This is a genomic window from Streptomyces longhuiensis (assembly GCF_020616555.1).
GTDB classification, from domain to species: Bacteria; Actinomycetota; Actinomycetes; order Streptomycetales; family Streptomycetaceae; genus Streptomyces; species Streptomyces longhuiensis.
This window is the reverse complement of record NZ_CP085173.1, coordinates 5,934,857-5,992,265: the sequence shown is the minus strand read 5'-3', so window position 1 is coordinate 5,992,265 and position 57,409 is coordinate 5,934,857. Positions and strand designations below refer to the sequence as shown.

Here is a 57,409-nt window from a genome sequence, read left to right as displayed (position 1 = left end):
AACAACGTGTCTTTCGGGTACGGAATCTGCACTGCTTGCCGCGCGAACATGTACGCAAGTGGCCAGCGCTCGCCGTTCATGCGGCAATAGCGTGCGAGTCCACCGAGGGCTTCGCCGCCGCGCGAGGGACGGCTTTCGTACGCGCGGAGGTAGCGGTCGATCACCTGAGCCGGCGGCCGGCCGATCTCCGCCGCGAGCCGTGCGGCGTAGAGGTGAGCGCAGAAGACTTCCTCGGCGTAGCCGCCCATGCGTGCCCGGCGGTCGTAGGCGGCGAGTGACTTTTTCGGCTCTCCGGCATCGCGCCAGCTCTGGGCGAGGTAGAAGACGTAGCGGGAGTTGTCGGGTTCCTTGATCAGGCCTTTCTGAAGGATCTTGGCGTCCCGCAGGTACTTCTTCCGCTGGCCCTCTTCCTTCAGCCGTGCGCCGCCCCCCACCGAGAGGATGTTGGCGCCCTTGAACGTCCCGAGGCTGAACGACGTTCCGCAGTCGATGTACTCGTGCAGGACGCCGACGTAGCGCCAGGGCAGCCGGGTCGAGACCAGGGCCTGGCGCCAGTGGATGAGCGTCCCGCTGTGCAGCGCGACATGGTAGGCGTCGTGTGTCAGCTCCGGCATGCGAAAGCCGGGCTCCATCTCCATCAGGTCGTCGGCGTCGATGAACAGCAGATAGTCGGCTTCGGAACGCGCCAGGTCGATCGCCTCGCTGCGGCTCCCGTCGTATCCCTTCCAGGGCCTTTCGTGCAGGGCGCCGGGCAGATCGCTGAAGACGTCACGGATGACGTCCTGGGTGCCGTCGGTCGAGCCCGTGTCCAGGATGACCCAGGTGTCGATCAAAGGGCGCACGGATTCGAGGCAGCGGCGGATGACATGGGCCTCGTTCTTGACGATCATGTTCAAGCAGATCGTTTGTTTCACAGGTTTCATCCTGCTCTTTGAGGTAAATCACCGAAACGGACAGGCGTCTGACTGCACGACACCGGCCAGGCAGACGCGGCGAGTTGATGCGGCGAGGGAACGCGCGACTGTTCCCGCGGCGACGCAGCGCCGGATCGGGCTCTATCGCTTACGCTCCAGCAGCGCGACGGTCAGGCCACTGAGGGGGACCGTCCCGCCGGTGGTGTACTGCGCACGCAGCGCCTCGGCCTGACCTGCGGGGACCGCATTCAAGGGATCCGGATCATTGCCCGGTACCACCACCCAGATGCGACTCTCGCCTCTCAAGCACGTGACCGGCGCCGGACAATAAACCGGAAACAGTTCATTGTTCTCGGCCGCCGATTTGGCGACGAATACTTCCCGCAGCTTCAGACCGGGCCGAAGATAATAGCGAACTCCCTGGTCCAGCATCCATGGAGCTCCCTTGACATAGACCGCCGCATCTCCGGAGCGGTAATACTTTTCAATGGTCCGCGCGGCCGCCTTGTAGTCCGCATTGTGCGGGACATCGTGTTCGAATTCCCCTCTCATCCTGCGCTGGTCGGGCAGCACGAGCAGACCGACCACGGCCAGAACCACGCCGACCGTCAGCCAGGACCGCGCCGCCCGGGCAAGGCCGGCCCCCGCCAGCACCGCCCAGACCGGCACCGTGAACATGGCGTACTGAAAACGGAAGTAGGAGACATCCCCGTGGGACGCCGCCCACAACACGAAGGGAGGCAGCAGGGCCACGGTGAAGCACAACAGAAGGGCATCACGGCGCTCGGTCCGCCGCGCCATGGCGGCCAGCGTGATCACCACCCCGGCACACAGGCCGGAGGCGAACACCTGGGGCCAGATACCGACCAGGCCCCACAGGTCAGGCTCAGGAACCCAGAAGAGCTGGCGGGACGCCTGCGACGTGCCCAGCACGACCACCGGGATCACACCGGCCGCACCCGCCAGAGCAGCGACGCAGAAGCGCCAGAAGACGCCGCCCTCCGCGCGGGATCGGTGGACGACCACGGCGAGGTGCCCCACTAGTACGGTCAGCGCGATCAGGTGCAGCAGCCCGACGACCGCCACACACAGGGCGTACGCCGCCCAGCGCCACCAGCGCCTCGGCGCGTCGAGGGCTCGGAGCAGCAGGAACGTCGCCAAGGTCGCGACCAGGACCACCAGGGCGTAACTGCGAGCCTCCTGAGCGAACCGGCTCACGACGGGGATCAGGGCGAAGAGCAGCCCGCCGCACATCCCGGCACGTGAGTCGAAGAGCCTGCGCCCGATCAAGGCCACCAGGGCGGCTGTTCCGCTCATGGCCAGCACCGAGGGCATGCGCATGGCTGTCTCGGAGTCGCCGAAGACGGCCATCCACCCGTGCATCAGAACGTAGTACGTGGCATGCACCGCGTCGACGTTCTGCAGCATCGCCAGAATCTGGCCCATGCTGCGCCGGCCCACATCCGAGGTGACGAGCTCATCGGTCCCCAGCTGAGGGCCGTCGATCCGGACGTACGCGATCACCAGCGTGGTCAGCGCCGGCCACATCCATAGACCGACAGATGCCCCAAGGGGTCTTTTCAGTCTCGTGCTCTCCGGCTGAGTCTCTGCGCTCTGAACAGGACGCGTAAGGGTTGTCACGGAAACAGTCTTAGAGCCGCCGCGGTGCCGCGGGGGACAGCCACGGACAAAGAAGGCCGCCATTCGCCTGATCGGCCCTCCGATGCGGCCCCCTCAAACCGATAATCCAACTCTTTCACCGACCAGAGTAGGCACAGCACACCAATGGATCTCTTATGGTCCATTTATGCTGGGCCATTGTATTGATCGCTTTGCGAGCCACTCAACCGCATTGCGCCCACTGTCGAAAGATCCCGAGGGAGGCTCAAAAGGGCTTCCGGAAGAAACCACACAGGTTCCCCAAGGAGTAAATTAGATGAGTCCTGAAAACGGGACCCGATCCAAGCTCGGCCCGCTTCCCCGGCGCGGCAGATGGATCGCAGGCAGTGCGGTGGCATCGCTGGCTGTCGTGATGCTCGGCTTCACCAGCCCCGCGCTGGGGCTTGCCGCGACGTCGCACACGGCCGGAGTAACCCCGGCAGGGGCGAAGGGCGACGACAAGTGCAAGGACAAGGAGCATCGCTACGGCGCTCCCGGTGTCCTTGGCTACAGCGACAAGGACAAGGGTAAGGACAAGAACAAGAACAAGTGCAAGGGAGACACCGGGCCCACGGGTAATACCGGCAACACGGGCAACACGGGTGACACCGGGAACACTGGGAACACCGGGGACACGGGGAACACGGGCGACACCGGGAACACCGGGAACACCGGCAACACCGGGAACACCGGCAACACGGGGAACACCGGGAACACGGGCAACACCGGGAACACGGGCAACACCGGCAACACCGGGAACACCGGCAACACCGGCAACACCGGCAACACCGGCAACACCGGGAACACGGGCAACACCGGGAACACGGGCAACACCGGCAACACCGGGAACACCGGCAACACCGGCAACACCGGGAACACGGGCAACACCGGCAACACGGGCAACACCGGCAACACCGGGCCGTGCACCGACATCGACTCCTACGCCCCCTCGAACACCGAGGGCTTCTCCGCGGTCCTTCTCCCCAACGGCGATGCTTACGCCTTGAAGCAGGACCCGCGGGGTGCCACGGAGGACGACACCGACGACGAGGTCAACTGGGAGCTCATCTCCGACAACGCCAACTTCCCCGACGGTGCCTGCGCCATCGCCATCGAGGATCAAGGCAACGACGCCTACATCAAGGTGATCACCCAGAGCGGCGAGGTGTGGCAGACCCACGGGGACACCAACGGTCAGAACTGGATCTGGAACGAAGGCTGGGTCCAGATCGAGCCGCCGGCGACGCTAGCAGCGACCCGATCCTCCAAGTTCATGCGCGCGCTGCCCGAGGGCACCCCGCTGAACCGATCTGTCCCGAAGAGCCAGATGCGACCCTGACCTCGGCAGGATCCCTCTGAAGTGTGCCGTGCCCGGACCACTCGGGTACGACGCACCTGAGTGAGACGGCCGCGCCCGGTACGGAAAAGCGTTCGGCCCCCGAAGCCGGTGGTGTGGCTTCGGGGGCCGAGGTGCGACGGGCCTGTGATGACGACGCCACAGGTCAGGGCGGAAGTCGTTCGAGCCCGCCGCGTTGTCCTGCGGAAGCGGGTCAGCCGAGCCGGGCGACCAGCGCGCGGTACTCGTCCCACAGCTCCTTCGGCGTGTGGTCACCGAAGGTGTTGAGGTGCTCGGGGACCAGGGAGGCCTCGTCGCGCCACACCTCCTTGTCGACCGTCAGCAGGAAGTCGAGGTCGGAGTCGGCCAGTTCGAGGCCGTCCGTGTCGAGGGAGTCACGCGTCGGCAGGATGCCGATCGGCGACTCGACGCCCTCGGCCTTGCCCTCCAGGCGCTCGACGATCCACTTCAGGACACGGCTGTTCTCGCCGAAGCCGGGCCACACGAACTTGCCCGCGTCGTTCTTGCGGAACCAGTTCACGTAGTAGATCTTCGGCAGCTTGGACTGGTCCTTGTCCTTGGCCACGTCGACCCAGTGGGCCATGTAGTCGCCCATGTTGTAGCCGCAGAACGGGAGCATCGCGAAGGGGTCGCGGCGCAGCTCGCCGACCTTGCCCTCGGCGGCGGCGGTCTTCTCGGAGGCGACGTTCGCGCCGAGGAACACGCCGTGGTTCCAGTCGAAGGACTCGGTCACCAGCGGTACGGCGGAGGCGCGGCGGCCGCCGAAGAGGATCGCCGAGATCGGCACGCCCTTCGGGTCCTCCCACTCGGGCGCGATGATCGGGCACTGCGAGGCGGGGGTGGTGAAGCGCGCGTTCGGGTGCGCGGCCGGGACGCCGGACTCGGGGGTCCAGTCGTTGCCCTTCCAGTCGGTGAGGTGGGCGGGAGTCTCCTCCGTCATGCCCTCCCACCAGATGTCGTTGTCGTCGGTGAGCGCGACGTTCGTGAAGACGGAGTTGCCCCACAGCGTCTTCATGGCGTTGGCGTTGGTGTGCTCGCCGGTGCCGGGCGCGACGCCGAAGAAGCCGGCCTCGGGGTTGATCGCGTAGAGGCGGCCGTCCTCGCCGAACCGCATCCAGGCGATGTCGTCGCCGATGGTCTCGACGGTCCAGCCGGAGATCGTGGGCTCCAGCATGGCGAGGTTGGTCTTGCCGCAGGCGCTCGGGAAGGCGGCGGCGACGTACTTGGACTCACCGTGCGGCGGGGTCAGCTTGAGGATGAGCATGTGCTCGGCGAGCCAGCCCTCGTCGCGCGCCATGACGGACGCGATGCGCAGGGCGTAGCACTTCTTGCCGAGCAGGGCGTTGCCGCCGTAGCCGGAGCCGTAGGACCAGATCTCGCGGGCCTCCGGGAAGTGCGAGATGTACTTCGTGGAGTTGCAGGGCCACGGCACGTCCTGCTGGCCCTCGTCCAGCGGCGCGCCCAGGGTGTGGACGGCCTTCACGAAGAAGCCGTCGGTGCCGAGCTCGTCCAGGACGGGCTGCCCCATGCGCGTCATGGTGCGCATCGAGACGGCGACGTAGGCGGAGTCGGTGATCTCGACGCCGATGGCGGAGAGGTCCGAGCCGAGCGGGCCCATGCAGAACGGGACGACGTACATCGTCCGGCCCTTCATCGAGCCGCGGAAGATGCCGCCGTCGCCCTCCTTGCCCTGGAAGATCTCGCGCATCTCCCCGGGGGCTTTCCAGTGGTTCGTGGGGCCGGCGTCCTGCTCCTTCTCGGAGCAGATGAACGTCCGGTCCTCGACGCGTGCGACGTCGGTCGGGTCGGAGGCGGCGTAGTACGAGTTCGGGCGCTTGATCGGGTCGAGCTTCTTGAACGTGCCCTTGTCGACCAGTTCCTCGGCGAGGCGCTCGTACTCGGCCTCGGACCCGTCGCACCAGACCACACGGGCCGGCTGCGTCAGTTCGGCGATCTCGTTGACCCACGAGATCAGTTCCTGGTGCTTGGTGGGGACAGTGCCCAAGGAAACGGGAGCCGCGATGTCGCGCGCCACGATTGCTCCTAAATGAGGGGTTTTTGTTTGTTGCCCCTTGGGGGCTGCGACCCGGATGCTTCACGTGTTGATCCCTCTGGCGCTCATCCGGTGCCGACCGCACTCATATGATCATCCGACGCGGGCGCGCATATGTCCAGAGGGCCCCACACCTGAGCGACGTGAGGATCGCCACTCGTTTGCGTCACCGGCCGTCGCTGTTGTTCGTTACTTACGGCCCCGTAGGTACGATGCGGCTCATGACTGCCGCCACGCCATCCGAAGTGACCGCGACAGAGTCCGTTCCGGTGAAACCACGGCTGCGCGGCTGGCTGCACGCGGGAATGTTCCCCGCGGTCGTCATCTCCGGCCTGGTGCTGACCGCCCTCGCGGACTCGACCCGCGGCCGGATCGCCTGCGGGATCTACGTCCTGACAGCCTGCCTGCTCTTCGGCGTGAGCGCGCTCTACCACCGGGGCAACTGGGGCCCGCGCGCCGACGGCGTTCTGCGCCGCCTCGACCACGCGAACATCTTCCTGATCATCGCGGGCACCTACACCCCGCTCACGATGCTGCTGCTCCCGGAGGCCAAGGGCCAGTGGCTGCTGTGGGGCATCTGGGCGGCCGCCGCGGCGGGCATCATCTTCCGCGTCTTCTGGGTCGGCGCCCCGCGTTGGCTCTACACGCCCTGCTACATCGCGATGGGCTGGGCGGCCGTCTTCTTCCTGCCCGACTTCCTGCACGCGGGCGGCACGGCCGTGCTCGTCTGCGTGGTCGTCGGCGGGCTGCTGTACAGCGCGGGCGGCGTGATCTACGGGATCAAGCGCCCGAACCCGTCGCCGCGCTGGTTCGGCTTCCACGAGGTCTTCCACTCGCTCACGCTCGCGGCGTTCGTCGTGCACTACGTGGGCATCTCGCTGGTGGCGTACCAGCACGCCTGACCTCGCCCTTCACCCTTCTGGCCGCGACTTTCGAGTCGCGGCCATTTTTTTGTGCCCCGCCCCATGCGTCCTTCGTGACGCGCCCCTTGCGCCCGGGCCCGGGCCCCTTGTGGCCGGATCCAGAGATTGACAGCGTCCACCTTTTGAGAGTTACTGTCATTTCATGGTTACTGTCACCAAGCAGAACTCACCGCGGGACGGCGTGCGGCGCGACCCGCGCCGCTGGTGGGCGCTCGGCGCCCTGGTCGCGAGCATGCTCGTGCTCGGCTTCGACATGACGATCCTCAACGTGGCGCTGCCGACCATGGCCGCCGACCTCGGCGCGGACACCGGTCAGCAGCAGTGGACGGCGGACTCGTACGTCATCGTCTTCGCCGCCCTGATGCTTCCGGCCGGGCTGCTCGGCGACCGGTTCGGGCGGCGCCGGATGCTCATCGCCGGACTCGGCGTCTTCCTCGCGGGCTCGCTCGTGGGGGCTCTCGCGAGCGACGTCGGCCGGGTGATCGGCGCCCGCGCGCTGATGGGCGTCGGCGCAGCGCTCGTCATGCCGCTCGCCCTGTCCGTGCTGCCCTCGCTCTTCGCCCCCGACGAGCGCACCAAGGCCGTAGGCATCATCTCCGCGGCCTCGGCGGTCGGCATGCCGCTCGGCCCGATCCTCGGCGGCTGGCTCCTCGACCACTTCTGGTGGGGCTCGGTCTTCCTGGTCAACGTCCCGATGGTCGCCATCGGCATCACGGCCTGCCTGTTCCTGCTGCCGGAGACCCGCGACCCCGCCTCACCGCGGGTCGACGTCGTCTCCACCGCCCTCACCGCGGCCGGCCTCGGCGCCCTGATCTACGCGATCATCGAGGCGCCGCACCGCGGCTGGACCGACCCGGTGGTGCTGGTCCTGTTCGCGGCCTCTGTCGCCCTGGTCACCGCCCTCGTCCTGCGCGAGCGGCGCAGCGAACGGCCGCTTCTCGACCTCACCCTGCTGGCCCGCCGCGGCTTCCTGCTCAACACGCTCGCGGCCACCCTCGGCATGTTCGTCCTGTCGGGCCTGATGTTCGTGCTGCCGCAGTACCTCCAGGCCGTCCTCGGCAACGACGCGCTCGGCACCGGCGTACGGCTGCTGCCGATGATGGCCGGGATGCTGGTGGCCGCGAAGTGCGCGCAGCCCCTGGTCACCAGGTTCGGACCGCCCGCGGTGATCAGCGCCGCGCTCACGGTCCTGGCCTTCGCCGCGTTCCTCGGCAGCCGCACCACGGCCGGCTCCGGGTACGGGTTCACCGCGCTGTGGCTGGGCATCGCCGGGGTCGGCTTCTCCTTCGCGCTCGTCCCCGCGATGGGCGCCGCGCTGTCGGCGCTGCCCGCGGACCGGGCGGGCAGCGGCTCCGGCCTCCTGATGACGGTGCGGCAGGTGGGCGGCGCGCTCGGAATCGCCCTGCTCGGCGCGCTCCTCGCCGGGGCCTACGGCAGCCGCCTCGACACCGCCGGCCTGCCCGGTCCCGCGGCGGACACCGCCCAGGACTCCGTGCTGGCCGCCCACGCGGTGGCCGCGAAGCTCGGGGACCACGCCCTCGCCTCGTCGGCGAACACCGCGTACCTGCACGGCATGAACGTGGTGCTGGTCGTCGTGGGCGTCGCGTCGCTGGTCACCGCCCTGCTCGCGGCCGCCCTGCTCCCCCGTACCGCGCCGTCCGCCGGCGTGGCCCCGGCCCCCGGCGATGCCCGAGAATGAGCCCCATGGCCGCCTCCGCACGCTCCACCCCCGCCGCCGACCGCCCCGGGATGGGCCTACGCGAACGCAAGAAGCTCAAGACCCGGGTCGCGATCAGGGACGCGACGTACCGCCTGATCACCGAGCAGGGGTACGACGCGACGACGGTCGAGCAGATCGCCGAGGCCGCCGAGGTGTCGCCGTCCACGGTGTTCCGGTACTTCCCGACCAAGGAGGACATCGTCCTCACGGACGAGTACGACGCGGTCCTGGAGTCCGAGCTGCGGGCGCGGCCCTCGGACGAGTCGATCGTCGACTCGCTGAAGCACGTGATCGCGCAGGCCGTGCACCTCGGGTTCGACGACGATCCCGAGGTGTCACGGCTGCGGACCAGACTCCAGGTCGAGGTGCCCGCGGTGCGCTCCCGGATGATGGAGTCCATGTCCGTGACCGGGCAACTGCTGTGCCGGGTGATCGGCGAGCGCACCGGCCGCGACGCCGACGGACTCGAGGTCCGCGTCTACGCGATGGCGCTGGTCGGCGCGCTCATGGAGACCACCCTGTACTGGGCCGAGCACGGCCACCGGGACGAGCTGCGCGACCTCATGGACCGCACGCTGGAGACGTTCAGGAACGGTCTCTAGGGCCTCTCTCGGATCAGGCAGGGCTCGACGGCGTCCGGCTCGCTTCAGTCCTGCAGCTTCACCGCGAGCTGCTGGGCGTCGGTGACGGGGGCGTCGCAGGTGAAGTTGCGGCACACGTACGCGGCCGGGCGGCCGTCGACGAGCGGCCGGTCCGCCAGCAACGGCAGTTCGCCGGAGCCGGGTCGGCCCGCCGCGACGACCGCTCCGGGCGCCGTGCCGAGCAGCGCCGTGCGGTGGAGTTCACCGCCGATCTCGCCGACGACGGCGACCTCCTTCGGCCCGTCGAGCAGCGCCTCCGCGACGGCGAGCCCGTGCCCGATGAAGCGCGGCGCGCGCGGGCCGAGCGCCCGCACGACGCCCAACGCCCGCTCGGCGGCGGTGCGGTGAGGCTCCGACCCGGTCTGCGCCGCGTACGACAGCAGCGCGCCCGCCGCCGCGCTCCAGCCCGAGGGCGCCGCGTTGTCGGTCGGGTCCTGCGGCCTGCGGATCAGCTGCTCCGCGTCGGCCGCCGTGTCGTACAGCGCGCCGGACTCCGCGTCGGTGAACTGGTCGAGGACATGGTCGAGGAGGAACCCGGCGAACTCCAGCCAGACCCCCTCGCCGGTCACGGACGCCAGCGTGAGGAAGCCCTCGGCGACATCCGCGTAGTCCTCCAGGACCCCGGCGTTCGCGCCGGCGCGGCCGTCCTTGCTGGTACGGGCGATGCGCGCCCGCGCGTCCATGTGGAGCCGTACGAGGAGATCGGCGGCGGCGAGCGCGGCCTGCACCAGGTCCGGGCGGTCGAAGTACGCCCCGGTCTCCGCGAGCGCGGCGATCGCCAGGCCGTTCCACGCGGCGACGATCTTGTCGTCCCGGCCGGGTGCCGGCCGCTCGGCGCGCGCCGCGAACAGCCTGCGCCGCACGTCCTCGATCCGAGCAGCGTCGAACTCGACATCCTGCTTGGGGAGTTGGAGAACCGATGCGCCCTCCTCGAAGGTGCCCTGCTGCGTCACGCCGAAGTACTGGGCGGCCAGCGCGGCGTCCGCGTCCCCGAGCACCTCGCGCAGCTGCTCGGGCGTCCACACGTAGAACGCGCCCTCGACGTGGCGGCCCTCGGCGTCCTCGCTGTCCGCGTCCAGCGCGGACGCGAACCCGCCCTCGTTCGTCCGCAGTTCCCGCACCATGAAGTCCGCGGTCTCCAGCGCGACCCGCCTGGCCGTCTCCGAACCGGTGGCCCGCCACAGATGCGCGTACGCGCGGCACAGCAGCGCGTTGTCGTAGAGCATCTTCTCGAAGTGGGGCACGACCCACTCGCGGTCGACGGAGTAGCGCGCGAAGCCGCCGCCGAGCTGGTCGTAGATCCCGCCGCGCGCCATCCGCTCGCAGGTGTCGTCGGCCATCTGGAGCGCGCCCTCGGCGCCGGTGCGGGCGTAGTGGCGCAGCAGGAACTCGATCACCATCGACGGCGGGAACTTGGGCGCGCCGCCGAACCCGCCGTTCGTCGCGTCGTACTCGCGGGTCAGGCCGAGCAGCGCCTGCGCGAGCTCGCCCTCGCCGGGGACCTGTGTGTCCCCGTACGGCAGCTCACGCCCGGACAGATCGCCCACGATCTTCGCGGCGACCTCGGCGACCTCGTCCTTGCGCTCCGCCCACGCCTGCGCCACGCCCTCCAGGATCTGCGGGAAGGACGCCATTCCGTGTCGGGGCTCGGGCGGGAAGTAGGTGCCGAAGTAGAACGGCTCGGCCTCGGGCGTGAGGAACACGGTCATGGGCCAGCCGCCCTGGCCGGTGGCGGCCTGCACGGCCTCCATGTAGACGGCGTCGACGTCGGGGCGTTCCTCGCGGTCGACCTTGATGTTGACGAAGCGTTCGTTCATGAGGGCGGCGGTCGTCTCGTCCTCGAAGGACTCGTGCGCCATGACGTGGCACCAGTGGCAGCTGGAGTATCCGACGCTGAGCAGCACCGGGACCCCGCGCCGCCGCGCCTCCTCGAAGGCGTCGGCCGACCACGGCCACCAGTCGACGGGGTTGTCGGCGTGCTGGAGGAGGTAGGGGGACGTCTCATGGGCCAGTCGGTTCGGCATGCGTCCCATCCTCGCGCACGCCGGTCGCCGATCGGCCCTTTGATCCCCGGCCTCTCGCGCCGTGACCCCATACGCAGCACACTTGACGCGGAACCGTTGCCGCCGGAGGGGGACCTGAGATGCGAGACAGCCATCGGGCGGAAGCCGAGGGGCTGTTGGCCCGGGCCGTGGAAGAGGAAGTACGGCGTTCGGGTGGGCGCACGGACGGCGGGGTACTGCTGTCCCGTGCGCGCGGTGCGCTCGACGCCATGGCGGAGACCGCCGCCGAGGAGTACACGCAGTTCACCCATGCCCTGGACGAGGCCGAGGCCGGGCAGATGTCGTTCGGGCAGCGCTTCACCCAGGAGCGCGGGTCGACTCCGTTACTGGTCACGGCCGTTGCCTCGGTCGGCGCCTGTGTGGCCGACCTGCTGCTCGGTACGGGCGCGGGGACCGCGGTCGGCGCGGGCGCGACCGTCGCCGTGGTGGGCGCCGCCACGACCGTCGCGAAAGTGACGGCCTCCCATGTGCCCGCCGCGAGCCGCCGCGCCGGAGCGAGGAGCCAGCCCGGCGGACCCGAACAGCTGAGACTGCAGTGGCTGACGGCGCTCGACGTCCGGGGGATCCGGCCGTTCCTCGACCAGCAACGCGTCCTAGCCGCCACCGCGGGGACCGGCGCGAAGAAGCCGACGCCGCAACTGCGCCGCACCGACAAGAGCGCGGCGGCCAGGCGGCGCAATGTCCTGGAGCAGTCCTTCGGCCAACTACCGGAGCCGGAGGGCCCGTTCGCGGGCCGCAGGGCGCAGATGCAGCGGATCGCGCAGTGGGTGCACGCGGCGCGCGCGAGCACCGAGACCCGGCCCACCGTCGTCGTGCTGCACGGCGCGCCCGGCTCGGGCCGTACGACGCTCGCGGTGCGGGCGGCGCACGAGCTGCGTGACCAGTTCCGCGGCGCGTGCGTGGTGGACCTGCGGGGAGACGCGCCCGAGGCCCCGCTGTCGACCCGGGACGCGCTGCTCCATCTGCTGAACCGGCTCGGCGCGCCGCGCGAGCAGCTGCTCTTCCGGGAGCGTTCCTCGCAGGAGCAGCAGGTACGCCGCCTGAGCGAGCTGTACCACCAGCATCTGACGGGGCTTCCGGTCACGATCGTGCTGGACGACGCGGTCGACGCGGAGCAGGTGCGCACGCTGGTCCCCGAGCGGTCCGACAGCCTCGTGCTGGTGACGGCGCGCAAGCCGCTCGACCTGCCCGCGGACGTCCCGGCGTGGGTGCACCAGGTGCCGGTGGACGCGCTGGACGCGGCGGGCTCGGAGGAACTGCTTCGTGAGTCCGCGGAGGACGCGTCGGGCCCCTACGACTCCGAATCGTCCGACACCGTGAGGGAGTTGTGCGGCGGTCTGCCGCTGGCGCTGCGCATCGCGGGTTCCGCGATCGGGCCGCGCACGACCCGCGCACTGGCGTCCGACCTGGGTGCGTACGGGCCCGTGGAGCCGGTCGAGCGGGTGCTGTGGCTGCGCTACACGGACCAGTCCGACGCGGCCCGGCGGCTGCTGCGCCGGCTCGCGCTCGCCGGGCGGGCCTCGCTCGGGGCGGCCGCGGCGGCCGCGCTCCTCGCGACGGACGAGTCGGAGGCCACCCGCCATCTGACGGCGCTGTCACGCGCGGGGCTGATAGACCACGTGCGGGGCAGCCGGTACCGGCTGCACGACCTCGTCCGCTCCTTCGCGCAGGCCCGCCTCCTCGACGAGGAGGAACCGGCCGAGCGGACGGCCGCGCAGGAACGCCTCATCCAGAACTACGCGGAGCTCGCGGACTCGGTGATCCGGCTGGTCGACGGCAAGATGTCGACGCGCGCCGGCCAGATCGGCCCGCACGGCTTCACCTCGCTGGACGCCGCGCTGCGCTGGCTCGACGACGAGTCCAGCTTCATCACGGCGACGCTGCGGGGCGCGGAGGGCGTCGACCAGGCCGCTGTGCTCAATCTGCTCGGCGCGCTGTGCGACTACTGCCTGCTGCGCGGCGACCTCTACCGCCTGGGCGAGATCAGCGAGCTCACCCAGGCCGTCGACCAGGGGCTGCTCGTGCGCTCGGTCCAGTGGCGCACGGGTATCGCGGCGCGCCAGCTCGGCGAGCTCGACAAGGCGCGCACGACGCTGGCGTCCGTGGTGGACCTGTACTTCGAGGCGCACCACAACGCGGGCGCGGCGCGCGCCCTGTGCTCGCTGGGCATCACGCTGCACCACCAGGGCCAGCTCAAGGAGGCGTCGGCGAAGCTCCGCGAGGCCCTCGACCTGCAGATCACGGACGAGACGTCGGGCGACCGGGGCTGGACGCTGCACGCGCTCGCCGCGGTGGAGCGGGACCGGGCCCATGTGAAGGAGGCGCTCGACCTGCTGACCGCGGCACTGGACCTGCACCGCGAGAACGAGTCCGTGCACGGCGAGGCGTGGGCGCACTTCCAGCTGGGGCAGCTGCGCCTGCGGATGGGCGACGTGCCGGATGCGGAGCGCGAGCTGCGCACCGCCCTCGACCTGTACAGCCGTACGCGCGACAGCCGGGGCGAGGCCTGGGCGCTCACCCAGCTGGCGCGGGCGCGCCTGGTGGACGGCGACGCGTCGGCGGCCGTCGACGGACTGCGCCAGGCCACCTCGCGCCACCGCGACAACGAGGACGCGCGCGGCGAGGCCTGGACGCTCTACTACCTGGGCCAGGCCCTGGAGGAGAGCGGCAACCTCGACCAGGCGGTACGCGAGCTGGAGCGCTCCCGCACGATGTTCTCGCGGATGCGCGACGTGTACGGGCTCGCCTGCGCCCGCCATCACTCGGCCCGCGTCACGCGTGACCAGCGCGCCGCGCAGACGGGCTCGCTGCGCAACTCCGGCTTCGCGCGTCAGCTCCTGGTCGACGCCCGCGCCGACTTCCAGCGCATCGGCGTCGCGCACGGCGAGGGGTGGACCTGCCTGGAGCTGGCGGTGGTGGACGCGGGCAACGGGCGCGCGGCCCAGGCCCTGACCCTGTGCGAGGAGGCGGCGGCGCTGTTCGCGTCGTACGGCGACCGCCGCGGCGGGGACTGGGCGAACTTCCTGCGCTGCACGCTGCTGCCGTACGCGTCACCGGGCGGCTCGGAGATCGGCACGGCGGTGGCACAGGAGGAGCTGTCCCAGCTCGCCCGCACCACCCACGCCGGCCGGGACGGCAAGCTCGACGACTACGTGGAGGCCTACCAGCTCCTCCTGGAGCGCGGCGCGGACCTCGAGGCGGGCTGGCAGGCCTGGCGCCTCGGCATGGTCCCGAATCGGCACGCCCGTGACGTGATGGGCGTGGAGGTGAGGGCGGGGCGCTGAGGGCACACGGGCGCCGGGAGTGCGCGGGCGCCTGAGCGCCGGGGCGCAGCACGAAGGCGCTCGGCGCGGCTCATCGCCGTGCCGAGCGCGTTCCGTCCTGCGGGGCGTCAGCCCTTGGCGGGCGAGGCCGGGGAGGCGCCGGAGCCGGTCGCGGAGTCCGCGGCTGCGTCCGGCTTCTCCTTGAAGTCGACCTTGCCCATGTGGCGGTTCATCGACTTCATCAGGCCCCAGACGGCGACGGCCATCACCGCGAAGACGATGAAACCGAGGACGCCCGGGGTCACCTTGTTCTCGTCGACCTCCTTGGCGAGGGGGACGAGATGCGTCATTGCCAGGCTTGCGCTTGCGCTCATGTCAGGCATTGTCGCGGATGCCCGCAAAGAGGTCGTCCTCGGGGAGGGAGGTATCGACGAGAGACTTCGCGAGCTCGTACTCCTCGGTCGGCCACACCGCCCGCTGGACGTCCATCGGGACGCGGAACCAGCCGCCGTCGGGGTCGATCTGCGTGGCGTGCGCGATCAGCGCCTTGTCGCGGATCTCATAGAAGTCGGCGCACGGGATGTGCGTGGTGAGCGTCCGCTCGACCCGCTCGAACTCGTCCCAGCGCTTGAGCCACTCCGCGTACGGCGACTCCAGGCCCCGGTCCAGCATCGCCTGGTGCAGCGCCTCGGTGCGCGGCCGGTTGAAGCCCTGGTTGTAGTAGAGCTTCTGCGGCTGGTAGGCCGGGCCGAACTCGGACTCCGGGTACTTCTCGGTGTCCGCCGCGCCCTCGAACGCCACCATCGAGATCTTGTGGGTCATGATGTGGTCGGGGTGCGGGTAGCCGCCGTTCTCGTCGTACGTCGTGACGACCTGCGGGCGGAACGAGCGGATCTGCCTGACCAGCTCACCCGCCGCCTTGTCGACGTCCTCGAGCGCGAAGCAGCCCTCGGGCAGCGGCGGCAGCGGGTCGCCCTCGGGCAGGCCCGAGTCGACGAAGCCCAGCCACTCCTGGTCGACGCCCAGGATCTCGCGCGCCTCGTCCATCTCCTTCTTGCGTACCTCGTGGATGTTCTCCTCGATGTACGTGTCGCCCTGGAGCTTCGGGTTGAGGATGGATCCGCGTTCCCCGCCCGTGCAGGTCACGACAAGGACGGCCACCCCCTCGGACACGTACTTGGCCATGGTGGCCGCGCCCTTCGACGACTCGTCGTCGGGGTGGGCGTGCACCGCCATCAGTCGCAGCTGCTCAGTCAAGACAAGATCCTCAGTGAATGACTCGGTGAATAAGGCGCCCTCGGTCATACAGCGCAATGGGCGGCTTCTATAGTGACCGAACCGGGGGGCGGAAAATTCCGGCAGTCTGTCCGGGGCCGGTCCTCGACCGCCCCGCGCGAGAGGATCGATCATGAGTGCGGTGAGTGAGCAGCTCCCCGACGGCCGCTACGGCCGTTCCCGCTCCGCCGACGAACGCGCGGACCGCACTCTGAAGATCGTCGGCGCCGTGCTCGGCGCCCTGCTCGTCGTCCTGATCGGCTGGTTCGGCTACCACTACGTCTTCGGCACGAAGATCAGCGCCGAGGTCATCACCTTCAAGGCCTCCGACGAGGCGGTCAAGGTGCACCTCGAGGTCCGTAAGGACACCGACGCGAAGGGTTACTGCACCATCCGGTCGCAGTCGGCCGACGGCGCCGAGGTGGGCCGCGCGGACTTCCGCTTCGACCAGCGCGACAGCCGGATCGACAAGGTCGTGACGCTGCGCACCACGTCCCGCGGCACCAGCGCGGAGCTGCTCGGCTGCCACACGGGCTGACCGCACGGCGGCCATACCTCGGCCACACCGTTGCCGCATCGACGGCCGTCCGGGTTTCGATGCCTGACCTGCATCGACGAATTCTTGATGGCATATGTCCTCCCCCTTCGGCGCCTGAATTGTTAGGCTCGTGGTTTCGCCCTCCCGTGAGAGCACATGCTTCTGGGTAGGGCGATGCTTTGTATTCCCAGTACCTACGAGGAGCACCTGTGACCCAGACCAGCGAAGACGTCACCTGGCTCACGCAGGAGGCGTACACCAAGCTCAAGGACGAGCTGGAGTACCTGTCTGGTCCCGCGCGCGCCGAGATCACCGTGAAGATCGCGGCGGCACGCGAGGAGGGCGACCTGCGCGAGAACGGCGGGTACCACGCGGCCAAGGAGGAGCAGGGCAAGCAGGAGCTCCGCATCCGCCAGCTGACCCAGCTCCTGGAGAAGGCCAAGGTCGGCGAGGCGCCTGCCGCGGCCGGCGTCGCCGCCCCCGGCATGGTCGTCACGATCGCCTTCGACGGCGACGAGGACGACACCATGACGTTCCTGCTCGCCTCGCGTGAGTACGCGAGCGCCGACATCGAGACGTACTCGCCGCAGTCCCCGCTGGGCTCCGGCGTGAACGGCAAGAAGATCGGCGAGGACGCCCAGTACGAGCTGCCGAACGGCAAGCTCGCCTCGGTGAAGATCCTGGCGGCGAAGCCCTACAACGGCTGATCCGACCGCATGACGAAGGCCCCCGGCGCGTGCTGCGCCGGGGGCCTTCGCGTGGTCGCGTGCCGGGCCGTATCGGTCCGGCCGCCGCGGTCGGGCTGTCGCCGTCAGGCCGTCGCGTTGCGGTACTTGCGGACCGAGAGCGTCCGGAAGACGACGATGATCAGGACGGACCAGATCAGCGAGGCCCACACGGCGTGCTGCATGGGCCACGCGGGGGACGTCGAGACACCTGGATTGCCGAAGAGCTCGCGGCAGGCCTGGACCGTGGCGCTGAACGGGTTCCAGTCGGCGATGTGACGCAGCCAGGGCGTCATCTGGCTGGAGTCCACGAACGCGTTCGAGATGAACGTCACCGGGAAGAGCCAGACCAGCCCGCCCGACGTGGCCGCCTCGGGGGTGCGTACGGACAGGCCGATGAGGGCGCCGATCCACGTGAACGCGTATCCGAGGAGGAGCAGCAGGCCGAAGGCGCCGAGGGCCTTCGGGAGGCCCTCGTGGATGCGCCAGCCCACCAGGAGCGCGACGATCGCGAGGACGAGCAGGGTCAGGGCCGTCTGCACGAGGTCCGCGAGGGTGCGTCCGGTGAGGACGGCGCCGCGGGACATCGGCAGCGATCTGAAGCGGTCGATGAGGCCCTTGTGCATGTCGTCGGCGATGCCCGCTCCGGCGCCCGCCGTGGCGAACGTGACGGTCTGGGCGAAGATGCCGGCCATCAGGAACTCGCGGTAGACCGCGGGGTCCGTGGTGCCCCCGATGTTCATGGAGCCGCCGAACACGTAGCTGAACAGCACCACGAACATGATCGGCTGGATCAGCCCGAAGATGACGACCTCGGGGATCCGCGTCATCCGGATCAGATTGCGCTTGGCGACGACGAGGGAGTCCCGGACCGACTGCACGGGGCCGCCCGCGGGGCGGGGGGCGAGGGGCTGGGTGACGGCGCTCACTTGTCGGCCTCCTTCTTGCGCTTGGACTGCTTGGCGGCGCCCGCCCCCGAGCCGTTCTCGTCCTCCTTCTCCTCGGCCGCGTGGCCGGTGAGGGAGATGAAGACGTCGTCGAGGGTGGGCCGGCGCAGACCGATGTCGTCGATCTCGATGCCGCGGGTGTCCAGCTCCCTGATGACCTCGGCGAGGAGCTTGGCGCCGCCGGTGACGGGGACGGTGAGCTTGCGGGTGTGCTGCTCGACGGTGGTCTCGCCCTTGCCGAACCCGGCGAGGATCTCGGCGGCGGACGTCATGTGCTCCCGCTCGTGCACCACGACCTCGACGCGCTCGCCGCCGGTCTGGGCCTTGAGCTGGTCGGAGGTGCCGCGCGCGATGACGCGGCCGTGGTCGATCACGCAGATGTCGTGCGCCAGGTGGTCGGCCTCTTCGAGGTACTGGGTGGTCAGCAGCAGGGTCGTGCCGCCGGCGACCAGCTCCTGGATGACCTCCCACAGCTGCAGCCTGTTGCGCGGGTCGAGTCCCGTAGTGGGCTCGTCCATGAACATCACGGGCGGCGAGACGACGAGTGCGGCGGCCAGGTCGAGCCGGCGGCGCATGCCCCCGGAGTACGTCTTCGAGGTCCGGTCGGCGGCGTCCGCGAGGTTGAACCGCTCGAGCAGCTCGGACGCCCGCGCCTTCGCCTCCTTGGCCTTCATCTGGTACAACTGGCCGACCATTTGCAGGTTTTCACGACCCGTCAGATACTCGTCGACCGCGGCGAACTGGCCGGAGAGGCCGATCGAGCGCCGCACCTCGTTCGGATGCTTGAGAACGTCGATGCCCGCGACGACGGCCCTGCCGCTGTCCGGCGTGAGCAGCGTCGTCAGGCAGCGCACGGCAGTGGTCTTCCCCGCCCCGTTCGGACCGAGCAGGCCGAGGACCGTGCCCTCCGGGACATCGAGATCGACGCCGTCCAGAGCCCTGACGTCGCCGAAGGTCTTCACCAGACCTTCGGCGTAGATGGCGCCTGGCATGTGGCTTCCCCCATGGGTTGTGGGTGACCTGTTCGGTTGCCTTGCTCGGCAAGATCTTAGGTAGGTCCGCCTGGGCACGCCCGACGGACGCGTGACGTGGGCCACACGGTATCGCGATACATCGCGTCCCCTCAACCGGTTTTCCGTAATCCGCCGGCGGGCCGGGGATTCCGCGGCCTGGCCGGTCAGTCGATGACGAGGTAGCCCGCGTCCCGCAGCGCCGCGCCGACCTCGGCGCAGTGCACCGGCCCCTTCGTCTCCAGGTGCAGCTCGACCTCGGCCTCCGTGAGCCCGAGCCGGGGATCGGTGCGCACGTGGCTCACGTCGAGGACGTTGGCGTCGACCACCGACAGCACACCGAGAAGCGTGGCCAGGGCGCCGGGACGGTCCGTCAGACGCAGCCGCAGCGACAGGTAGCGCCCGGCGGCGGCCATGCCGTGGCGCAGGATCCGCTGCATCAGGAGCGGGTCGACGTTGCCGCCCGACAGGAGCGCCACGACCGGGCCCTCGAAGGAGTGCGGGTCGCTCAGCAGCGCCGCGACAGGGCTCGCCCCGGCCGGTTCGACGACCAGCTTGGCCCGCTCCAGGCAGAGCAGCAGCGCGCTCGACAGCTCGTCCTCCGAGACCGTACGGACCTCGTCGACCAGCTCCTCGACCAGCTGGAACGGCACGTCACCGGGGCGTCCCACCTTGATGCCGTCGGCCATCGTCGCCGGATACGGGATCGACACCGGCCGCCCGGCCTCCAGCGAGGGCGGGTACGCCGCCGCGCCCGCCGCCTGCACACCGATCACCTTCACGTCGGGGCGCAGCGCCTTGACCGCCACCGCGATGCCCGCGGCGAGCCCGCCGCCGCCGATGCCGACGACGATCGTGCGCACCTCGGGGCACTGCTCCAGGATCTCGAGGCCGACCGTGCCCTGCCCGGCGATGATGTCCGGGTGGTCGAAGGGGTGGATGAACACGGCGCCCGTCTCGTGCGCGTACTCCTGCGCCGCCGCCAGCGTCTCGTCGACGACCTGCCCGTGCAGCCGCACCTCCGCGCCGTAGTCCCGGGTCGCCGCGACCTTCGGCAGGGGCGCGCCGACCGGCATGAAGACCGTGGAGCGTACGCCGAGCAGAGAAGACGCGTGCGCTACACCCTGCGCATGATTTCCGGCACTCGCGGCGACCACGCCCGCGGCGCGCTCCTCGGGGAGCAGGCCCGCGATCCTGACGTACGCGCCGCGCAGCTTGAAGGAACCGGTCCGCTGGAGGTTCTCGCACTTGAGGTGCACCGGCGCCCCGACCAGCCCCGAGAGGTGCCGGCTGCCCTCCATCGCCGTCATCCGAGCGACCCCCGAGAGCATCTTCTGCGCGCCGCGCACATCGTCCAGGGTCACCGTCGGCAAGGAGTCAGCCGTGCTGTAGCTCATGACGGCAAGTCTCGCAGCTCACGCCGTACGGCTCCTGGCGTGACCACGGTCCGAGACTGGTTTGTGCAGCGTCGGTACGGCCCGCCGTCCGGCCGCGTACCCTGTCCCCCAACCCACCACCCCTCGCATGAAGTGAGCCCCCGGCCATGCCCACACCACCGGAAACGATGGACATGACGACCGCCGGCGACACCGGCCTCCTCGAAACCCTGCAGCACCAGGTGGCGGTCTTCGCCCGCCGTGCCGAACAGACCCGGCTCGGCGGGGTCGGGCAGGTGCGCAACTCGATGGACCGAGCCGCGTATCTGCTGCTCAACCGCCTGGACAAGGAAGGCCCGATGGGCGTCAAGGCGCTCGCCGCGAGCATGGGCATCGACTCGTCGACGGTGACGCGTCAGGTCGCGCCGCTCGTCGACACGGGCCTCGTCAAGCGGACGTCCCACCCGGAGGACGGGCGCGCGGTCGTCCTCCAGCTCTCGCCGCGCGGCCTCGCCCGGCTCGACGAGGTACGCACGTCCAGGCGGTCGCTGATGGCCGAGTTGACGCAGGAGTGGACCCCGCAGGAGCGCGAACAGTTCTGTGCGCTCCTCACGCGCTTCAACACCGCGCTGTCCGCGCGGCAGACGGGTCAGCCCGCCCCGTCCGGGGAAGCCGCTCCCGGCTCTTGACCCCGGGCCCGCACCTGCCCTCATATGAGACCGGGCCCCTGTCGCACGCGGCCGGGGCCCGTCCCGTCCCGGTGAGCGGCCGCCGAGCGGCCCGGCTGGAGGTGCGGTGCGAGAACGGCGCGCGTTCCAGGACGCCCGCCGGGCCCGGGAGTTCGAGGCGTTCGTCGCGGGCGCGGCAGGGCGGCTGCTCCATGCCGCGACGCTGCTCACCACGGAGCCGGCCGGCGACAACCCGCGCGCGCGGAAGCTGCTCACATCGGCGCTCGCGCAGACGTACGCCTCCTGGGACAAGCTGCGCGGCGAGGACCCCTACGACCGTGCCCGCAAGGAGCTCGCCCTTCGGTTCGCCCGCGCGGCCTGGCACCAGCACCGCGGGTACGGCGGCGTGCTGCGTCACCTGGGCCCGCAGGAGCGGCTGATCCTGGTGCTGCGCATGTACGAGGGCGTCGGCGAGGAGCAGGTGGCCTCGCTGCTCGGGCTCCCCATGGAGCGCGTGCACGCCATCCACGCGCGCGCCATGGCGCTCGTCCTGCACCCGCCGCGCGGGCCCGCCCCGGCCTCCCTCGGGGACGCGGCGGCCCTGAAGGAGGTGCCGTCATGAACGCACAGGCCCGCAGGGAACGCGAGGTCCGCGCGGTCCTGGAGGCCGCCCAGGGAGCGCTGCCGCCCGAGATCCACACCGAGGCGGTGCGCCGGGGCGGGCGGATCCTGCGCCGCCGGAGGGTGCTGCGCCGCCTGATGTGGCTGGCGCTGTGCCTGGCGATGACCGTGTTCTTCGTGTGGGCCCTGCTGGCCAGGCCCTGGGTGGAGCCGCCGTCGGGGACGACTCCACCACTCACGGGCTGGTGACCGCGTGCCTCCTCACGGAGGCCTTGCGGAGGATCAGCCGAGCGCCTGCTGGAGGTCGGCGAGCAGGTCGTCGGCCGACTCGATGCCCACGGAGAGGCGCACGAGGTCGCCGGGCACTTCGAGCGCCGAGCCCGCGACCGAGGCGTGCGTCATGCGTCCCGGGTGCTCGATCAGGGACTCCACACCGCCCAGGGACTCGCCCAGGGTGAACAGCTTCGCCCGGTCGCAGACCGCCACGGCGGCCTCCTCGCCGCCCTCGACCTGGAACGACACCATGCCGCCGAACGCCTTCATCTGCTTGGCCGCGACCTCGTGACCGGGGTGCTCCGGAAGGCCCGGGTACAGCACACGCGTCACGCGCGCGTGCCGGGACAGCATGTCGGCGACCTTCGTCGCGTTCTCGCTGTGCCGGTCCATGCGCACGGGCAGCGTCTTGATGCCGCGCAGCACGAGCCAGGCGTCCATCGGCCCGGCGACGGCGCCCATCGCGTTCTGGTGGTACGCCAGCTCCTCGCCGAGCGCCGGGTCGGCGACGATCAGCGCGCCGCCGACGACGTCCGAGTGACCGCCCATGTACTTGGTCAGGGAGTGCACGACGACGTCCGCGCCGAGCGCGAGCGGCTGCTGGAGGTACGGGCTCGCGAAGGTGTTGTCGACGACGAGCCGCGCCCCCGCCTCCCGCGCCACGTGCGCGACGGCGGCGATGTCGGTGATCCCGAGCAGCGGGTTGGACGGCGTCTCGACCCAGATGACCTTGGTCTTCGGTGTGAGCGCCGCGCGCACGGAGGCCGGGTCGCTGGTGTCGGCGACCGACCACTCCACGCCCCACCGCGAGACGACCTTCGCGAACAGCCGGAACGTGCCGCCGTACGCGTCGTTCGGGATGACCACGTGATCGCCGGGGCTGAGGAGCGTACGGAGAAGGCAGTCCTCGGCGGCGAGCCCGGAGGCGAACGCCAGGCCGCGGCGGCCGCCTTCGAGGGCGGCGAGGTTCTCCTCCAGGGCGGTCCTGGTCGGGTTGGCGCTGCGGCTGTACTCGTAGCCGCCGCGCAGCCCGCCCACGCCGTCCTGCTTGTACGTGGAGACCTGGTAGATCGGGGGGACCACGGCGCCCGTCAGGGGGTCGGCCGTGTTGCCCGCGTGAATGGCCACGGTCTCGAACCCGTGACCATCGTGGGCGCTCTGGCTGTTGTGCGTGTCGCTCATGCGGCCAGAGCGTAGTGCGCGCACGGGCCGCGCGGCGTCCCTACCGGGCCTGGTTCGCCAATTGTCCGACCCTTCTGGTTCGCTTGTACGCATGGGAATTCTCTGGGTCCTGATGGCAGTGGTCATGTTGGGGGCGGTGCTCGGCCCGTACCTGCTGCGCAGGCGCGGCGGGATACGCCAGGTCGCGCCCGGTTCGCCGGACGCCGCGGACCCGGCGGAGTACGGCTTCATGCGCCAGGAGGACCTGGACGTACGGCTCCCCGGCCCCGACCAGGACCTGTTGAACGTGATGTCGGTGGTCCAGCGCAACCAGGACTTCACCGCCGCCAAGCAGCTCCTCGCCGGCACGGGCAGGGAGAGCGAGCAGCGCTGGGAGCGCGTGCAGGCGATCGCCGGCGCCGCCGCCCTGGAGCTGGCGCAGACCCCGCGGCTCGGAGCCGGATGGCTCCACGCGTGGCGTGCCCAGGAATCCAAGGACCCGGGCGGGGCACAGGTGTTCGCGGAGTTCCTGGTCCAGCAGGCCTGGCGGAACGCGGGCGGTGAGGCCCAGGCCGACGAGCGGCGGATCATCCTGGAGGAGGCCAGGTCGGCCTGCGAGGACGCGGCGCTCCTGGCCCCCGGCGACCCGGTCCCCCACATCACGCATCTCGCCGTGGCCCGCGGCCTCGGATACTCCCAGCACGACTTCGAGCAGCTCTGGCTCAAGATCCTCGACACGGCGCCGGGACACATGGGCGCCCACCTCGCGGGCCTGCGGTACTGGTGCGAGAAGTGGCACGGCTCGCGCGAGCTCGCCTTCGCCTTCGCCGAGGCCGCCGCCGCGCGCGCCCCGCGCGGCTCGCTCCTCGCCGCGCTCCCCCTCTTCGCGCTCTACGAGCACCTGCCCGAGGTCAATCTGGTGCGCAGCTTCTACCAGAGCGAGGTCGTCACCAAGTCGATCCACGGCGCGCTCTTCGCCGTCCAGGCCGCCCGCCCGGACGACCCGATGCTCGCCCACGTCCGCCACCTCCTGGTGTTCTTCCTGGTCCGCTGCGAGCGCTGGGCCGAGGCCATGGAGCAGCTGCTCCACGTCGACGGCCACGTCGGCGCGCTCCCCTGGACGACGGGCACGGACCCGGCCGCGGACTACGCCGTCTACCGGGCGCTGGCGGTCGCGGGCTACGAGGCGAACGGCGGGAGCCCGGCGACGCTGCGCCACTGACCGCCCCGCACGGACCGGAATTCCGGCGGTCAGCCCTCCGCGCGGACGGGCAGCCGCCATCCCGGGCGCGGGAAGTGGCAGGTGTAGCCGTCCGGGTAACGCTGCAGGTAGTCCTGGTGCTCGGGCTCGGCCTCCCAGAAGGGGCCGACCGGCTCCACCTCGGTGACGACCTTGCCGGGCCACAGTCCGGAGGCGTCCACATCCGCGATCGTGTCCTCGGCGATCCGCTTCTGCTCGTCGTCCACGTAGTAGATCGCCGAGCGGTAGCTCAGGCCGATGTCGTTGCCCTGGCGGTTCTTGGTGCTCGGGTCGTGGATCTGGAAGAAGAACTCCAGCAGCGCGCGGAAATCGGTCTTCGCGGGGTCGAAAAGGATCTCGATGGCCTCCGCGTGCGTGCCGTGGTTACGGTACGTCGCGTCAGGCACGTCACCCCCCGTGTATCCGACCCGGGTCGCCGTCACGCCCGGGAGCCGGCGGATCAGCTCCTCCATCCCCCAGAAGCATCCGCCTGCCAGTACGGCCCTCTGCGTCTGCGTAGCCATTTCGGCCCCTCCAATATCTGTCAGCTCGGTCACTCGGGCTCCTCGGCTCGCACACCACCGGCATCTCACGCCCACTGTCCTCAACGCGCGAGGGTTCCAGGCGATTCCGTGCCCGTCCGACCCGCCCTGCGGTCGCCGACTCGCTTGCCACGATTGCCCTCATGTCATCGGGTGGTCAAAGGGTGGCCAGGTCGTGGCCAAGGCGCCGTATGCGTTCGGCATGCGGCCCCGGCGGCGGGCGACATAGCGGGATTTACTTTTCCTTTGCTGGCTAGTGTGACGGAACGAAAGCGTCCGCGGCGAAGGGGAGACAGCGGTGGAGGTGCCGAGACGTTCGCGGCTTCTCGACCATGTCGAGAACGCCGAAGCGGAATCTCCCGCAGGGGCCGACACCGGTCCGGCGCACGGGCGTTCACGGCCCCTCGACGATGCGGGCGGCGTCGGCGCGGGGGCGCTCGCGCACGATGACGGGGCGGGCCCGAAGCCCGCGGTGGCCTCGCCCGCGCCGGGCGGTGGGCGCATTCCGGTGCTGCCCGGGCTCGGGACCAGCTGGTACGAGCGCGGGGCGCGGTACTGGATGCGGCGTACCGGGACCGGTGTGCTGTGGCTGGTCGTGCTGGCGTTCTTCTGTTTCGTCTCGCTGAGCCTCTACTCGGGGTTCCGCGAGTCGCTGCCGTCGGGCGTGCGCACCGTGTGGGACGTGGCGCAGGCCGTCGCGGCCTGTGTGGGCGCCGTGTGGGGGTGGATCGCGCAGAGGCGGGCGCATGGCAGGGATCTGCTGGACCCGCCCCGTCCCGGGCGGACGCGGGCCGCGCGGCGTGCTTCCGTCGGGCGCTCCACCGGTCTGGCCGTCCTCGGCCGTGGCCTCGTGGTGATCGCGGCTCCCGTCATGCCGGCGTTCGCCGCGTTCTGCGTGGGCTGGAGCGTCGCCGCGCTCACCGTCCGCGTGTATCCGACCGAGGTCGGCGCGCGACGGGCGATGCGGGCATAGGCGGGGCGTGCTCGCCGCATCGGCGGGCGTACCAGGGGGCGTACCGGCGGGCGGGCGAGGTCAGGGGTGGCCCCCCGAGGCGCGCAGTGCCCTCGCGTGGTGGCGCAGGGGCTCGATCTCCTCGGTGGCGCGCTCCAGTTCGGTCAGCCAGGTCCGTATCCGGGTGTCGTCCGCGGCGTACTTCAGGCACTCGCCGAGCGCCGCGGTCAGGACCTTGAGCTTGTTCTCGTAGACCGTGAGGTAGTCGTCCATCGCCGTGCGGGCGGGGTGGACCGTGGAGTTGAAGAGCACGCCGACGCTCTCGCCGCCGGACGGGGCCAGTTCGCGCACGCGGTCGGCCGTCCGGGACAGGCGTTCCCTGATCTCGTCGGGGCTCTCCCAGGCCGGGGGCCCGTAGGCCAGCACCCGCACGGAGTCCCATGTCGCGCTTGCCCGGCCCTTCTTCGTCCTGCCGCAGTCGAGGGACAGGCTCACCCCGTAGAAGTCCCTGCCCCGCTCCGCCTCTGTCGCCACCAGGGACACGGCGAATCGGTCCACGGCGCCCGCGGGGATCAGCTGACTGACGGAATGGCGGTAACTCCCTTGCCTGAGGGGGAAGTTGACAGCGTACGCGGCGCTCGGGCCCATTCTTCGCTGCTGTGCCGGCAAGGGTGCGGTGATCGTCGCCCCGGGCAGGACGAGAACGAACGGCGGCTCGATCGGGGGGACGTGCAGCAGGCCCTTCACATCCACCTGCACGCGTCGCACGATGCCGTCCAGGTCGCCCTCGTTGCAGACGGCGATGTCCAGGACCGGGCGATCCGGGACCAGTTCGCCCAGGACACGCGCGTCCGCGTCCGGCTCGGCGAGCACCGTCTCCGCGTCCTTCACCGTGACGTCGACGAAGCTGATCGCCCCGTCCTGCTTCCGCCGCGCCCGCAGCGTCGCCCACGCCGCGATGACCGCGCCGACGGCCGCCGCCACGATTCCCCCGACGGCCCCCATGACCGCAACCAGCATCGCGCTCCCCGCCCCCGCTCCCCGTCCCGCCCGAACGTCAGGAACCCCTGCGTCCGGCAGCCGTCGCACAGCCGCTCTCGCAGCGTAGGTGCGACCACTGACAACGGGCCGTGCTCACGGTGTCCGGGACGGTGTCCTCACGCCGCGAGGCGTACCTCGCCCTGACGCGGGGGCGCCCGGCGGACGGCAGGCCGTGAGGCCGGAGCGGCGAGGCGGAGCAGTTCGGACTGGCCGAGGGCCAGGACGTCGGCGAGGCCGAGGCCCAGGGCGTGGGCGGCGGCCGCCAGCACCTCCGACGACGCCTCCTTGAGGCCGCGCTCGATCTCGGAGAGGTACGGCAGGGAGATGCGGGCGGCGTCGGCGACGTCCTTCAGCGTGCGGTCCTGGGCGAGGCGCTCGCGGCGCAGGACGTCCCCCACGATGTCGCGCCAGAGCGGCTCCTTGGACGGGCGCCCGGCAGGCTCCGCCGGAGCGGGGCACAGGTCCGGGCGCAGGGGGATGACACGGGCGTGGTTCGACGCGTGGCTGCTCACGGGTTCAGCGTAGGAGCGGCGCACGCGGTACGGCCCACCGTTCTGCCCCCGGCATAACGGTGGGCGTGGCACCCGGCCGGCCTCACACGCGCCCCCGCGCCACCTCGGCCCGCATGCGCGCGGCCGTACTCGACGGGTCGTAGCCCTCCGGAACCCCCTCGACGAAGATCACCTCGCCGTCCAGGTTCCGTGTCCGCAGCGGGATGAGCTCCTGGTAGGCGTCGGAGGCGTACCAGCCGTGGGCCGCGGCCTTGTCGGGGAACGAGATGACGACGACGCCCCCCGGCCACGCCCCCTCGATGTCCTCCGGCTGGGCGCCGTGCACGAGGAAGCGGCCGTCGAACGGGTCGAGGGTCGACTGGATGCGCTCCATGTAGTCGAAGACCTCTTCGTTCGGCACGGTGGTGTTGCGCAGAGCGGCGATGGCGTAGGCGGTCATGAGGTCCTCCCCGGCAGGATCGGTTCGATGACTCGATCCTGCCGGGGGACGGACGGACCGTCGATTACGCCTCAGGTAATGCCCCGGGTGCTGCCCTGGGTGACGGGTCGGGCAACGGCGAGGGTCAGATCGTCGCCGTGTCGATCACGAAGCGGTACCGCACGTCGCTCGCGAGCACGCGCTCGTACGCCTCGTTGATCTGGCTCGCCTCGATCAGCTCGATCTCGGCGCCGAGGCCGTGCGCGGCGCAGAAGTCGAGCATCTCCTGGGTCTCCTGGATGCCGCCGATGCCGGAGCCCGAGAGGGACTTGCGGCCCGCGATCACGGAGAACAGGTTGAGGGAGATGGGCTCCTCGGGGGCGCCCACGTTCACCAGGGCGCCGTCCGTCTTCAGGAGCGAGAGGAACGCGCCGAAGTCGAGCGGGGCCGAGACCGTCGACAGGATGATGTCGAAGGTGCCGGCCAGCTCCTCGAAGGTCTTCGGGTCGCTGGTCGCGTAGTAGTGGTCGGCGCCCAGCTTGAGGCCGTCCTCCTGCTTGCGCAGGGACTGCGACAGGACGGTCACCTCGGCGCCGAGCGCGTGCGCGATCTTGACGCCCATGTGGCCGAGGCCGCCCATGCCGAGGACGGCGACCTTCTTGCCGGGGCCCGCGTTCCAGTGCTTGAGCGGGGAGTACGTGGTGATGCCCGCGCACAGCAGCGGCGCGGCCTCGTCGAGGGCGAGGCCCTCGGGGATGCCGACGGTGTAGTTCTCGTCGACGACGATGTGGGTGGAGTAGCCGCCGTAGGTGGGCTCGCCGTTCTTGTCGAGGGCGTTGTACGTGCCGACGTTGCCCTTGGCGCAGTACTGCTCCAGGCCCGCCTTGCAGTTGTCGCACTCGCGGCAGGAGTCGACCATGCAGCCGACGCCGACGCGGTCGCCGACGGCGAACTTGGTGACGCCGTGGCCCACCTCGGTGACGATGCCGGCGATCTCGTGGCCGGGGACCATCGGGAAGATGCCCTCGCCCCAGCCGTCGCGGGCCTGGTGGATGTCGGAGTGGCAGATGCCGGCGAACTTGATGTCGATCAGGACGTCGAACTCGCCCACCGGGCGGCGCGGAATGGTGGTGCGCTCCAGCGGAGCCTTTGCGGAGGGTGCGGCGTAGGCGCTGACGGTGGTGATCTGTGCGGTCATGCATACAGCCTGCCCCAGCCGGAGGCATCCTCCGTGCTCAGGGCCTTGCCCCGCTTTGCGTACGCCCACTGGTCCTACTACTGGCGGGGTCAGGAACACCTTCGTACGACTGTGGCGGCCCGGCGATACTGGAGGCATGGACGATGACGGGACCCGCGCCGCCCCGGCCGCCGGCGAGCCGCTGGACCGGCGTGCCGAGCTGAGCGAGTTCCTGCGCACCCGGCGGGCCCGGCTGAAGCCGCAGGACGTGGGGCTGCCGGACTTCGGCAGGCACCGGCGCGTGCCGGGCCTGCGCCGTGAGGAGCTGGCGCAGCTGGCCGGCGTGTCGGTGGCGTACTACACGCGCCTGGAGCAGGGGAACGGGCGGAACGTGTCGGCGGAGGTGCTCGACGCGATCGCGCGCGCCCTGCGCCTCACGGACGCGGAGCACGCGCATCTGACGCATCTGGCCAAGCCCAAGCAGCACAAGAAGAAGCGGGCCTCGCGGGAGCAGCAGCAGGTACGCGGGGCGCTGCGGCATCTGCTCGACAGCCTGGAGGGCGTGCCCGCGTACGTGTCCGGCCGGCGCTCCGAGGTGCTCGCCTGGAACCGGATGGCCGCGGCGGTCTTCGGCGACTGGAGCGAGCTGCCGCCGCGGGAGCGGAACTGGGCGCGGATGGTGTTCCTCGCCCCGGCCTACCGCGACCTGTTCGTGGAGTGGGACGCGAAGGCGTCCGACATGGTCAGCTATCTGCGGCTGTACGCGGGCTGCCACCCCGACGACCCGGAGCTGTCGGCGCTGGTGGGTGAACTCTCCGTCAAGAGCGAGGAGTTCAGGCGGCTGTGGGCGACGCACGACGTCAAGGAGAAGAGCCACGGCGTGAAGCGGCTGCGGCATCCGCTGGTGGGTGAGCTGAGCCTGTCGTACGAGAGCATGAACCTGCCCGACGACGAGGAGCAGCATCTCGTGGTCTACCACGCGGAGCCGGGCTCCCCCTCGGCCGAGGCACTGCGCCTCCTCGCGAGCTGGGGCACGGACGCGGTCCGGGCGGGCCTGGGCGAGAACCTCCGGCCCCACCCGGACCGGTGACGGCAGCCCCGGCCGAACGGTGACGACATCCTCACCGGACCGGTGACGACAGCCCCGCCCGAACGATGACGACAGTCCCGCCCGACCGGCGGCGGAAAGCGCACCCGACCGGCAGCGGAAGGCGCACCCGACCGATGACGAAAGGCCCCCTCTACGGCTGGTAGGGCGGCGCCGCTCCCCAGTTCCACAGCGGTACGGGCTGTTCGGCGGGCCGGTCCGCGTCGGGGCCGGAGAAGTACACGGCGAGCCGGGTGCCCCACTCGACGTAGGCGCTGAACGCCGAGCGGAACTCGGCGTCGGACGGCAGGCCCGCCTCGTCCGCCGCGTCCTGGATCAGATTGACCCAGCGGCGGCGCTGCGGCTCCGTGATGTGCTTGCCGACGTGCTTGGCGACCATGTGGCTGTGGCCGCCCTGCTGTTCGGAGTAGGTGGCGGGGCCGCCGAAGACCTCGCCGATCCACAGGGCGACGTGCCCGGCGTGCTCGGGCGGGAGGTCCGCGAACAGGGGGCCGAGGAGGTCGTCCTTGACGACCTTGGCGTAGAAGACGTCGGTGAGCCGCGCGAAGGCCTCGGCACCGCCGGCCCAGTCGTACAGGCTGGGGACGGACGCGCCGGTGCCGCGCACCGATGTGGGCTTGTAGTGGCGCATCTCGTCGATGTTCCCGACGTACGGCCTGATCTCGGCGAGGAAGTCCTCGAAGAGGTCGGACTTGCGGAAGCCCTCGATGTGGTCCTCGGTCGAGGTCCAGGTGATGCGCAGGATGAAGTGCTCGAAGTCCTCCTCGCAGCGCGCCAGCTCGTAGTCGACGCACTGGGGCGCCGCGGCGAGCCGGCCGGCGGCGCGCGTGTAGGCCGCGAGGAACTCGGCGGACCGGTCCTCGGGGATCCGGTAGCGGATGTACTCGACTGTCTGCGTCGTCATGGCAGTCAGCAAAACACGGGTGTCCCGCCCCGGCCATGAGGTCGGGACGGGACACCTGGGCTGTCAGCGCTGGGCGTAACGGGCCGTGCCCGTCACTACACCGGCGGGCGTAGTGCGCCTACGCCACGCGTCGCGGCTACTTGCCGTAGTACGCGTTGTAGATCGAGATCGTCGACTTGTTGCCCTTCTTGTCGGCGATCTTGGCGTGGAAGGAGACGGCCTTGCCCTTGGCCGGGTTCTTCACGGTGACCTTGCCGTTCTTGACGTCCAGCTTCTTCCACGTCTGGCCGTAGTCGTAGGAGACGTACACGGCCAGCGACTTGAGGTTGCTGCCCGCGGCCGCGCCCTGGACGGTGACGGGGACCGACTGGGTCTTGTCGGCGGGGGCGGTGCTGTCGAGGCCGACGGCCGCGGCGAAGCGGGCCGTGGACAGCGGCAGCTTGGCCGCCTCGGCGGAGGAGGCCGGCTTCTTCGAGCGGAACGTCCAGCTGGCGTCGACGCGGGTGGAGGCCGCGGCGATCTTGACGCTGCGCTTGATGGACGTCGACAGCTTGTACTCGGCGTCGCCGGAGGTGACCTTGAAGGGCTGCTCGCCCACCAGCGGGTCGTCGTTCTCGCCGACCTTGGTGCTGCCCTTGTAGAGGGTGGTCTTCACCGAGAGGTACTGCGAGTAGCCGGCGTGGGTCTTGCCGTCGGCGTACATCGGCAGGTTGCCGTAGATCTCGTTGCCGTCGCGGTAGACGCCGTAGTCACCGCCGATGCGGGGGCCGAAGACGCCGGTGTTGAACGTCTTCTCGTAGGCCTTGCCGCCCTGGAACGACTGGGGGGTGCCCAGCGTGTAGGAGGCCTCCTCGGTCGGGAAGCCGTCGCTGTCCTCGGGGCCGTTCTGCGAGAAGTTCAGGCCCCACTTCGCCTTGTCGCCGGTGGACAGGTGCAGGGTGCGGGTGCCGGGAAGCTTCTGGTCGACGGCGACGGACCAGCCGCCGGAGCTGACGGGCAGCATGCCGCTCGCGCCCACGGATCCGGTCTTGTCCTTGGCCGCTCCGCCGAGACCGACCTTCACCGTGGCCAGGTCGCTCGCCTTGTAGTGCTTGGTGTAGCCGGTGGCGAGCTTCTTGACGGTGCCGCCCGCGACGGTGTCGTACTCGGTGTCGGCGCCCTTCGCCCACACGCCGGTCCACTGCTGCTGGAGCTTGACGCCGGTCGGCTCCGGGCCGAGGCCGGCGGTGCGGAAGTTGGTGTACGAGTCCAGGATCCAGCCGTAGCCGGACGAGGAATCGGCGGTGTCGAGCGTGAACTCGGGCACGGCCAGGATGCCCTTGGCGGCGGCGTCCGGGACGGTGACGTCGACGGGCTTGGTGGTGCGGGCGTCGAGCGTGACCGTCGTGTTCCTGGTGACGTCCAGCTTCGGCTGCACCAGCCAGTCGGCGCCCTTGGAGAAGTCCTCGGGGTCGGCCACCAGGTACTCGTTCAGGGTGTAACTGCCCTTGGGGACACGGACCTTGACGGTGCCCGAGTTCGGGTCGTAGGCGTCGAAGTACGCGTCCGTGCCGATGCCGGCCAGGGACGTCTCATAGCCCTGGGCGTCCTTGCCGTCACGCCCGATGTGCTTGAGCGTCACGTCGTACGACTCGACCTCGCGCTGCACGGCGGCCGCGGTGCGCACGGTCTGGCCGCCGCCCGTCGCCACGACGTACGCGGAGTACGCGCCGTCGACGGTGCCGCCGAGCTTCGTGTTCGCGGTCAGGTCCACGGAGGCGGTGCCGCCCGCGGGGACGGTCACCTTCGTCGCACCGAGCTTGAAGAAGCCGGCCGGGGCGGCCTGGCCCTTCGGGTTGGTCCCGGTGGCCGTCAGGTCGAGGGTGACGTCCTTGTCACCGGTGTTCCTGTACGTCACCTTCTTGGTGAGCGCGGCATCGTCGGTGTGCGGCCACTGCGCGACGCCGAAGCTCACCGAGACGGGCTCGGCGAACACGGTCTGCGTGATGGCCTTGTCGACCTGGATGCGGCCCGAACCCTGCTCGAACGGCGTGTACTTGCCGCCCTTGGTGGAGCCGGTGAGGGCGCCCTTGAGCTCGGTGGACTTCCAGTCCGGGTGTTCCTGCTTGAGGATCGCGGCGGCGCCCGCGACGTGCGGGGTCGCCATCGACGTACCGGAGATCGTGAGGTAGCCGGCGGGGTTCTCGCCGACCTCCTTGTCGATGACGCTGCCCGGGGCGGCGGCGGCCGTGATGTCGACGCCGGGGGCCGTGACGTCCGGCTTGACGGCGCCGTCCCCGACGCGCGGGCCGCGGCTGGAGAAGTCGGCCAGCTTGTCGTTGCCGTCGACCGCGCCGACGGTCAGGGCGGCGTCCGCGCTGCCCGGGGAGCCGACGGTCGAGTCGCCGAACTCGCCTTCGTTGCCCGCGGCGATGGCGAACAGGATGCCCTTCTCGGCGGACAGCTTGTTGACCTCGGCCTCGAGCGGGTCGATCTCGGGGGTGTCACCGCCGCCGAGGCTGAGGTTGACGACGTCGGCGCCCTGGTCGGCCGCCCACTCCATGCCGGCGAGGATGCCGGAGTCGTCGCCGTAGCCGTCGTCGCTGAGGACCTTGCCGTTGAGCAGCTTGGCCCCGGGGGCGACGCCCTTGTACTTGCCGCCCGACTTGGCTCCCGTACCGGCGGCGATGGACGCGACGTGCGTGCCGTGGCCGAAACGGTCCACCGCGTCGGCGGAGGTGGAGAAGTTCTTCTCGCCGACGACCTGGCCCTTGAGGTCGGGGTGGGTCGCGTCGACGCCCGTGTCCAGGACGGCGATCTTGACGCCCTTGCCGTCGTAGCCGGCCGCCCACGCCTTGGGGGCGCCGATCTGCGGGACCGACTTGTCGAGGCTGGCCTTGCGTACGCCGTCGAGCCAGATACGGCTGATGCCGGAGGCGGTGGAGCCCCGCGAGGTCGTGACGGCGTCCCAGAGGCGGGTGGCGTCCTGCTTGGGCGTGGTGACGGCGTCCGCGTTCAGGGACTTGAGGGTCCTGCGGACCGTCGTGTCACCCGCGTCGCGCACGTCGGCGCGGGCGGCGGTCGCTGTGCCCCGGTAGCCGACGATCACCTTGAGGCCGTGCTTCTGGGCCTTGCGGTTGGCCGACTTGGAGAGCTCGGTGACGTCGAAGAGCCGCTGGTCGAGCTTGCCGCTCGCGACCAGGCGCTGTGCGTCGGCCGGCACCACGAGGGTGTGGCCGCCGACGGTGCGCGTCTGCGCGGGGATGTGCTCACGGCCCTTGGCGTGCTGGTAGCCGACCGGCTTCCCCTTCGCGTCGAGGGTGACGCGGTCGCCGGTGATGAGCGTGATGTGCTGCTTGGGCGCGGCCTTCGCGGCCTCGCCGGACTGCGCCGCGGGGGCGGCGGCCACGGCCGGGGCGGTCAGACCCGCGGTGAGGACGACGGCCGCCGCGGCGGCCACCGTCGTGGCGCTCAGTCTCTTTGAGGTTATTCGTGCCTGTCTGTGCAACTTTCCCCCTGGTGACGGTAGTTCACCGGCGGGAGACCCAAGCGGCCCCCCTGCAGAGAGATGATGCAGGGGGGACACCGGTTGTGCACTGAAGCGATCGAAATCAGACAGCTTTTGAGTTTTCGGTGATGGTGATCCGGCCCTTGCGGATGGTGGCGAGCCGCGGCGCCCTGCGGGCGATCGACGAGTCGTGGGTGACCATGATGAAGGTCAGCCCGTGCTCCTTCCACATGGTCTCGAGCACGTCCATGATCTCGTCGCGCATGGACTCGTCGAGGTTTCCGGTGGGCTCGTCGGCGAGCAGCACCTTGGGGTTCTTGACGAGGGCGCGGGCGATGGCGACGCGCTGCTGCTGGCCGCCGGACATCTCCGAGGGCAGATGACCGAGCCGCTCGCCGAGGCCGACCGAGTTCAGGGCCTGCGCGGCGCGTTCGCGGCGGTCGGCGGCCTTGAGGCCGAGCGGCACGAGGGCCGTCTCGACGTTCTCCTGGGCGTTCAGTGTCGGGATCAGGTTGAAGCTCTGGAACACGAACCCGATGGACTCGGCGCGGAACTTGGTGAGCCGCGCCTCCGGGAGCTTCGCCAGGTCGACGCCGTCGAGCTCGATGCTGCCCGCGGTCGGCCGGTCGAGCCCGCCGAGCATCTGGAGGAGGGTGGACTTGCCGCCGCCGGTGGGGCCCTGGATGACGAGCCGGTCGCCGTCGCCGATGGTCAGGTCCACCCCGGCGAGCGCGTCGACGGTGTCCTTGCCGCGCCGGTACTGCTTGGTGACGCCTCTCAGCTGATACATGGTGCAACTCCTGCGGTACGTAGAGGTGTTCGGGAGGCCGCGCGGTGCGGCTACTCGACGCGGCGCAGGGCGTCGGCCGGGCGCAGCCGGGAGGCGCGCCAGCCGCCGAAGGCGCCGGCGATCAGGCCTCCGGCGACGGCGAGGCCGACGGCGAGCGTGATGGTGGTGGCGCTGACGGGCGCGCTGAGGGCGATGTCGAGGGTCTTGCCGGCGCTCTGGCGCATGCCCGGGCCGCCCACGGCCATGCCGCCGCCCCTGGCGCCGCCGCCCGCGCCGGAGCCGAGTTCGGCGGTGAGGGTGGGGCTGATCGCGGTGACGGCGTAGGCGCCCGCGAGGCCGACGGCTATGCCGAGGGCGCCGCCGACGAGCCCGTTGACGACGGCCTCGCCGACGACCTGGCGGGTGACGCGGCCGGACTTCCAGCCGAGCGCCTTGAGCGTGCCGAACTCCCGTACGCGGCGGGAGACCGCAGACGAGGTGAGCAGCCCCGCGACGAGGAACGCGGCGACGAGCACCGCGATGGAGAGCCACTTGCCGACGTTCGCCGCGAGGTCGGACGCGGTGGACAGGGAGCCGGAGACGGTGTCGGCGAGGTCCGCCGAAGTGGTCACCGTCGTACCGGAGATGTTCTTCTGGATGGTGGCCTTGACCGCGGAGATCTGCTGCGAGTCGGTCGCCTTCACATAGACCGTGGTGATCTTGTTCTTGGCGCCGGCGAGGGTCTGCGCCTGCTTCAGCGGCACGTACAGGTTGGCGGCCGCGTCACCACTGTCGGGCGTCGCGATGCCGATGAGCTTGTACTTGACACCCTTGATCTTGACGGTGCCGCCGAGGGCGAGCTTCTTCTCCTTGGCGTACGACGTGTCGGCCACGGCGACCCTGGCGTCGGTCTCGGACGTCTTGAACGTACGGCCCTTGGTGACCTTGGAGGAGGTGAGGGGGCCGAGGCCCTGCTTGGTCACGTCGGTGCCGTACACGCTGTAGGAGTTGACGTCGAAGGAGGCACCGCCGCCCTCGACCCGGCCCTGCGGCTGGCCGCCGGAGCCGCCCGGACCGCCCTGGCGGGTGGTGCCGCCGCTCTGGTCCTGCTTGAACTGGCCGCGCTTGAACTCGCCGCTGACCTTCATCACCTGGAGGCTGAGGCCGCCCACCGAGTCGGCGACGCCCTTCTGCCCGGCGACCTTCGTGACGGTCGACGAGGCGAGGGTCTGGAAGCCCTGCACCATGACGCGGTCGCTGCTCTGCTCCTCGCCGTCGTCCTTGGCGCCGAACTCGAACCGCGGCCGCCCGGTCTCACCGCTCTTGGGGGCCTCGGCGGCCTTGGTGACGGTCATGTCGGTACCGAGGCCGTACAGGGACTGGAGGACCTTGTCCTGGGCCTGGTTCATGCCGGAGGACACGGAGTTGACCACGATGACCAGCGCGATGCCGAGCGCGAGCCCGGAGGCGACGACGAGGGCCGCCTTTCTGCGGCGGCGCAGTTCGCGCCTCAGGTAGGTGAAGAACATGCCGTGAAGCTAGGGACGCACCGTGATGATCGGATAAGCCCGGGATAAGAGACCGATGAGAACTCTCCGGAAACGCCCGAAGGCCCGCACCCCGTCGCCGGGGTGCGGGCCTTCTGCGAGGACTGTCGGACGGAGACTGTCGGACGGAGGACCGTCAGACGGCCGAACCGGCCTTCCACTGCGCCCAGTCCAGGTTCCAGCCGTTGAGGCCGTTGTCCGGCTGGATGGTCTTGTCGCCGGTGTTCTTCACGACGACGACGTCACCGACCATGGAGTTGTCGTAGAACCAGGCGCCCGGAGTGCTCGGGTCATTGGCACCCTTGGCGTCGGACAGGCCGACGCAGCCGTGGCTCGTGTTGGCGCCACCGAAGATCGACTTGGCGCCCCAGTAGTTGCCGTGGATGAAGGTGCCGGAGTTCGACAGACGCATCGCGTGCGGCACGTCCTTGATGTCGTACTCGCCCTTGCCGTCGGTGCCCTTGAAGCCGACCGTCGAGCCGTCCATGCGGGTCTCCTTGAACTTCTCGGAGATCACCATCTGGCCCTGGTACGTCTTGTTCTCCGGCGACCCGGCGGAGATCGGGATCGTCTTGACGACCTTGCCGTCCCGCGTGACCGTCATGGTCTTGGTCTCCGCGTCGACGGTCGAGACCTGGTTGCGGCCGACCTTGAAGGTGACCGTCTTCTGCTGCACGCCGTAGACGCCGTTCGCACCCTCGACGCCGTCGAGGTCCAGCTTCAGCGTGACCGTGGAGCCGCCCGTCCAGTAGTCCTGGGGGCGCAGGTCGAGGCGCTGGTTGCCGAACCAGTGGCCGACGACCTCCTGGCCGCTGCTGGAGGAGACGGTGATGCCCTTCTGGACATCGGCCTTGTTCGTGATCGCCTTGTCGAAGTTGATCGAGACCGGCATGCCGACGCCGACGGTGGAGCCGTCCTCGGGCGTGAAGTTGCCGATGAAGCTGTTGGCCTGCGAGACCGTGGTGAACGAGGCGTTCTCGTGGGCCGCGCGGCCGCTGGAGTCCTTGGCCTCGGCGGCGATCTTGTAGACGGTGGCGCGCTGGAGCTGGCTCGCGGGCTTCCAGCTCTTCTTGTCAGCGGATATCTGCCCCTGGACGGCCGCGCCCTCGGCGCTCGTCATCGTCACGTTCGTGAGCGAACCCTTGCTCACGGTGACGGCGGCGGCGTTGTTGATGCCGGCGTTGTCGGAGCCGTCCTTCGGCGTGATCTTGATCAGCGCCTCCGACGTCTTCTTGGCGGCGGCCTCGTCGACCTGGGCTTGCGGCGAATTCTTGCCGCCGCCGTCGGCACCGTTCGCCTGGCTGTCGCTTCCGCTGCACGCAGAGAGCATCAGCACTCCTCCGACCAGGGCGGACGCGGCCATCAGGCCCTTGCGCCGCTTACTGTCCGTCATCACACGCATCCTCCATCGTCGCCAATTCCCCCAACAGCCCCGGAAGGCCCCTGACAGGCCCCGATCCTCGCAAAGCGGAAATCCCCAATGGCCCATGTAACGCCATGACCGGTTCGTCCCGTCCCTTTTCCGTCCCCGATGTGGGGGATGACACGTCGGAACTCCCGTGACCAGGCATGCACCAGTGGTAACGGGACTCTCCTGTTACCCCCTGTGGGACGAGGAAACCCCGGCCGGCGGTTGCCACCCGGGGTCCCGAGTCCGTGCGGTCCGATCCGGCCCCGCATCTCGCGCTAGTCGTCCGCGTCGAGAGCGTCGCCGGAGTCGTCATCATCCACGTCGAGGTCCCAGTCGGGCGAATCAGGATCGTAGTCGACCTGTTCGCTGGACCAGGAGGCTTGCACGAGCTCCGCCCCGGGCACCTCGCTGACCAGGTCGAACGGGTCGACCAGATAGGCGAGTGCCTCGGCCTCGTCCTCGTTGACGGCGGCCTCGGCGTGGGTCCGCTCGTCGGCCGCCATGTCGTCGTCCTCGGCGATGCGCTGCAACGCGGCCCCGGTGATGGCGGCGGAGTCCTCGATCTCCAGGACCAATTCAACGCGGAGCCGAACAAATCGTGATGTCTCAGGGGTGCTCATGCGACGGAGCGTATGCCTCACCCCACCCGCGACTTTCGTGTGACCCGCACCTTTCACTAACATCGCCTCACACGGCCAATTCGCCAGCTCCACAAGGGGGATCGATTCCGTGTCCGTCGCACGACGATCGCTGCTCACCGCCACTGCCGCCGGGACACTCCTGGCTGCTCTGTGGTTCGTTCCGTCCGCCACCGCGACGCCCGAGAAGACAGCGGAGGCAGATCAGCAGCAGACCGCGACAGCGGTGCACGCGCAGTCCGAGGACCAACTGCGCCTGGCCGACACGGGAACGGTCGACACGACGCCGTACGTGATCGGCGGCTCGGCGTTCCTCGGGATCGGCGCGGGCTTCCTGACGTACTCGGCCAGGAAGAGCCGCGAGTCGGCCTTCTGAACGACGAAGGGCGGGCCGCACCCCGAGGGTGCGGCCCGCCCGTGCTTCCCCGTGACCCCTACGGCCTTTCGGATCAGGCGCCGCGAGCCCGGCCTGATCCGAACGAGAGGCCCTAGGCCAGCGGCCCCGTGACGGGCTCCACGGCCGCGACGAGGTGCCCGCCGCGCACGAAGGCGTCGGCGGCCGCGAGATCGGGAGCGAGGAACCGGTCGGGGCCGGGACCCTGAACTCCCGCGGCCCGTACGGCATTGATCACGGCGCGCGAGGCGGGAGCGGGCGTGAGGCCCTCCCGCAGCTCGATGCCGCGCGAGGCCGCGTACAGCTCGACGGCGACGATCCGCGTCAGATTGTCGATCGCGGTACGCAGCTTGCGGGCGGCGGACCAGCCCATCGACACATGGTCCTCCTGCATGGCGGAGGACGGGATGGAGTCCGCGGAGGCGGGCACGGCGAGCCGCTTCATCTCGCTGACCAGGGCGGCCTGCGTGTACTGGGCGATCATCAGGCCGGAGTCGACGCCCGCGTCGTCGGCGAGGAACGGCGGCAGCCCGTGGGACCGGTTCTTGTCGAGCAGGCGGTCGGTGCGCCGCTCGGCGATGGACCCGAGGTCGGCGGCGGCGATGGCGAGGAAGTCGAGCACGTAGGCCACGGGCGCGCCATGGAAGTTGCCGTTCGACTCCACACGCCCGTCCGGCAGCACGACGGGGTGTCCACGGCGGACGCCAGCTCGCGCTCGGCGACGAGCCGCGCGTGGGCCATGGTGTCCCGCCCGGCCCCGGCGACCTGCGGGGCGCAGCGCACGGAGTACGCGTCCTGCACGCGCGGCGCGTCGTCCTGGTGGTGCCCGGTGAGCTCCGAACCCTTCAGCACGGCCAGCATGTTGGCGGCGCTGGCGCCCTGGCCGGGGTGCGGCCGGATGGCGTGCAGCTCGGGCGCGAGGACCTTCTCGGTGCCGAGCAGCGCCTCGAGCGACAGGGCGGCGGTGATGTCGGCGGACTTGTACAGGTTCTCGAGGTCGGCGAGCGCCATGACGAGCATGCCCAGCATGCCGTCGGTGCCGTTCAGAAGGGCGAGACCCTCCTTCTCGCGCAGCTCGACGGGCGCGATGCCGTGGGCGGCGAGCAGCTCGCCGGCGGGGGCGACGACACCGTCGGGCCCCTCGGCGTCGCCTTCGCCCATCAGCGTCAGGGCGCAGTGGCTGAGCGGCGCGAGGTCGCCGGAGCACCCGAGGGACCCGTACTCGTGCACGACGGGCGTGATCCCGGCGTTGAGCACGTCGGCCATGGTCTGCGCGACCTCGGGCCGCACACCGGTGTGCCCGGAGCAGACGGTTTTCAGCCGCAGGAACATGAGCGCGCGCACGACTTCCCGCTCGACGCGCGGGCCCATTCCCGCCGCATGCGAGCGGACGATGTTCCGCTGCAGCTGAGCCCGCAGCTCCTGGCTGATGTGCCGGGTGGCGAGCGCGCCGAACCCGGTGGAGACCCCGTACACGGGCTCGGGCTTCGCGGCCAGCGCGTCCACGACCGCGCGGGCCGAGGCAAGTGCGGCCACCGCCTCTTCGGAGAGCTCGATCCGGGCATTCGTCCGCGCCACGGCGACGACATCCGCCGCGCTGACGCCGGACGTCCCCACCACCACAGTGTGCATATCCATATTCAGGAGCGTACGAGGTGAAGAGCCTAATGTCACGACCGAGTTCGGGATGAGCCCCTTACGCCCCCACGTCCCGCCCCCGGAGCCGGCGCCGCTCACTGTCGCCGACGGCGGGCGGAGGCGAGTCGGCAAGGCGCACGACGGGATCGTCGGGCCCGTCCCTCCCGGCGACGACGGGTTTCACGGCCCGCAGCGCCTTGGCCCGGTACTGGGCGGCATCGGCAAGCCGGAAGAGCCGCCGCGCACTGAGCACCTCACCGATCGGGTCACCGGTGGAGGCGATCCCGCAGGCGACCCCGTCCCCGAGCTCCAACTCGGAGGCACGCAAGCACAGTTCCTCGCCCGCCCGCACCACGTCATCGGCTTCGGGCCCCACCGCCACCAGACAGAACTCGTCACCCCCCAGCCGCGCGGCCAGCGCCCCCGGCAACATCGCGCCGCACAGCGAGAGAACGGACCCGAACCGCTCCAGCAACCGGTCGCCGACCGCGTGCCCCAACGAGTCGTTGACGCGCTTGAGCCCGTTCAGATCACAGACGACAAGAGAGACGACATCGCCCCCGCCGCGATGCCGCTCGATGGCCTCGTCGAGGCGCATATCGACGGCACGCCGGTTCGCGAGCCCGGTCAGGGCATCGGTGAAGGCGAGCCGCCGCGCCTCCTCGAGCCGCTCGGTCTGCGCTATGCCCGCGGCGGCGACAGAGGCGAGCACGGTGGCGAAGGCGGCATCCTGCGCACCGAACACCTCGGTGCCCTCGGGCCGGGCGACGTACAACTCGCCCCAGGCGCGCCCATGGAGCACGATCGGCGCGACGACACAGCAACCGCGCCCGCGCCGGCGCAGGGCGGCGACGCGCTGATGGCAGTAGCCGCCGCCCTCCACGGTCCCGGCGGCGGTCTCGACCCAGGCGCGCGGAGCACCCCCGCCCACCCACTGCTCGTGCAGGAACTCGGTGATCTCGGGGAACTGGTGAACGGGATAGGCCTCGTCCTCGGGGAACTCGACCTCACCCTCGGCGCGCTCCCCCACGTTCACCAGGACGCGCAGCCGCCCGCGCTCGCGCTCCCACACGGACAGCGCCGCGAAGGTGCCGGACAGGGCGCGACAGGCGCCGAGGGCGGCGGCCCGCCAGGACTCACGCGGAGACTGCGCCGCGGCCATCCCCTGCGCCATCGCGACCACGGCCCGCAACCGGACTTCCTCTCCCATAAGCCAAGATTAGGAAAGAAATGCCTAACTCGATACATTCAGGACCCATACGAGGCCAGGAATAATCATTCACCGGGCCACTGGGGCGCGCGCTTCTCATTGAAGGCGGCGACACCCTCGGCCCGGTCGCCGGAGAAGGCGACGGACCGCCAGGCGGCGTCCTCGACCTCGAGCCCGGCGCGCAGATCCAGCCCGTAGCCCACCCTCAGAGCGCGCTTGGCGGCCCGGAGCCCCACCGGCGAATTGGCGGCGATGCGCCCCGCCAGCTCGAGCGCCGCCTCACGATCGTCACCCACCCCCACCACCTGGTCGACAAGCCCCATCTCCAGGGCCTCCCGGGCCTCGACGCGCCGCGCGGAGAAGATCAGCTCAGCGGCCCTCGCCGCCCCCACACGCCGGGGCAGCAGCTGCGTACCGCCGCCACCGGGAATGACCCCCACAGACACCTCGGGCAGCCCCACGACGGCGGTCTCGTCGGCCACGATGAGATCGCAGGCGAGAGCGAGCTCGAACCCGCCACCGAGGGCGAACCCGTGCACAGCGGCGATGACCGGCATAGGAAGCTCGAGCACGCCCCCGTAGGCCCCCCGAGTCACAGGCCGCTGCCGAAGAAGCTCGGCATCGGAAAAGGAGTTCCGCTCCTTCAGATCGGCCCCGACACAAAAAGCGCGAGAGGCGGAAGAGGAAAGAACAACAACCCTCGCGCCGGCATCGCCCGCGAGAGAGGCACAAGCCTCCCCGACACTCACGGCCATGGCACTGGACACGGCATTCATGGCCTTGGGCCGATCGAGAACGAGCTCGGCGACAAAGCCGTGCCGCCGCACCTCGACGAACTCTCCGAACCGCTCGCTCACAGACCCTCCCGGTTAACGACAGTTAACAACGGCAGAATCCTAGAGCGGCCGCCGGGTCAGAAGCCAGGGCTCGATGACACCGAGACCACGCACGGGCCGCTGCCACATGGGCTGAAGGGCGAAGCGGTACGAGGGCGCGTCCTCGCCCTCCTTCTCGGCGAGAGCGGCGGCCTCGGCCTCGGACGCGGGCGCCTCACCGGCCCGCTGCAGCTCCTCGGCGAACGCGCCGTCGACGAGCACGGCATCCCGAGGAGCTATCGAGGTGAGCCGGCTGGCCAGATTCACGGTCGTCCCGAAGACATCGCCCATCCGGGTCGTGACGGTCCCGAAGGCCATCCCCACCCGCACCTCGGGCATGGTCTCGTCATTGGCCATGGTCTCGATGAGCCGCAGAGCGATCTCGGCCGCGACCCCCGAGTCATCGGCGGCGTACAGGACCTCGTCGCCCAGGGTCTTGATCAACCGCCCGCCGTTGGCGGCCACAAGATCGGCAGCGGTGGTCTCGAACGCCTCGACGAGCTCCCCGAGCTCCTCTTCCTCCATACGCCGGGTGAGCCGCGTGAACCCGACCAGGTCGGCGAACCCGACGGCAAGCCGCCGGTCCACCATCTCCTCGTCGTCGGCGGCCTGCACCACACGCCCGGTGGCCGCAGCCAGCTGCCGCCGCCACACATAGACCAGAAACTCCTCCAGCTCGGGCAGGAGCAGCTCCATCAGGGGGTACGTGACTTCGGTGCGGGTCATCCCGGGCTCGGGAGGCTCGGTGAGCCCTTCCAAGAAGGAATCGATCTGCCACTCGGCGAGCCGGGCGGTGGTCTGGCCCGTGGACCGGGCGACCTGCACGGCCATGGCCTCGCTGAGCAGCCCGGCCTCGACGAGACCGGCAAGACGCCGCAGGGCGAGCACATCGGCCTCGGTCAGCGCCTTGGCCTGCCCGATGTCGGCAAACCCCATGGCCCGCCAGAACCGGGAGGCGAGCTCCATGGAAACACCGGCGCTGCGCGCGGCCTGGAAAGGCGTGTACCGCCGCTCCGCGCCAAGAATGAGCCCTTCGAGACGGAGGGCAAGCGGGTCCTCACCGCCGGCACCTTCCTCGACAGACCCGATGTCGGTTGGGTTGCCCGCGCCGGAGCCCGAGTCGTCGACGGTCACGCCTGCTGCCCTTCCGATCTGCCACGGTCATGTATCGACCGGCCTCAACTTTACGGCAGGTGTGCCGCAGCTCACTCCCCCAGCACACACGAGTCCCGAGCCCCCGGCCAAGTGCAGACCAAAACGAAAGTCCCACCGCCGACCAGCCACGCACAAAACCCGGGACCCCACCGAACGGTCGGCCGCGTACGCGACGCGCCCCGAGGGCCGGGAGCCCGACCGAGCGGACAGCCGCGTACGAGACGGGAGGGGACGTGGGGGCATGTGCGCGCGGAGCCACCAGCACCACGTACGGGCGATCGACTGCCCAACGTTCACCCGTGGAACAGCGAGCACGTACATGCTTCCGCGGCCCCGCACCCAAAAGACAACCGGCCGCAACGACGGCGCACCGAAACGACACCCCGGCGCGACGAACGACGGCGCGCCCGAGGACGAACCCCGGCGCCGCCCCGGCCCGTACCGGAACCCGGTCAGCCCCCGCCCGCACCGGAACCCTGTCAGTCCCCCGCCCGCAGGTGGACGATGTCCCCCGCCCCCACAGGCTGCTGCACACCGTCCTCGGAGGCGATGACAAGCCGCCCGTCCCCGTCCACGGCGACCGCCTCCCCCACAAGCTCAAGCCCTCCAGGAAGCTCGGCCCGCACACTCCGCCCGAGCGTCGCGCACCCCGCCGCGTAGGTCTCCTGAAGCCGCGACACCGCAGGATCCCCACCCGCGGCCCGCCACTCGACGAACCGCTCCTCCAGCGACCGGAGCACGGCCCGCAGCAGCGGATCCCGGTCGGTGGAAGCGGCCCCGGCCAGGGCGAGCGACCCGGCCAACGGCACGGGCAGCTCGTCGGCGCGCAGCGAGACGTTGAGCCCGATCCCGACGACCACCCCGTCCCCGGCGCGCTCGGCGAGGATGCCCCCGGCCTTGCGCTCCTCGCCGTCCACATTCACCAGCAGGTCGTTGGGCCACTTGAGGGCGGTGTCGACCCCGGCGGCCCGCGCGAGCCCCGTGGCGACGGCCACCCCGGTGAGCAGGGGCAGCCACCCCCACCGCTCCACGGGCACTTCGGCGCCGGGCTTGAGGAAGACCGAGAAGAAGAGCCCGGACCGCGCAGGAGCGGTCCACTGCCGGTCGAGCCGCCCGCGCCCGGCGCTCTGCGACTCGGCGACCAGGACGGCCCCTTCCTCGGCCTTGCCGCTCAAGGCGAGGGCGACGAGATCGGAGTTGGTGGACCCGGTGGCGGGAACAACGTCGACGGAGGACCAGAGCCCTCCGCGCACGAGGGCGCGCCGCAGGGCGGCGGCGTTCAACGGCGGCCGGTCCAGGTCCGACCACTGCTGACCGTCGTTCGCGTCGGAAGGATCGTCTGAAGCATTTCGGGGCGTCATGCAACCCACCCTAGGTGTGGTAAACGCCGCACTGCCGAACGGTATCCACGCCACTACGCTACGAGCCAGTAGCAACGGGGCCGGGCCTCCACCAGCCCCGGACCCGCCACACCGCACCGCCACACCGCACCGCCACACCGCACCGCCACTCCGCCGCACCCGCACCGCCGCGTCACATCGCCCCGTCCCGTCCTCACGTCCCCATTGAGCAGCCAGGGAGCCGCATCCCGATGTCCGTTCCGGAAGAGCCCAACGTGTCCAGCGCCATCGACATCCACACGACCGCGGGAAAGCTCGCGGACCTGCAGCGCCGGATCGACGAGGCCACCCACGCCGGCTCCGCACGCGCGGTGGAGAAGCAGCACGCGAAGGGCAAACTGACGGCCCGTGAGCGCATCGAACTGCTCCTGGACGACAGCTCGTTCGTGGAACTCGACGAATTCGCCCGCCACCGCTCCACCGCCTTCGGCCTGCAGGACAACAAGCCCTACGGCGACGGCGTGGTCACCGGCTACGGCACCGTCGAAGGACGCCCGGTAGCCGTCTTCTCCCAGGACTTCACCGTCTTCGGCGGAGCCCTCGGCGAGGTCTACGGCCAGAAGATCATCAAGGTGATGGACTTCGCCCTCAAAACGGGCTGCCCCGTCATCGGCATCAACGACTCCGGCGGCGCCCGCATCCAGGAAGGCGTCATGGCGCTCGGCATGTACGGCGAGATCTTCCGCCGCAACACCCACGCCTCCGGCGTCATCCCCCAGATCAGCCTCGTGGTCGGCCCCTGCGCGGGCGGCGCGGTCTACTCCCCCGCCATCACCGACTTCACGATCATGGTCGACCAGACCTCCCACATGTTCATCACCGGCCCCGACGTCATCAAGACCGTCACCGGCGAGGACGTCGGCTTCGAAGAACTCGGCGGCGCCCGCACCCACAACACCAACTCCGGCGTCGCGCACCACATGGCCGGCGACGAAAAAGACGCCATCGAATACGTCAAAACCCTCCTGTCCTACCTCCCCTCGAACAACCTGTCCGAGCCCCCGGCGTTCCCCGAGGAAGCGGACCTGGCCCGCACCGCGGACGACGACGAGCTCGACACCCTCGTCCCGGACAGCGCGAACCAGCCCTACGACATGCACACCGTGATCGAGCACGTCCTGGACGACGCCGAGTTCTTCGAGACACAGCCGCTGTTCGCGCCGAACATCCTCACCGGCTTCGGCCGCGTCGAGGGCCGCCCGGTCGGCATCGTCGCCAACCAGCCCATGCAGTTCGCCGGCTGCCTCGACATCGACGCCTCCGAGAAGGCCGCCCGCTTCGTACGGACCTGCGACGCCTTCAACGTCCCCGTCCTGACCTTCGTCGACGTCCCCGGCTTCCTGCCGGGCGTCGACCAGGAACACACCGGCATCATCCGCCGCGGCGCCAAGCTCATCTACGCCTACGCCGAAGCCACCGTCCCCCTGATCACGGTCATCACCCGCAAGGCGTTCGGCGGCGCCTACGACGTCATGGGCTCCAAGCACCTGGGCGCCGACCTCAACCTGGCCTGGCCCACCTCCCAGATCGCCGTCATGGGCGCCCAGGGAGCGGTCAACATCCTGCACCGCCGCACCATCGCCGCCGCCCCCGACACCGAACGGGAAGCCACCCGCACCCGCCTCATCCAGGAATACGAGGACACCCTCCTCAACCCCTACACCGCGGCCGAACGCGGCTACATCGACGCCGTCATCATGCCCTCCGACACCCGCGCCCACATCGTCCGCGGCCTGCGCCAACTCCGCACCAAGCGCGAAACCCTCCCGCCCAAGAAGCACGGCAACATCCCGCTCTAGAAACCGTTGCAGAGCCCACCGGAGCCGTCATGATGATCAAGGTCGTACGGGGCAACCCGACCCCCGAGGAGCTGGCCGCCGCACTGGCGGTGGTCCAGGCCCGCGCCGCGGCGGTGGCCACCACCCCGCCCGGCGCGGCACACACCCGCGACGCATGGGCCGACCCGGCAAGGGTGGCGCAGGCGCGCCGCCCGGTCCCGGGGCCCACGAGCTGGGCGCGCACGTACTGGCCTGCCTAGTCCGCACGTGGGGGTGCGCCTGAGTACGCGTACTCAGGCGCACCGCGTACCGGGGCAGCAGTATCGGATCCATGCTGTGGTCAGACCCCGAGAACGAGCCCCCCGAGGAGCTGCGCGAAACCCAGGCGATGCTCCGCCGAGCGGGCTTCGTGCTCGCGGTGGCGATGGTGATAGCCATGCTGGTTCTGGGAATCGTCTGAACCACACCGCACCCTCCCCCCGTCGCCCGACGAGGCACCCCCAGCGGCCCACATGTGGAACCCTGACCGCATGAGTGATCCCCACGTGAGCACCCCGCGCCGCCGCCTCGTCCTCGCCTCCCAGTCCCCGGCCAGGCTGGCCCTGTTGCGCCAGGCGGGCCTCGCCCCCGAGGTGCTGGTCAGCGGGGTCGACGAGGACGCCGTGTCCGCCCCCACCCCGGCCGAACTGGCCCTGGCGCTGGCGGAGGCGAAGGCGTCCGTGGTCGCGGCGAAGCCGGAGGTGCACGGCGCGCTGGTGATCGGCTGCGACTCGGTCCTGGACATCGACGGCCAGGCGCTCGGCAAGCCGGCGGACGCCGAGGAGGCCACGGCGCGCTGGAAGTCGATGCGGGGCCGCGCGGGCACCCTGCAGACGGGCCACTGCGTGTACGACACGGCGGCGAACCGCTACGCGTCGGCGACGGCGTCGACGGTGGTCCGGTTCGGCGAGCCGAGCGACGCGGAGATCGCCGCGTACGTGGCGTCGGGCGAACCGCTCCACGTGGCGGGCGCGTTCACGCTGGACGGCCGCTCGGCACCGTTCATCGACGGCATCGACGGCGACCACGGGAACGTGATCGGCCTGTCGATGCCGTTGCTGCGCCGCCTGCTGGCCCAACTGGGCGTGAACATCACGGACTTGTGGGCGGACTGAACGCGGCTCGCCGCCCCACCCGGGCCGATCAGACGGGCTGCGGCGCCCCGCCGCCCTCGGCCGGTCCGGCAGGGGCGTCACCCGCACCCGCTCCGTCCGTCTGCTCCTTCCGGTCGTAGGCGACCAGCGTGAGCACGATGAGCCCGAGCACGACCATCATGAAGACGAACGCGAGCCAGCCGACCAGGCCGATGCTGAACGCCCCGAGCAGCCCGTGCACGACGGCCGCGCTGATCAGCAGGATGCGGCCGAAGCCGGCCGGCCCGCGGTCGCGCACGGCCACGCGTACGAGGACGATCGCGCACAGTACGAGATAGAGCCCGAAGAGCGCGCCGGCTATCCAGGCGGAGACGGACATGGCGCGGGGGTCGAGCCCGGCCAGGGACATTTCCTGGTGGTCGACGACCAGCCCCAGGAACCAGTTGAGCAGGGCGATACCGATCGCCTCCGCGAAGAGCACGATCGCGGCCACCCACGCCACCGGTCTGCGTGCCACCGGAACCCCACCCACTTTCGACTGCTGTTACCCCTAGTACGTTCGAGACAACGCGAACGCTACTAACGGGTAAACCTCGGGACAAGGGGTCTGCCCAAGGCAAAGAATCATTGGGCCATTCGTAGGGACTCCACAAAGAATCCCGGAGTGCCGCAGCACCGTCGCACAGAGACCTAGCCCACGTCGGCGGGCTAGGGTTCGAAGAGGGAAGGCTGCGTACCCGGGCGCAACAAGGGGATTCACCACTTGAGCGCGCCTCGAATAGCGCTCCGTGTGGGCAAGCTCACTCATGGGGACGGGTCGTAAGCCCGTGTCGGCAGTCCCTAAACTCGGCTTGTTTCAAGGAGGGAGCCATCGTGCGCAAGGTGCTCATCGCCAACCGTGGCGAAATCGCTGTCCGCGTGGCCCGGGCGTGCCGGGATGCCGGTATCGCGAGCGTTGCCGTTTACGCGGAACCGGACCGGGACGCTTCGCATGTCCGGGCGGCGGACGAGGCGTTCGCGTTGGGCGGTGACACCCCGGCCACCAGCTATCTCGACATGGCGAAGGTGCTGCAGGCCGCCAAGGACTCGGGCGCGGACGCCATCCACCCCGGCTACGGATTCCTGTCGGAGAACGCGGAGTTCGCCCAGGCCGTCCTGGACGCCGGACTGATCTGGATCGGCCCGCCCCCGCAGGCCATCCGCGACCTGGGCGACAAGGTCGCCGCCCGCCACATCGCCCAGCGCGCCGGCGCCCCGCTGGTCGCCGGCACCCCGGACCCCGTATCGGGCTCCGACGAGGTCGTCGCGTTCGCCCGCGAACACGGCCTGCCCATCGCCATCAAGGCCGCCTTCGGCGGCGGCGGCCGCGGCCTCAAGGTCGCCCGCACCCTCGAAGAGGTCCCCGAGCTCTACGACTCCGCCGTACGCGAAGCCGTCGCAGCGTTCGGCCGCGGCGAATGCTTCGTCGAGCGCTACCTCGACAAGCCCCGCCACGTGGAGACCCAGTGCCTGGCCGACACCCACGGCAACGTGGTCGTCGTCTCCACCCGCGACTGCTCCCTGCAGCGCCGCCACCAAAAACTCGTGGAAGAGGCACCCGCCCCCTTCCTGACCCCGGCGCAGAACGAGCAGCTCTACACCGCCTCCAAAGCCATCCTCAAGGAAGCCGGCTACGTCGGCGCCGGCACCGTCGAGTTCCTCGTCGGCCTCGACGGCACCATCTCCTTCCTCGAGGTCAACACCCGCCTCCAGGTCGAACACCCCGTCACCGAAGAAGTCGCCGGCATCGACCTCGTGCGCGAGATGTTCCGCATCGCCGACGGCGAGGAACTCGGCTACGACGACCCCGCCCTGCGCGGCCACTCCTTCGAGTTCCGCATCAACGGCGAGGACCCCGGCCGCGGCTTCCTGCCCGCCCCCGGCACCGTCACCCGCTTCGCCCCGCCCACCGGCCCCGGCGTGCGCCTGGACGCCGGCGTCGAGACCGGCAGCGTCATCGGCCCCGCCTGGGACTCCCTGCTCGCCAAACTGATCGTCACCGGCGCCACCCGCGAACAGGCCCTGCAGCGCGCCGCCCGCGCCCTGGCCGAGTTCGAGGTCGAAGGCATGGCCACCGCCATCCCCTTCCACCGCGCCGTCGTCACCGACCCGGCCTTCACCAGCGACCCGTTCACCATCCACACCCGCTGGATCGAGACCGAGTTCGTCAACGAGATCAAACCGTTCGCGGCCACCCCCGACACCGACACCGACGAGGAAGCCGGCCGCGAGACCGTCGTCGTCGAGGTCGGCGGCAAACGCCTCGAGGTGTCCCTGCCCGTCTCCCTCGGCATGTCCCTGGCCCGCACCGGCCTCGCCGCCGGCGCCAAGCCCAAACGACGCGCCGCGAAGAAGTCCGGACCGGCCGCCTCCGGCGACACCCTCGCCTCCCCCATGCAGGGCACCATCGTCAAGATCGCCGTCGAGGAAGGCCAGGAAGTCAAGGAAGGCGACCTCGTCGTCGTCCTCGAAGCCATGAAGATGGAACAGCCCCTCAACGCCCACCGCACCGGCATCATCAAGGGCCTCAACGCCGAGATCGGCGCCTCCATCACCTCCGGCGCCACCATCTGCGAGATCAAGGACTGACCCTGATCCGCACCCCGAACGCCTGACGCGAACGCCCGGCGGACCACGACACGGTCCACCGGGCGTTCGCGTTGTCTCGGTCCGTGGTCCCGCTGTCGCGCGATCAGGCATCCTGGAGAACGCGCGCACGACCAGGGAGGACCGATGACGACCGGCACGGACCAGACGGACCGGCCCCGCCCGGCCCCTTCCGTACGCCCCATGCGGGCCGACGCACGCCGGAACTACGAGCGGCTGCTCGCGGAGGCGCGTACGGCGTTCGCGGAGCACGGCACGGGCGCGTCCCTGGAGGACGTGGCGCGGCGCGCGGGCGTCGGTATCGGGACGCTCTACCGGCACTTCCCGAACCGGCACGCGCTGATGAGCGCGGTCTTCGAGGACGCGGTGAACGATCTGCTGGCGCGCTCGCGGGCGCTGCTCGCGGACCCGCAGCCATGCTCGGCGCTGGTGGCATGGCTGCGCGACATCATCACTCATGCGGGTGAGTACCGCGGGCTCTCACGGGCCCTCATGTCGGCGTCGCACGACGCCAGTTCGGCCCTGTCGCGGTGCAATATGCCGATGCGCGAGGCGGGCCAGGCCCTGCTGTCCAGGGCGCAGCGGGCGGGTGCCGTGCGCGCGGACGTGTCGATCGGCGATCTGCTTCAGCTGACCAACGCGATCGCGCTGGCCGCGGAGGAGACCCCGGACGACCCGGAGCTGGCGGATCGTTTGCTCCGGCTGACACTGCGAGGCATCACCGCGGGCTAGCGACCGTCCGGCGGCGATCCGCGGCCGTACGGAGAAAGCAGCCCTGCGCGGATACTCAGCCGCCCGCTGAGCGCCGCTCAGCGCCGCCGCAGGTCGGCCACCCTTGCCGCACGCTCAGGGGGTGCCTGGTCGAGGGCGGAAGCGCTGCGCAGCTGCGGGCCGCCCGGGAGCTGGGTGCGGCGCTGGCCCGGCAGAGGTACGTCCCGGCGCGCCTGCCGCGTCGGGACGGGATCTCCCCCCGCCGGCCCGGTTCCGGTCGCCGAGGCTCCGGCGATCGCGATCTGCACCCCCTGGTCGGCGAGTGCCTGGAGTTCGGTGACGGCGCGGTCGTCGTGGGCGGGCGGTTCGTCCGTCACGAGGCGCGTGATCACATCGGTCGGCACCGTCTGGAACATCGTGTCGGTGCCGAGTTTGGAGTGGTCGGCGAGGACGACGACCTCAGCGGCGGCCTGCACCAGCGCGCGGTCGACGGAGGCCGACAGCATGTTGGACGTGGAGAGGCCGCGTTCGGCCGTCAGACCACTGCCGGAGAGGAAGGCGCGCGTGACTCTGAGTCCCTGGAGGGACTGCTCGGCCCCGCTGCCCACGAGTGCGTAGTTGGAACCGCGCAGAGTGCCGCCCGTCATGACGACCTCGACCCTGTTGGCATGGGCCAACGCCTGTGCCACCAGAAGGGAGTTGGTGACGACGGTCAGCCCGGGAACCCGCGCGAGCCGGCGTGCCAGCTCCTGCGTGGTCGTACCCGCCCCCACCACAATGGCTTCGCCTTCTTCGACGAGGCCCGCGGCGAGGTCGGCGATGGCCGTCTTCTCTGCGGTCGCGAGATGTGATTTCTGCGGAAAGCCGGACTCCCGCGTGAATCCGCCCGGCAATACCGCACCGCCATGCCGGCGGTCGAGGAGTCCTTCTGCCTCCAGTGCGCGCACGTCCCGCCGTACGGTCACTTCGGAGGTCTGGACGACGCGGGCGAGCTCCCGGAGCGATACCGCTCCATTGGCTCGCACCATTTCGAGGATCAATTGACGACGTTCTGCAGCGAACACGAAACTGACAGTAACCCCAACGACCGTCTGCTTTCAGCAGTTTGCGCCGAATAACAGAAGTTGTTCGCACGGAACGACCGGAAGTGGTATAGACGCCTATCTCCCGCGCCTATGCCCATCGAATGAGCAGCAACAGGCTGTGACCTGCGGGAAGTTGATCGTGTCCGGCGAAATCGCGGCCGTCAGGCTTCGTCGGCCGTCTTCCGCGTGTGCAGCTGACGCGCCACCTCGGCGATCGAGCCCGAAAGTGACGGGTACACGGTGAACGCGTTCGCGATCTGTTCGACCGTCAGGTTGTTGTCGACCGCGATCGAGATGGGATGGATCAGTTCGCTCGCGCGCGGGGCGACGACCACACCGCCCACCACGATGCCCGTGCCGGGGCGGCAGAAGATCTTGACGAAGCCGTCGCGGATGCCCTGCATCTTGGCGCGCGGGTTGCGCAGCAGCGGCAGCTTCACCCCGCGGGCGTCGATCTTGCCGGCGTCGACATCGGCCTGCGTGTAGCCGACCGTGGCGATCTCGGGGTCGGTGAAGACGTTCGAGGAGACCGTCTTGAGGTTCAGCGGGGCCACCGCGTCGCCGAGGAAGTGGTAGACGGCGATGCGGCCCTGCATGGCGGCCACGGAGGCGAGCGCGAAGACGCCGGTCACGTCACCGGCGGCGTACACGCCCGGAGCGGTGGTCCTGGAGACCTTGTCGGTCCAGATGTGCCCGGAGTCCCTGAGCTTGACCCCGGCCTCCTCGAGGCCCATCCCGCTGCTGTTCGGGATGGCGCCGACGGCCATCAGGCAGTGGGTGCCGGAGATGACGCGGCCGTCGGAGAGGGTGACCTCGACGCGGTCGCCGACGCGCTTGGCGGACTGGGCGCGCGAGCGGGCCATGACGTTCATGCCGCGGCGGCGGAAGACGTCCTCCAGGACGGCGGCGGCGTCCGGGTCCTCACCGGGCAGCACGCGGTCACGGCTGGACACGAGCGTCACCCTCGACCCGAGGGCCTGGTAGGCGCCGGCGAACTCGGCGCCGGTGACACCGGAACCGACCACGATGAGCTCTTCGGGGAGTTCGTCGAGGTCGTAGACCTGGGTCCAGTTGAGGATGCGCTCGCCGTCGGGCTGGGCGTCGGGCACCTCGCGCGGGTGACCGCCGGTGGCGATCAGGACGGCGTCGGCGGTGAGGGTCTCCTCGGTGCCGTCGGCGGTGCGCACGACGACCTTGCGGGAGCCGTCGGCGGCCTGCTGGCCCTCCAGGCGGCCGCGGCCGCGCATCACGCGGGCGCCGGCCCGGGTGACGGACGCCGTGATGTCGTGGGACTGGGCGAGCGCGAGGCGCTTCACACGCCGGTTGACCTTGCCGAGGTCCACACCGACGACCCGCGCGGGGCTGTCGATGTGCGGGGTGTCATCGGCGACGATGATCCCCAGCTCCTCGTACGACGAGTCGAAGGTGGTCATCACCTCGGCCGTCGCGATCAGGGTCTTGGACGGGACGCAGTCGGTGAGCACCGACGCCCCGCCCAGGCCGTCGCAGTCGACGACGGTCACCTCCGCGCCGAGCTGGGCAGCCACGAGGGCCGCCTCATATCCGCCAGGTCCGCCACCGATGATCACGATCCGAGTCACGTACTCCATTGTCCCGCACGCTTCAAGTGCTTTCGCCCCGGGGGCCTCCGTCCGTGCGCGTCCCACGTCGGAGGGGCTCCCGTCGCAGGAGAGACCCCGGCCACACCTGCCGTACCCTCGACCACATGTCGCTCTACGCCGCATACGCCGGCAATCTCGACGCGCGGCTGATGACGCGCCGCGCACCGCACTCGCCGATGCGCGCGACGGGCTGGCTCAGCGGCTGGCGGCTGACGTTCGGGGGCGAGCACATGGGCTGGGAAGGCGCGCTCGCGACCCTCGTCGAGGCGCCCCGCTCGCAGGTCTTCGTCGCGCTCTACGACATCGCGCCGATGGACGAGGACTCCATGGACCGCTGGGAGGGCGTGGGGCTGGACATCTACCGGCGCATGCGCGTGCGCGTGGACACGCTGGAGGGCGAGGAACCCGCCTGGGTGTACGTGCTCAACGGGTACGAGGGCGGCTTCCCCTCCGCCCGCTATCTCGGCGAGCTGGCGGACGCGGCGGAGTCGGCCGGAGCCCCGCACGACTACGTGATGGAACTGCGCAAGCGCCCCTGCTGAGCGGGCTTCGTCGGAAACGACAAGACAACGATCCCATTCCCGTGAGGTCTGTCATCTACGCGCGTAGGACCGAACCGGCTACCCTCGATCGCGTGAACGCATCTGTTACTCCGGACAACATCCAGGGCGCCGCCGGATTCGATCCCCGGGTCGCCGCCGACGCCGCCGCCACGCGCCTGCGCGAGCTCACCGGCGCCGACACCCACGACGTCGCCCTCGTGATGGGCTCCGGCTGGGCACCGGCCGTGGACGCCCTCGGCACCCCCGAGGCCGAGTTCCCCGTCACCGAACTGCCCGGTTTCCCGCCGCCGGCCGTCGAGGGCCACGGCGGAAAGATCCGCTCGTACAAGATCGGTGACAAGCGCACCCTCGTCTTCCTCGGCCGCACGCACTACTACGAGGGCCGCGGTGTCGCGTCCGTCGCGCACGGCGTCCGTACCGCCGTCGCCGCGGGCTGCAAGACCATCGTCCTGACCAACGGCTGCGGCGGCCTGCGCGAGGGCATGCGCCCCGGTCAGCCGGTCCTGATCAGCGACCACCTGAACCTGACGGCGACGTCGCCGATCGTCGGCGCGAACTTCGTCGACCTCACCGACCTGTACTCCCCGCGCCTGCGCGCCCTGTGCAAGGAGATCGACCCCTCCCTCGAGGAGGGCGTCTACGCGCAGTTCCCCGGCCCGCACTACGAGACGCCGGCCGAGATCCGCATGGCCCGCACCATCGGCGCGGACCTCGTCGGCATGTCGACCGTCCTCGAGGCCATCGCGGCCCGCGAGGCGGGCGCCGAGGTGCTCGGCATCTCCCTCGTCACGAACCTGGCGGCGGGCATGACGGGCGAGCCCCTCAACCACGAAGAGGTGCTCCAGGCCGGCCGCGACTCCGCCACCCGCATGGGCGAGCTCCTGGGCAAGGTCCTGGGCCGCATCTGATCCCGTAGAGACACGCGAGAGGCTGGACGAACGTGACCTTGCAGGACACCGAACTGCTCGCCAGGGCCGAGGCCTGGCTGGCCGAGGACCCCGACCCGGAGACCCGCGAGGAGCTGGCGAAGCTCATCGAGAGCGCCGACACCAAGGCGCTCGCCGAGCGCTTCGCCGGCACGCTCCAGTTCGGCACCGCGGGTCTGCGCGGCGAGCTCGGCGCGGGACCCATGCGGATGAACCGCTCCGTGGTCATCCGTGCGGCGGCCGGCCTCGCCGCGTATCTCAAGAGCAAGGGCGAGGCGGGCGGGCTCGTCGTCGTCGGGTACGACGCGCGCCACAAGTCGGCGGACTTCGCGCGGGACACGGCGGCCGTCATGACGGGCGCCGGTCTGCGCGCCGCGGTGCTGCCGCGCCCGCTGCCCACCCCGGTCCTCGCCTTCGCCATACGGCACCTGGGCGCGGTCGCGGGCGTGGAGGTCACGGCCAGCCACAACCCGCCCCGCGACAACGGCTACAAGGTCTACCTCGGCGACGGCTCCCAGATCGTGCCGCCCGCGGACGCCGAGATCGCGGCCGAGATCGCAGCGATCCGCGCCCTCCACGACGTACCCCGCCCGGACTCCGGCTGGGAAACGCTCGACGAGGACGTTCTGGAGGCCTACCTGGCCCGCACGGACGCGGTCCTGGCCCCGGACTCCCCCCGCACGGCGCGCACGGTCTACACGGCGATGCACGGCGTCGGCAAGGACACCCTGCTCGCCGCGTTCGCACGAGCGGGCTTCCCCGAGCCCGTCCTCGTGACCGAGCAGGCGGAGCCGGACCCGGACTTCCCGACGGTGGCGTTCCCGAACCCGGAGGAACCGGGCGCGATGGACCTGTCCTTCGCGGCAGCCCGGATCGCGAACCCCGATCTGATCATCGCGAACGACCCGGACGCGGACCGCTGCGCAGTGGCCGTGAAAGAGAACGAAGACTGGCGAATGCTGCGAGGCGACGAGGTGGGCGCGCTGCTGGCGGCCCACCTGGTGGCGCGCGGAGCAAGGGGCGTTTTCGCGGAGTCGATCGTGTCGTCCTCGCTCCTGGGCCGGATCGCCGAAAAGGCCGGCCTCCCCTACGAGGAGACCCTGACGGGCTTCAAGTGGATCGCCCGGGTGGACGGCCTGCGCTACGGCTACGAGGAGGCGCTCGGCTACTGCGTGGACCCCGAGGGCGTACGGGACAAGGACGGCATCACGGCGGCGCTGCTGGTCACCGAGCTGGCGTCGACGCTCAAGGAACAGGGCCGCACCCTGCTGGACGCGCTGGACGACCTGGCGGTGGCCCACGGCCTGCACGCGACGGACCAGCTGTCGGTACGGGTGGAG

The 57,409-nt window shown here is 70.5% G+C and carries 51 protein-coding genes and 1 pseudogene (2 of these 52 cut by a window edge); 23 read left to right on the top strand and 29 right to left on the bottom strand.

Features of this window, described 5'->3' with window-relative positions; genetic code table 11:
• Positions 1-914: the 5' portion of a glycosyltransferase gene (locus LGI35_RS27780; protein ID WP_227296980.1), read on the bottom strand. Its footprint begins 205 nt before the window's first position; the window shows 914 of its 1,119 coding nt (coding positions 1-914); it begins with the start codon at positions 912-914; the stop codon falls past the left edge of the window.
• A gap of 141 nt (positions 915-1,055) precedes the next feature.
• The gene (locus tag LGI35_RS27775; RefSeq protein ID WP_227296979.1) at positions 1,056-2,462 is read right to left on the bottom strand and encodes a glycosyltransferase family 39 protein; all 1,407 of its coding nucleotides are present in this window, start codon (positions 2,460-2,462) and stop codon (positions 1,056-1,058) included.
• 463 nt (positions 2,463-2,925) lie between these two features.
• Between LGI35_RS27775 and LGI35_RS27770 the strand changes: the two genes are divergently transcribed.
• Entirely contained in the window at positions 2,926-3,912 is a 987-nt protein-coding gene (locus LGI35_RS27770) for a hypothetical protein (RefSeq protein ID WP_227296978.1), read from the top strand.
• A 211-nt stretch (positions 3,913-4,123) separates the two neighbouring features.
• Here LGI35_RS27770 and LGI35_RS27765 read toward each other — a convergent pair whose 3' ends face one another.
• Entirely contained in the window at positions 4,124-5,965 is a 1,842-nt protein-coding gene (locus tag LGI35_RS27765; protein ID WP_227296977.1) for a phosphoenolpyruvate carboxykinase (GTP), read from the bottom strand.
• A gap of 239 nt (positions 5,966-6,204) precedes the next feature.
• On the opposite strand from LGI35_RS27765, the gene trhA reads away from it, so the two are divergent.
• From trhA to LGI35_RS27750, 3 genes are all read left to right on the top strand, one after another.
• Positions 6,205-6,885, top strand: a complete 681-nt coding sequence (gene trhA, locus LGI35_RS27760; RefSeq protein ID WP_376220360.1) for a PAQR family membrane homeostasis protein TrhA — start codon at positions 6,205-6,207, stop codon at positions 6,883-6,885.
• Between the two features lie 163 nt (positions 6,886-7,048).
• On the top strand, positions 7,049-8,605 hold the full coding sequence (locus tag LGI35_RS27755; RefSeq protein ID WP_227296975.1) for a DHA2 family efflux MFS transporter permease subunit: 1,557 nt from the start codon (positions 7,049-7,051) through the stop codon (positions 8,603-8,605).
• Complete coding sequence (locus LGI35_RS27750) at positions 8,602-9,228, top strand: TetR/AcrR family transcriptional regulator (RefSeq protein WP_376570729.1); 627 nt, start codon at positions 8,602-8,604, stop codon at positions 9,226-9,228. The genes LGI35_RS27755 and LGI35_RS27750 overlap by 4 nt, the downstream gene beginning before the upstream one ends.
• Positions 9,229-9,272: 44 nt before the next feature.
• Here the strand turns inward: LGI35_RS27750 and LGI35_RS27745 are convergent, their stop codons facing one another.
• On the bottom strand, positions 9,273-11,291 hold the full coding sequence (locus LGI35_RS27745; RefSeq protein WP_227296973.1) for a thioredoxin domain-containing protein: 2,019 nt from the start codon (positions 11,289-11,291) through the stop codon (positions 9,273-9,275).
• Positions 11,292-11,410: 119 nt separating this feature from the next.
• Between LGI35_RS27745 and LGI35_RS27740 the strand changes: the two genes are divergently transcribed.
• A complete protein-coding gene (locus LGI35_RS27740) occupies positions 11,411-14,614 on the top strand; it encodes a tetratricopeptide repeat protein (protein WP_227296972.1) in 3,204 nt (1,067 codons plus the stop codon).
• 107 nt (positions 14,615-14,721) lie between these two features.
• On the opposite strand, the gene LGI35_RS27735 is transcribed toward LGI35_RS27740, so the two are convergent.
• Both LGI35_RS27735 and mca read right to left on the bottom strand, forming a co-directional pair.
• Positions 14,722-14,976 (bottom strand): hypothetical protein, encoded by a 255-nt coding sequence (locus LGI35_RS27735; protein WP_227296971.1) that lies wholly within the window; start codon positions 14,974-14,976, stop codon positions 14,722-14,724.
• On the bottom strand, positions 14,969-15,850 hold the full coding sequence (mca, locus tag LGI35_RS27730; RefSeq protein ID WP_116510560.1) for a mycothiol conjugate amidase Mca: 882 nt from the start codon (positions 15,848-15,850) through the stop codon (positions 14,969-14,971). Before mca ends, LGI35_RS27735 begins: the two co-directional genes overlap by 8 nt.
• Before the next feature lie 151 nt (positions 15,851-16,001).
• On the opposite strand from mca, the gene LGI35_RS27725 reads away from it, so the two are divergent.
• Positions 16,002-16,406 (top strand): DUF4307 domain-containing protein, encoded by a 405-nt coding sequence (locus tag LGI35_RS27725; RefSeq protein WP_227296970.1) that lies wholly within the window; start codon positions 16,002-16,004, stop codon positions 16,404-16,406.
• A 209-nt stretch (positions 16,407-16,615) separates the two neighbouring features.
• Positions 16,616-17,113 (top strand): transcription elongation factor GreA, encoded by a 498-nt coding sequence (gene greA, locus LGI35_RS27720; RefSeq protein ID WP_227296969.1) that lies wholly within the window; start codon positions 16,616-16,618, stop codon positions 17,111-17,113.
• Between the two features lie 104 nt (positions 17,114-17,217).
• On the opposite strand, the gene LGI35_RS27715 is transcribed toward greA, so the two are convergent.
• The 3 genes from LGI35_RS27715 to ilvA all read right to left on the bottom strand — a co-directional run bounded on the left by LGI35_RS27715 (position 17,218) and on the right by ilvA (position 20,485).
• On the bottom strand, positions 17,218-18,060 hold the full coding sequence (locus tag LGI35_RS27715; RefSeq protein WP_227296968.1) for an ABC transporter permease: 843 nt from the start codon (positions 18,058-18,060) through the stop codon (positions 17,218-17,220).
• Complete coding sequence (locus LGI35_RS27710) at positions 18,057-19,070, bottom strand: ATP-binding cassette domain-containing protein (RefSeq protein ID WP_227296967.1); 1,014 nt, start codon at positions 19,068-19,070, stop codon at positions 18,057-18,059. The genes LGI35_RS27715 and LGI35_RS27710 overlap by 4 nt, the downstream gene beginning before the upstream one ends.
• Positions 19,071-19,255: 185 nt before the next feature.
• A complete protein-coding gene (ilvA, locus tag LGI35_RS27705; RefSeq protein ID WP_227296966.1) occupies positions 19,256-20,485 on the bottom strand; it encodes a threonine ammonia-lyase in 1,230 nt (409 codons plus the stop codon).
• A gap of 167 nt (positions 20,486-20,652) precedes the next feature.
• Here ilvA and LGI35_RS27700 point away from each other — a divergent pair, with 167 nt between their 5' ends.
• The 3 genes from LGI35_RS27700 to LGI35_RS27690 all read left to right on the top strand — a co-directional run bounded on the left by LGI35_RS27700 (position 20,653) and on the right by LGI35_RS27690 (position 22,002).
• Positions 20,653-21,153 carry a MarR family winged helix-turn-helix transcriptional regulator gene (locus LGI35_RS27700; RefSeq protein ID WP_116510573.1) on the top strand — a complete coding sequence of 167 codons (501 nt, stop codon included), beginning with the start codon at positions 20,653-20,655 and terminating at the stop codon, positions 21,151-21,153.
• Between the two features lie 106 nt (positions 21,154-21,259).
• Positions 21,260-21,754 (top strand): sigma factor-like helix-turn-helix DNA-binding protein, encoded by a 495-nt coding sequence (locus tag LGI35_RS27695; RefSeq protein WP_227296964.1) that lies wholly within the window; start codon positions 21,260-21,262, stop codon positions 21,752-21,754.
• Entirely contained in the window at positions 21,751-22,002 is a 252-nt protein-coding gene (locus LGI35_RS27690; protein ID WP_227296963.1) for a hypothetical protein, read from the top strand. Before LGI35_RS27695 ends, LGI35_RS27690 begins: the two co-directional genes overlap by 4 nt.
• Before the next feature lie 33 nt (positions 22,003-22,035).
• Here LGI35_RS27690 and LGI35_RS27685 read toward each other — a convergent pair whose 3' ends face one another.
• Entirely contained in the window at positions 22,036-23,208 is a 1,173-nt protein-coding gene (locus LGI35_RS27685; protein ID WP_227296962.1) for a cystathionine gamma-synthase, read from the bottom strand.
• A gap of 91 nt (positions 23,209-23,299) precedes the next feature.
• Here LGI35_RS27685 and LGI35_RS27680 point away from each other — a divergent pair, with 91 nt between their 5' ends.
• Positions 23,300-24,409 carry a hypothetical protein gene (locus tag LGI35_RS27680; protein WP_227296961.1) on the top strand — a complete coding sequence of 370 codons (1,110 nt, stop codon included), beginning with the start codon at positions 23,300-23,302 and terminating at the stop codon, positions 24,407-24,409.
• A gap of 29 nt (positions 24,410-24,438) precedes the next feature.
• On the opposite strand, the gene msrA is transcribed toward LGI35_RS27680, so the two are convergent.
• Positions 24,439-24,951 (bottom strand): peptide-methionine (S)-S-oxide reductase MsrA, encoded by a 513-nt coding sequence (gene msrA / locus LGI35_RS27675; protein WP_227296960.1) that lies wholly within the window; start codon positions 24,949-24,951, stop codon positions 24,439-24,441.
• Between the two features lie 316 nt (positions 24,952-25,267).
• Here msrA and LGI35_RS27670 point away from each other — a divergent pair, with 316 nt between their 5' ends.
• Positions 25,268-25,942 (top strand): hypothetical protein, encoded by a 675-nt coding sequence (locus LGI35_RS27670; RefSeq protein WP_227296959.1) that lies wholly within the window; start codon positions 25,268-25,270, stop codon positions 25,940-25,942.
• 60 nt (positions 25,943-26,002) lie between these two features.
• Here LGI35_RS27670 and LGI35_RS27665 read toward each other — a convergent pair whose 3' ends face one another.
• From LGI35_RS27665 to LGI35_RS27650, 4 genes are all read right to left on the bottom strand, one after another.
• Entirely contained in the window at positions 26,003-26,941 is a 939-nt protein-coding gene (locus LGI35_RS27665) for a hypothetical protein (RefSeq protein ID WP_227296958.1), read from the bottom strand.
• A gap of 137 nt (positions 26,942-27,078) precedes the next feature.
• Positions 27,079-27,474, bottom strand: coding sequence for a helix-turn-helix domain-containing protein (locus LGI35_RS27660; protein WP_279348644.1), 396 nt, complete (start codon positions 27,472-27,474; stop codon positions 27,079-27,081).
• Between the two features lie 82 nt (positions 27,475-27,556).
• On the bottom strand, positions 27,557-27,913 hold the full coding sequence (locus tag LGI35_RS27655; protein WP_227296957.1) for a DUF1330 domain-containing protein: 357 nt from the start codon (positions 27,911-27,913) through the stop codon (positions 27,557-27,559).
• A gap of 124 nt (positions 27,914-28,037) precedes the next feature.
• The gene (locus LGI35_RS27650) at positions 28,038-29,078 is read right to left on the bottom strand and encodes an NAD(P)-dependent alcohol dehydrogenase (protein ID WP_279349013.1); all 1,041 of its coding nucleotides are present in this window, start codon (positions 29,076-29,078) and stop codon (positions 28,038-28,040) included.
• Positions 29,079-29,226: 148 nt separating this feature from the next.
• Between LGI35_RS27650 and LGI35_RS27645 the strand changes: the two genes are divergently transcribed.
• Positions 29,227-30,159, top strand: a complete 933-nt coding sequence (locus LGI35_RS27645) for a helix-turn-helix domain-containing protein (RefSeq protein WP_227296955.1) — start codon at positions 29,227-29,229, stop codon at positions 30,157-30,159.
• 151 nt (positions 30,160-30,310) lie between these two features.
• Here the strand turns inward: LGI35_RS27645 and LGI35_RS27640 are convergent, their stop codons facing one another.
• The 6 genes from LGI35_RS27640 to LGI35_RS27615 all read right to left on the bottom strand — a co-directional run bounded on the left by LGI35_RS27640 (position 30,311) and on the right by LGI35_RS27615 (position 38,915).
• The gene (locus LGI35_RS27640) at positions 30,311-31,081 is read right to left on the bottom strand and encodes a group II truncated hemoglobin (RefSeq protein WP_227296954.1); all 771 of its coding nucleotides are present in this window, start codon (positions 31,079-31,081) and stop codon (positions 30,311-30,313) included.
• A gap of 136 nt (positions 31,082-31,217) precedes the next feature.
• A complete protein-coding gene (locus tag LGI35_RS27635; RefSeq protein ID WP_227296953.1) occupies positions 31,218-34,520 on the bottom strand; it encodes a S8 family peptidase in 3,303 nt (1,100 codons plus the stop codon).
• 151 nt (positions 34,521-34,671) lie between these two features.
• On the bottom strand, positions 34,672-35,358 hold the full coding sequence (locus LGI35_RS27630; protein ID WP_227296952.1) for an ABC transporter ATP-binding protein: 687 nt from the start codon (positions 35,356-35,358) through the stop codon (positions 34,672-34,674).
• 50 nt (positions 35,359-35,408) lie between these two features.
• Complete coding sequence (locus tag LGI35_RS27625) at positions 35,409-36,866, bottom strand: ABC transporter permease (protein ID WP_227296951.1); 1,458 nt, start codon at positions 36,864-36,866, stop codon at positions 35,409-35,411.
• A 154-nt stretch (positions 36,867-37,020) separates the two neighbouring features.
• A complete protein-coding gene (locus LGI35_RS27620; protein ID WP_227296950.1) occupies positions 37,021-38,277 on the bottom strand; it encodes a L,D-transpeptidase in 1,257 nt (418 codons plus the stop codon).
• A 293-nt stretch (positions 38,278-38,570) separates the two neighbouring features.
• On the bottom strand, positions 38,571-38,915 hold the full coding sequence (locus tag LGI35_RS27615) for a hypothetical protein (protein WP_199842068.1): 345 nt from the start codon (positions 38,913-38,915) through the stop codon (positions 38,571-38,573).
• 109 nt (positions 38,916-39,024) lie between these two features.
• Between LGI35_RS27615 and LGI35_RS27610 the strand changes: the two genes are divergently transcribed.
• Positions 39,025-39,309: a hypothetical protein gene (locus LGI35_RS27610; RefSeq protein ID WP_116513449.1), complete on the top strand. Its 285-nt coding sequence runs from the start codon at positions 39,025-39,027 to the stop codon at positions 39,307-39,309.
• Between the two features lie 112 nt (positions 39,310-39,421).
• On the opposite strand, the pseudogene hutH reads toward LGI35_RS27610, so the two are convergent.
• From hutH to LGI35_RS27585, 5 genes and pseudogenes are all read right to left on the bottom strand, one after another.
• Positions 39,422-40,959 (bottom strand): annotated as a pseudogene (hutH, locus tag LGI35_RS27605) (histidine ammonia-lyase).
• 64 nt (positions 40,960-41,023) lie between these two features.
• A complete protein-coding gene (locus tag LGI35_RS27600) occupies positions 41,024-42,175 on the bottom strand; it encodes a GGDEF domain-containing protein (protein ID WP_227296949.1) in 1,152 nt (383 codons plus the stop codon).
• A 65-nt stretch (positions 42,176-42,240) separates the two neighbouring features.
• The gene (locus tag LGI35_RS27595) at positions 42,241-43,032 is read right to left on the bottom strand and encodes an enoyl-CoA hydratase/isomerase family protein (RefSeq protein WP_227296948.1); all 792 of its coding nucleotides are present in this window, start codon (positions 43,030-43,032) and stop codon (positions 42,241-42,243) included.
• 39 nt (positions 43,033-43,071) lie between these two features.
• Positions 43,072-44,184 carry an adenylate/guanylate cyclase domain-containing protein gene (locus LGI35_RS27590; protein WP_116510635.1) on the bottom strand — a complete coding sequence of 371 codons (1,113 nt, stop codon included), beginning with the start codon at positions 44,182-44,184 and terminating at the stop codon, positions 43,072-43,074.
• 500 nt (positions 44,185-44,684) lie between these two features.
• A complete protein-coding gene (locus LGI35_RS27585; protein ID WP_227296947.1) occupies positions 44,685-45,566 on the bottom strand; it encodes a biotin--[acetyl-CoA-carboxylase] ligase in 882 nt (293 codons plus the stop codon).
• Positions 45,567-45,796: 230 nt separating this feature from the next.
• On the opposite strand from LGI35_RS27585, the gene LGI35_RS27580 reads away from it, so the two are divergent.
• From LGI35_RS27580 to LGI35_RS27570, 4 genes are all read left to right on the top strand, one after another.
• The gene (locus LGI35_RS27580; RefSeq protein ID WP_227296946.1) at positions 45,797-47,404 is read left to right on the top strand and encodes an acyl-CoA carboxylase subunit beta; all 1,608 of its coding nucleotides are present in this window, start codon (positions 45,797-45,799) and stop codon (positions 47,402-47,404) included.
• A gap of 29 nt (positions 47,405-47,433) precedes the next feature.
• Positions 47,434-47,643 (top strand): acyl-CoA carboxylase epsilon subunit, encoded by a 210-nt coding sequence (locus LGI35_RS27575; protein ID WP_227296945.1) that lies wholly within the window; start codon positions 47,434-47,436, stop codon positions 47,641-47,643.
• A gap of 71 nt (positions 47,644-47,714) precedes the next feature.
• A complete protein-coding gene (gene mmpB, locus LGI35_RS46180; RefSeq protein ID WP_264484688.1) occupies positions 47,715-47,843 on the top strand; it encodes a morphogenic membrane protein MmpB in 129 nt (42 codons plus the stop codon).
• A 70-nt stretch (positions 47,844-47,913) separates the two neighbouring features.
• Entirely contained in the window at positions 47,914-48,537 is a 624-nt protein-coding gene (locus LGI35_RS27570) for a Maf family protein (RefSeq protein ID WP_227296944.1), read from the top strand.
• Positions 48,538-48,565: 28 nt separating this feature from the next.
• On the opposite strand, the gene LGI35_RS27565 is transcribed toward LGI35_RS27570, so the two are convergent.
• Positions 48,566-49,033 (bottom strand): hypothetical protein, encoded by a 468-nt coding sequence (locus LGI35_RS27565; protein ID WP_227296943.1) that lies wholly within the window; start codon positions 49,031-49,033, stop codon positions 48,566-48,568.
• A gap of 356 nt (positions 49,034-49,389) precedes the next feature.
• Here LGI35_RS27565 and LGI35_RS27560 point away from each other — a divergent pair, with 356 nt between their 5' ends.
• Both LGI35_RS27560 and LGI35_RS27555 read left to right on the top strand, forming a co-directional pair.
• Entirely contained in the window at positions 49,390-51,144 is a 1,755-nt protein-coding gene (locus tag LGI35_RS27560; protein ID WP_227296942.1) for an acetyl/propionyl/methylcrotonyl-CoA carboxylase subunit alpha, read from the top strand.
• Positions 51,145-51,345: 201 nt separating this feature from the next.
• Positions 51,346-51,894, top strand: a complete 549-nt coding sequence (locus LGI35_RS27555; RefSeq protein ID WP_451024791.1) for a TetR/AcrR family transcriptional regulator — start codon at positions 51,346-51,348, stop codon at positions 51,892-51,894.
• 77 nt (positions 51,895-51,971) lie between these two features.
• Here the strand turns inward: LGI35_RS27555 and LGI35_RS27550 are convergent, their stop codons facing one another.
• Positions 51,972-52,937, bottom strand: a complete 966-nt coding sequence (locus tag LGI35_RS27550) for a DeoR/GlpR family DNA-binding transcription regulator (protein ID WP_227296940.1) — start codon at positions 52,935-52,937, stop codon at positions 51,972-51,974.
• A gap of 182 nt (positions 52,938-53,119) precedes the next feature.
• Entirely contained in the window at positions 53,120-54,568 is a 1,449-nt protein-coding gene (locus LGI35_RS27545; protein WP_227296939.1) for an NAD(P)H-quinone dehydrogenase, read from the bottom strand.
• A gap of 116 nt (positions 54,569-54,684) precedes the next feature.
• On the opposite strand from LGI35_RS27545, the gene LGI35_RS27540 reads away from it, so the two are divergent.
• The 3 genes from LGI35_RS27540 to LGI35_RS27530 form a co-directional block, all read left to right on the top strand.
• The gene (locus LGI35_RS27540; RefSeq protein WP_116510652.1) at positions 54,685-55,122 is read left to right on the top strand and encodes a gamma-glutamylcyclotransferase family protein; all 438 of its coding nucleotides are present in this window, start codon (positions 54,685-54,687) and stop codon (positions 55,120-55,122) included.
• 92 nt (positions 55,123-55,214) lie between these two features.
• The gene (locus LGI35_RS27535; RefSeq protein ID WP_116510654.1) at positions 55,215-56,051 is read left to right on the top strand and encodes a purine-nucleoside phosphorylase; all 837 of its coding nucleotides are present in this window, start codon (positions 55,215-55,217) and stop codon (positions 56,049-56,051) included.
• A gap of 38 nt (positions 56,052-56,089) precedes the next feature.
• Positions 56,090-57,409, top strand: the 5' portion of a protein-coding gene (locus tag LGI35_RS27530; RefSeq protein ID WP_227300539.1) for a phospho-sugar mutase. Its footprint extends 324 nt past the window's final position; the window shows 1,320 of its 1,644 coding nt (coding positions 1-1,320); its start codon is at positions 56,090-56,092; its stop codon lies off the right edge, out of view.

Coding starts and splice junctions, on each gene's coding strand:
- LGI35_RS27775 (WP_227296979.1), bottom strand. CDS start 2,462: ATGTGGCCGGCGCTGACCACGCTGGTGATCGCGTACGTCCGGATCGAC.
- trhA (WP_376220360.1), top strand. CDS start 6,205: ATGACTGCCGCCACGCCATCCGAAGTGACCGCGACAGAGTCCGTTCCG.
- LGI35_RS27755 (WP_227296975.1), top strand. CDS start 7,049: ATGGTTACTGTCACCAAGCAGAACTCACCGCGGGACGGCGTGCGGCGC.
- LGI35_RS27750 (WP_376570729.1), top strand. CDS start 8,602: ATGAGCCCCATGGCCGCCTCCGCACGCTCCACCCCCGCCGCCGACCGC.
- LGI35_RS27745 (WP_227296973.1), bottom strand. CDS start 11,291: ATGCCGAACCGACTGGCCCATGAGACGTCCCCCTACCTCCTCCAGCAC.
- LGI35_RS27740 (WP_227296972.1), top strand. CDS start 11,411: ATGCGAGACAGCCATCGGGCGGAAGCCGAGGGGCTGTTGGCCCGGGCC.
- LGI35_RS27735 (WP_227296971.1), bottom strand. CDS start 14,976: ATGCCTGACATGAGCGCAAGCGCAAGCCTGGCAATGACGCATCTCGTC.
- LGI35_RS27725 (WP_227296970.1), top strand. CDS start 16,002: ATGAGTGCGGTGAGTGAGCAGCTCCCCGACGGCCGCTACGGCCGTTCC.
- LGI35_RS27710 (WP_227296967.1), bottom strand. CDS start 19,070: ATGCCAGGCGCCATCTACGCCGAAGGTCTGGTGAAGACCTTCGGCGAC.
- ilvA (WP_227296966.1), bottom strand. CDS start 20,485: ATGAGCTACAGCACGGCTGACTCCTTGCCGACGGTGACCCTGGACGAT.
- LGI35_RS27700 (WP_116510573.1), top strand. CDS start 20,653: ATGGACATGACGACCGCCGGCGACACCGGCCTCCTCGAAACCCTGCAG.
- LGI35_RS27690 (WP_227296963.1), top strand. CDS start 21,751: ATGAACGCACAGGCCCGCAGGGAACGCGAGGTCCGCGCGGTCCTGGAG.
- LGI35_RS27685 (WP_227296962.1), bottom strand. CDS start 23,208: ATGAGCGACACGCACAACAGCCAGAGCGCCCACGATGGTCACGGGTTC.
- LGI35_RS27680 (WP_227296961.1), top strand. CDS start 23,300: ATGGGAATTCTCTGGGTCCTGATGGCAGTGGTCATGTTGGGGGCGGTG.
- msrA (WP_227296960.1), bottom strand. CDS start 24,951: ATGGCTACGCAGACGCAGAGGGCCGTACTGGCAGGCGGATGCTTCTGG.
- LGI35_RS27665 (WP_227296958.1), bottom strand. CDS start 26,941: ATGCTGGTTGCGGTCATGGGGGCCGTCGGGGGAATCGTGGCGGCGGCC.
- LGI35_RS27655 (WP_227296957.1), bottom strand. CDS start 27,913: ATGACCGCCTACGCCATCGCCGCTCTGCGCAACACCACCGTGCCGAAC.
- LGI35_RS27645 (WP_227296955.1), top strand. CDS start 29,227: ATGGACGATGACGGGACCCGCGCCGCCCCGGCCGCCGGCGAGCCGCTG.
- LGI35_RS27640 (WP_227296954.1), bottom strand. CDS start 31,081: ATGACGACGCAGACAGTCGAGTACATCCGCTACCGGATCCCCGAGGAC.
- LGI35_RS27630 (WP_227296952.1), bottom strand. CDS start 35,358: ATGTATCAGCTGAGAGGCGTCACCAAGCAGTACCGGCGCGGCAAGGAC.
- LGI35_RS27625 (WP_227296951.1), bottom strand. CDS start 36,866: ATGTTCTTCACCTACCTGAGGCGCGAACTGCGCCGCCGCAGAAAGGCG.
- LGI35_RS27620 (WP_227296950.1), bottom strand. CDS start 38,277: ATGACGGACAGTAAGCGGCGCAAGGGCCTGATGGCCGCGTCCGCCCTG.
- LGI35_RS27615 (WP_199842068.1), bottom strand. CDS start 38,915: ATGAGCACCCCTGAGACATCACGATTTGTTCGGCTCCGCGTTGAATTG.
- LGI35_RS27600 (WP_227296949.1), bottom strand. CDS start 42,175: ATGGGAGAGGAAGTCCGGTTGCGGGCCGTGGTCGCGATGGCGCAGGGG.
- LGI35_RS27585 (WP_227296947.1), bottom strand. CDS start 45,566: ATGACGCCCCGAAATGCTTCAGACGATCCTTCCGACGCGAACGACGGT.
- LGI35_RS27580 (WP_227296946.1), top strand. CDS start 45,797: ATGTCCGTTCCGGAAGAGCCCAACGTGTCCAGCGCCATCGACATCCAC.
- LGI35_RS27575 (WP_227296945.1), top strand. CDS start 47,434: ATGATGATCAAGGTCGTACGGGGCAACCCGACCCCCGAGGAGCTGGCC.
- mmpB (WP_264484688.1), top strand. CDS start 47,715: ATGCTGTGGTCAGACCCCGAGAACGAGCCCCCCGAGGAGCTGCGCGAA.
- LGI35_RS27570 (WP_227296944.1), top strand. CDS start 47,914: ATGAGTGATCCCCACGTGAGCACCCCGCGCCGCCGCCTCGTCCTCGCC.
- LGI35_RS27555 (WP_451024791.1), top strand. CDS start 51,346: ATGCGGGCCGACGCACGCCGGAACTACGAGCGGCTGCTCGCGGAGGCG.
- LGI35_RS27545 (WP_227296939.1), bottom strand. CDS start 54,568: ATGGAGTACGTGACTCGGATCGTGATCATCGGTGGCGGACCTGGCGGA.
- LGI35_RS27540 (WP_116510652.1), top strand. CDS start 54,685: ATGTCGCTCTACGCCGCATACGCCGGCAATCTCGACGCGCGGCTGATG.